This window comes from Wolbachia endosymbiont of Dactylopius coccus (assembly GCF_977011065.1).
The window spans coordinates 980,415-1,038,085 of record NZ_OZ347065.1; the positions used below are offsets into that span (position 1 = coordinate 980,415).

General features: G+C 35.1%; 44 protein-coding genes, 3 tRNA genes and 5 pseudogenes (2 of these 52 cut by a window edge). 33 read left to right on the forward strand and 19 right to left on the reverse strand.

Translation table 11 applies throughout. The features are described 5' to 3' along the window. Positions 1-31, reverse strand: the beginning of a protein-coding gene (trmB, locus tag ACWHVF_RS05270) for a tRNA (guanosine(46)-N7)-methyltransferase TrmB (protein ID WP_064125110.1). The gene continues 617 nt to the left of window position 1, outside the view; the window shows 31 of its 648 coding nt (coding positions 1-31); the start codon lies at positions 29-31; its stop codon lies off the left edge, out of view. 139 nt (positions 32-170) lie between these two features. Here trmB and ACWHVF_RS05275 point away from each other — a divergent pair, with 139 nt between their 5' ends. The 3 genes from ACWHVF_RS05275 (at position 171) to ACWHVF_RS05285 (ending at position 2,521) form a co-directional block, all read left to right on the forward strand. Further along, the gene (locus tag ACWHVF_RS05275) at positions 171-1,823 is read left to right on the forward strand and encodes a 30S ribosomal protein S1 (RefSeq protein ID WP_064125111.1); all 1,653 of its coding nucleotides are present in this window, start codon (positions 171-173) and stop codon (positions 1,821-1,823) included. A 29-nt stretch (positions 1,824-1,852) separates the two neighbouring features. Beyond that, on the forward strand, positions 1,853-2,131 hold the full coding sequence (locus ACWHVF_RS05280) for an HU family DNA-binding protein (RefSeq protein WP_064125112.1): 279 nt from the start codon (positions 1,853-1,855) through the stop codon (positions 2,129-2,131). 72 nt (positions 2,132-2,203) lie between these two features. Continuing rightward, positions 2,204-2,521, forward strand: coding sequence for a cell division protein ZapA (locus ACWHVF_RS05285; RefSeq protein ID WP_064125113.1), 318 nt, complete (start codon positions 2,204-2,206; stop codon positions 2,519-2,521). Here ACWHVF_RS05285 and ACWHVF_RS05290 read toward each other — a convergent pair. Continuing rightward, entirely contained in the window at positions 2,499-2,774 is a 276-nt protein-coding gene (locus tag ACWHVF_RS05290; protein WP_064125114.1) for an FAD assembly factor SdhE, read from the reverse strand. The genes ACWHVF_RS05285 and ACWHVF_RS05290 overlap by 23 nt on opposite strands. Before the next feature lie 99 nt (positions 2,775-2,873). Between ACWHVF_RS05290 and rseP the strand changes: the two genes are divergently transcribed. The 8 genes from rseP (at position 2,874) to surE (ending at position 14,386) form a co-directional block, all read left to right on the forward strand. Next, complete coding sequence (rseP, locus tag ACWHVF_RS05295) at positions 2,874-3,992, forward strand: RIP metalloprotease RseP (RefSeq protein WP_064125115.1); 1,119 nt, start codon at positions 2,874-2,876, stop codon at positions 3,990-3,992. A gap of 7 nt (positions 3,993-3,999) precedes the next feature. Further along, complete coding sequence (gene bamA / locus ACWHVF_RS05300; RefSeq protein WP_064125119.1) at positions 4,000-6,330, forward strand: outer membrane protein assembly factor BamA; 2,331 nt, start codon at positions 4,000-4,002, stop codon at positions 6,328-6,330. After that, positions 6,331-6,891 carry an OmpH family outer membrane protein gene (locus ACWHVF_RS05305; RefSeq protein ID WP_064125116.1) on the forward strand — a complete coding sequence of 187 codons (561 nt, stop codon included), beginning with the start codon at positions 6,331-6,333 and terminating at the stop codon, positions 6,889-6,891. Positions 6,892-6,895: 4 nt separating this feature from the next. Next, positions 6,896-7,336 carry a 3-hydroxyacyl-ACP dehydratase FabZ gene (fabZ, locus tag ACWHVF_RS05310; protein WP_064125117.1) on the forward strand — a complete coding sequence of 147 codons (441 nt, stop codon included), beginning with the start codon at positions 6,896-6,898 and terminating at the stop codon, positions 7,334-7,336. Between the two features lie 29 nt (positions 7,337-7,365). Then, positions 7,366-10,209, forward strand: a complete 2,844-nt coding sequence (locus ACWHVF_RS05315) for an FAD-dependent oxidoreductase (protein ID WP_447933227.1) — start codon at positions 7,366-7,368, stop codon at positions 10,207-10,209. 303 nt (positions 10,210-10,512) lie between these two features. Beyond that, positions 10,513-12,072, forward strand: coding sequence for a proton-conducting transporter transmembrane domain-containing protein (locus ACWHVF_RS05320; RefSeq protein ID WP_447933228.1), 1,560 nt, complete (start codon positions 10,513-10,515; stop codon positions 12,070-12,072). Then, a complete protein-coding gene (gene ffh / locus ACWHVF_RS05325; protein ID WP_447933229.1) occupies positions 12,057-13,400 on the forward strand; it encodes a signal recognition particle protein in 1,344 nt (447 codons plus the stop codon). The genes ACWHVF_RS05320 and ffh overlap by 16 nt, the downstream gene beginning before the upstream one ends. Before the next feature lie 233 nt (positions 13,401-13,633). Beyond that, complete coding sequence (gene surE / locus ACWHVF_RS05330) at positions 13,634-14,386, forward strand: 5'/3'-nucleotidase SurE (RefSeq protein WP_064125253.1); 753 nt, start codon at positions 13,634-13,636, stop codon at positions 14,384-14,386. A 20-nt stretch (positions 14,387-14,406) separates the two neighbouring features. On the opposite strand, the gene hisS is transcribed toward surE, so the two are convergent. Continuing rightward, positions 14,407-15,633, reverse strand: a complete 1,227-nt coding sequence (hisS, locus tag ACWHVF_RS05335; RefSeq protein ID WP_064125254.1) for a histidine--tRNA ligase — start codon at positions 15,631-15,633, stop codon at positions 14,407-14,409. Continuing rightward, a complete protein-coding gene (locus tag ACWHVF_RS05340) occupies positions 15,630-16,202 on the reverse strand; it encodes a NifU family protein (RefSeq protein ID WP_064125255.1) in 573 nt (190 codons plus the stop codon). Before ACWHVF_RS05340 ends, hisS begins: the two co-directional genes overlap by 4 nt. 169 nt (positions 16,203-16,371) lie before the next feature. Here ACWHVF_RS05340 and ACWHVF_RS05345 point away from each other — a divergent pair, with 169 nt between their 5' ends. The 3 genes from ACWHVF_RS05345 (at position 16,372) to ACWHVF_RS05355 (ending at position 18,696) form a co-directional block, all read left to right on the forward strand. After that, the gene (locus ACWHVF_RS05345; RefSeq protein WP_353270069.1) at positions 16,372-16,626 is read left to right on the forward strand and encodes a DnaJ domain-containing protein; all 255 of its coding nucleotides are present in this window, start codon (positions 16,372-16,374) and stop codon (positions 16,624-16,626) included. An 85-nt stretch (positions 16,627-16,711) separates the two neighbouring features. Further along, on the forward strand, positions 16,712-17,935 hold the full coding sequence (locus tag ACWHVF_RS05350) for a cytochrome b (protein WP_064125257.1): 1,224 nt from the start codon (positions 16,712-16,714) through the stop codon (positions 17,933-17,935). After that, on the forward strand, positions 17,935-18,696 hold the full coding sequence (locus ACWHVF_RS05355; protein WP_064125258.1) for a cytochrome c1: 762 nt from the start codon (positions 17,935-17,937) through the stop codon (positions 18,694-18,696). The genes ACWHVF_RS05350 and ACWHVF_RS05355 overlap by 1 nt, the downstream gene beginning before the upstream one ends. A 145-nt stretch (positions 18,697-18,841) precedes the next feature. Here ACWHVF_RS05355 and ACWHVF_RS05360 read toward each other — a convergent pair. Further along, positions 18,842-19,053: pseudogene (locus ACWHVF_RS05360) on the reverse strand (IS481 family transposase); the annotation flags it as partial. A gap of 77 nt (positions 19,054-19,130) precedes the next feature. Between ACWHVF_RS05360 and ACWHVF_RS05365 the strand changes: the two are divergent. From ACWHVF_RS05365 to ACWHVF_RS05375, 3 genes are all read left to right on the forward strand, one after another. Beyond that, positions 19,131-19,903 (forward strand): IS5 family transposase gene (locus ACWHVF_RS05365; RefSeq protein ID WP_447933230.1). Its coding sequence is split into 2 segments (ribosomal slippage): positions 19,131-19,392 and positions 19,392-19,903, totalling 774 coding nucleotides; the frame shifts between segments, so codons are not numbered across the junction. A 225-nt stretch (positions 19,904-20,128) separates the two neighbouring features. After that, the gene (gene polA, locus ACWHVF_RS05370) at positions 20,129-22,714 is read left to right on the forward strand and encodes a DNA polymerase I (RefSeq protein ID WP_064125260.1); all 2,586 of its coding nucleotides are present in this window, start codon (positions 20,129-20,131) and stop codon (positions 22,712-22,714) included. A 49-nt stretch (positions 22,715-22,763) separates the two neighbouring features. Then, the gene (locus ACWHVF_RS05375; RefSeq protein WP_064125261.1) at positions 22,764-23,879 is read left to right on the forward strand and encodes a hypothetical protein; all 1,116 of its coding nucleotides are present in this window, start codon (positions 22,764-22,766) and stop codon (positions 23,877-23,879) included. Positions 23,880-23,914: 35 nt separating this feature from the next. Here ACWHVF_RS05375 and ACWHVF_RS05380 read toward each other — a convergent pair whose 3' ends face one another. From ACWHVF_RS05380 to ACWHVF_RS05400, 5 genes are all read right to left on the reverse strand, one after another. After that, complete coding sequence (locus ACWHVF_RS05380) at positions 23,915-24,694, reverse strand: exodeoxyribonuclease III (protein WP_447933231.1); 780 nt, start codon at positions 24,692-24,694, stop codon at positions 23,915-23,917. Beyond that, a complete protein-coding gene (locus tag ACWHVF_RS05385; RefSeq protein ID WP_447933232.1) occupies positions 24,694-25,401 on the reverse strand; it encodes a uroporphyrinogen-III synthase in 708 nt (235 codons plus the stop codon). The genes ACWHVF_RS05380 and ACWHVF_RS05385 overlap by 1 nt, the downstream gene beginning before the upstream one ends. 144 nt (positions 25,402-25,545) lie before the next feature. After that, entirely contained in the window at positions 25,546-25,929 is a 384-nt protein-coding gene (locus ACWHVF_RS05390) for a hypothetical protein (RefSeq protein WP_064125510.1), read from the reverse strand. A 66-nt stretch (positions 25,930-25,995) separates the two neighbouring features. Continuing rightward, complete coding sequence (locus ACWHVF_RS05395) at positions 25,996-26,481, reverse strand: hypothetical protein (protein WP_064125512.1); 486 nt, start codon at positions 26,479-26,481, stop codon at positions 25,996-25,998. 69 nt (positions 26,482-26,550) lie between these two features. Beyond that, positions 26,551-26,635: transfer RNA gene (locus ACWHVF_RS05400), tRNA-Leu, on the reverse strand. A 62-nt stretch (positions 26,636-26,697) separates the two neighbouring features. On the opposite strand from ACWHVF_RS05400, the gene tldD reads away from it, so the two are divergent. Beyond that, positions 26,698-28,116 carry a metalloprotease TldD gene (tldD, locus tag ACWHVF_RS05405; protein WP_064125509.1) on the forward strand — a complete coding sequence of 473 codons (1,419 nt, stop codon included), beginning with the start codon at positions 26,698-26,700 and terminating at the stop codon, positions 28,114-28,116. A gap of 625 nt (positions 28,117-28,741) precedes the next feature. Here the strand turns inward: tldD and ACWHVF_RS05410 are convergent. The 3 genes and pseudogenes from ACWHVF_RS05410 to ACWHVF_RS05420 all read right to left on the reverse strand — a co-directional run bounded on the left by ACWHVF_RS05410 (position 28,742) and on the right by ACWHVF_RS05420 (position 32,596). Next, entirely contained in the window at positions 28,742-28,948 is a 207-nt protein-coding gene (locus tag ACWHVF_RS05410) for a WPE palindromic element domain-containing protein (protein WP_447933233.1), read from the reverse strand. A 208-nt stretch (positions 28,949-29,156) separates the two neighbouring features. Then, positions 29,157-30,168 (reverse strand): IS630 family transposase gene (locus ACWHVF_RS05415; protein ID WP_447933234.1). Its coding sequence is split into 2 segments (ribosomal slippage): positions 29,157-29,705 and positions 29,707-30,168, totalling 1,011 coding nucleotides; the frame shifts between segments, so codons are not numbered across the junction. 113 nt (positions 30,169-30,281) lie between these two features. After that, positions 30,282-32,596: pseudogene (locus tag ACWHVF_RS05420) on the reverse strand (hypothetical protein). A 127-nt stretch (positions 32,597-32,723) separates the two neighbouring features. Between ACWHVF_RS05420 and ACWHVF_RS05425 the strand changes: the two are divergent. Further along, the gene (locus tag ACWHVF_RS05425; RefSeq protein ID WP_447933235.1) at positions 32,724-34,073 is read left to right on the forward strand and encodes a phosphomannomutase/phosphoglucomutase; all 1,350 of its coding nucleotides are present in this window, start codon (positions 32,724-32,726) and stop codon (positions 34,071-34,073) included. 124 nt (positions 34,074-34,197) lie between these two features. On the opposite strand, the pseudogene ACWHVF_RS05430 reads toward ACWHVF_RS05425, so the two are convergent. Beyond that, positions 34,198-34,663: pseudogene (locus tag ACWHVF_RS05430) on the reverse strand (hypothetical protein). Between the two features lie 121 nt (positions 34,664-34,784). Here ACWHVF_RS05430 and dnaE point away from each other — a divergent pair. The 7 genes from dnaE to ACWHVF_RS05465 all read left to right on the forward strand — a co-directional run bounded on the left by dnaE (position 34,785) and on the right by ACWHVF_RS05465 (position 41,464). Continuing rightward, on the forward strand, positions 34,785-38,195 hold the full coding sequence (gene dnaE / locus ACWHVF_RS05435; RefSeq protein ID WP_447933236.1) for a DNA polymerase III subunit alpha: 3,411 nt from the start codon (positions 34,785-34,787) through the stop codon (positions 38,193-38,195). 48 nt (positions 38,196-38,243) lie between these two features. Further along, positions 38,244-39,026, forward strand: a complete 783-nt coding sequence (gene rpsF, locus ACWHVF_RS05440) for a 30S ribosomal protein S6 (protein ID WP_064125329.1) — start codon at positions 38,244-38,246, stop codon at positions 39,024-39,026. Further along, the gene (gene rpsR, locus ACWHVF_RS05445; RefSeq protein ID WP_064125330.1) at positions 39,026-39,301 is read left to right on the forward strand and encodes a 30S ribosomal protein S18; all 276 of its coding nucleotides are present in this window, start codon (positions 39,026-39,028) and stop codon (positions 39,299-39,301) included. Before rpsF ends, rpsR begins: the two co-directional genes overlap by 1 nt. Before the next feature lie 7 nt (positions 39,302-39,308). Further along, on the forward strand, positions 39,309-39,863 hold the full coding sequence (gene rplI / locus ACWHVF_RS05450; RefSeq protein WP_064125331.1) for a 50S ribosomal protein L9: 555 nt from the start codon (positions 39,309-39,311) through the stop codon (positions 39,861-39,863). A gap of 6 nt (positions 39,864-39,869) precedes the next feature. Further along, a complete protein-coding gene (locus tag ACWHVF_RS05455; RefSeq protein WP_082860934.1) occupies positions 39,870-40,103 on the forward strand; it encodes a hypothetical protein in 234 nt (77 codons plus the stop codon). Beyond that, the gene (gene purB, locus ACWHVF_RS05460; protein WP_447933237.1) at positions 40,100-41,392 is read left to right on the forward strand and encodes an adenylosuccinate lyase; all 1,293 of its coding nucleotides are present in this window, start codon (positions 40,100-40,102) and stop codon (positions 41,390-41,392) included. The genes ACWHVF_RS05455 and purB overlap by 4 nt, the downstream gene beginning before the upstream one ends. Continuing rightward, positions 41,392-41,464: transfer RNA gene (locus tag ACWHVF_RS05465), tRNA-Met, on the forward strand. The genes purB and ACWHVF_RS05465 overlap by 1 nt, the downstream gene beginning before the upstream one ends. A 423-nt stretch (positions 41,465-41,887) precedes the next feature. On the opposite strand, the gene ACWHVF_RS05470 is transcribed toward ACWHVF_RS05465, so the two are convergent. Beyond that, positions 41,888-43,234, reverse strand: coding sequence for an iron-containing alcohol dehydrogenase (locus ACWHVF_RS05470; RefSeq protein WP_064125333.1), 1,347 nt, complete (start codon positions 43,232-43,234; stop codon positions 41,888-41,890). Between the two features lie 42 nt (positions 43,235-43,276). Between ACWHVF_RS05470 and dapE the strand changes: the two genes are divergently transcribed. The 4 genes from dapE to ACWHVF_RS05490 all read left to right on the forward strand — a co-directional run bounded on the left by dapE (position 43,277) and on the right by ACWHVF_RS05490 (position 47,520). Continuing rightward, positions 43,277-44,482 carry a succinyl-diaminopimelate desuccinylase gene (gene dapE, locus ACWHVF_RS05475; protein ID WP_064125334.1) on the forward strand — a complete coding sequence of 402 codons (1,206 nt, stop codon included), beginning with the start codon at positions 43,277-43,279 and terminating at the stop codon, positions 44,480-44,482. Positions 44,483-44,980: 498 nt separating this feature from the next. Next, positions 44,981-45,992, forward strand: a protein-coding gene (locus ACWHVF_RS05480) for an IS630 family transposase (protein ID WP_447933038.1) whose coding sequence is annotated in 2 segments (ribosomal slippage) — positions 44,981-45,442 and positions 45,444-45,992 — 1,011 coding nt in all. Because the reading frame shifts where the segments join, the coding sequence is not laid out codon by codon here. A 243-nt stretch (positions 45,993-46,235) separates the two neighbouring features. Then, positions 46,236-46,763 (forward strand): c-type cytochrome, encoded by a 528-nt coding sequence (locus ACWHVF_RS05485; protein WP_064124708.1) that lies wholly within the window; start codon positions 46,236-46,238, stop codon positions 46,761-46,763. Position 46,764: 1 nt separating this feature from the next. Beyond that, entirely contained in the window at positions 46,765-47,520 is a 756-nt protein-coding gene (locus tag ACWHVF_RS05490) for an alpha/beta hydrolase (protein WP_064124707.1), read from the forward strand. Here the strand turns inward: ACWHVF_RS05490 and ACWHVF_RS05495 are convergent. From ACWHVF_RS05495 to ACWHVF_RS05510, 4 genes and pseudogenes are all read right to left on the reverse strand, one after another. Continuing rightward, positions 47,457-47,798 (reverse strand): annotated as a pseudogene (locus ACWHVF_RS05495) (Rpn family recombination-promoting nuclease/putative transposase); the annotation flags it as partial. The gene ACWHVF_RS05490 and the pseudogene ACWHVF_RS05495 overlap by 64 nt on opposite strands. A 44-nt stretch (positions 47,799-47,842) precedes the next feature. Next, a pseudogene (locus tag ACWHVF_RS05500) lies at positions 47,843-48,897 on the reverse strand (IS3 family transposase). 596 nt (positions 48,898-49,493) lie between these two features. Beyond that, positions 49,494-51,737 (reverse strand): hypothetical protein, encoded by a 2,244-nt coding sequence (locus ACWHVF_RS05505; protein WP_447933238.1) that lies wholly within the window; start codon positions 51,735-51,737, stop codon positions 49,494-49,496. 246 nt (positions 51,738-51,983) lie between these two features. Beyond that, a complete protein-coding gene (locus ACWHVF_RS05510; protein WP_447933239.1) occupies positions 51,984-55,313 on the reverse strand; it encodes a peptidase M2 in 3,330 nt (1,109 codons plus the stop codon). Positions 55,314-55,556: 243 nt separating this feature from the next. On the opposite strand from ACWHVF_RS05510, the gene ACWHVF_RS05515 reads away from it, so the two are divergent. The 3 genes from ACWHVF_RS05515 to ACWHVF_RS05525 all read left to right on the forward strand — a co-directional run. Then, positions 55,557-55,629, forward strand: a tRNA-Val gene (locus ACWHVF_RS05515). Positions 55,630-55,742: 113 nt separating this feature from the next. Continuing rightward, entirely contained in the window at positions 55,743-56,552 is an 810-nt protein-coding gene (locus ACWHVF_RS05520; RefSeq protein ID WP_447933240.1) for a cation diffusion facilitator family transporter, read from the forward strand. A gap of 52 nt (positions 56,553-56,604) precedes the next feature. Then, positions 56,605-57,671, forward strand: the 5' portion of a protein-coding gene (locus ACWHVF_RS05525) for a hypothetical protein (protein ID WP_064125238.1). The gene runs 811 nt beyond the window's last position; only the first 1,067 of its 1,878 coding nucleotides appear in the window; it begins with the start codon at positions 56,605-56,607; the stop codon falls past the right edge of the window.

A 57,671-nucleotide genomic window follows, 5' to 3' on the forward strand; every position in this document is an offset into this window, starting at 1 on the left:
ATCTAATCCACTTGCTATTCTTAAATAGCATATTCTTGATACATATATAATTTTCTCACTATATTTTATATAGCTTAAACAATTCTCGAAATGAGTTAATGAAAAATTACTTGTCAATAATTGTTAATATTATATAATATATGAGTTCTAATAAAGTTTAAGTTAAAGGTATGAATAATAATAATCCAGTCGTAAATCTACCGGTTACTATCAGAAAGCTATCATCAAACAAATTTATAGAAGAGATATGTCAAGGCCAATTTGAGGATCAAGATAATACCTTGTTTGAAGATTCTTTTGTTAACAAAATTAAAGAAGGAGATGTGGTAGAAGGTGTAATTACAAGAATAAACCCTAACGACGTTGTGGTTGATATTGGTTTAAAATCTGACGGGAGAATTCTGATCAAGGAACTCGGTTGTAATGATGAGGTCATTATTGGCTCGAAAATCAGAGTTTATGTGGAAAGAATTGAAGATTATCATGGTAATGTTGTTCTTAGTCGTGAAAAAGCAATTAGGGACGAAAAATGGAATAAGTTGGAAGAAGATACAGTTACAAGGGCTGAAGTAAGCGGAGTTATTAAACGCTCAATTAAATGTGGCTTTATTGTTGATCTTGGTGACGGAATAAGCGCTTTTTTACCGCTGAGTCATGTGGATTTGAAGCAAGTAAAAGATGCGAAGCACCTTATTGAAACTGAACAAAAGTTCATCGTGCTTAAAATGGATAAGAAGCAGGGCAATATTGTAGTATCAAGAAAGCTGGTGTTAGAAAAATTGCACGCTGGTGAAAAAATTAAATTTTTAGAATCTTTAAATGAAGGCGATATAATAGAAGGGAAAATAAAAAGTATCACTCATTACGGTGTATTTGTCGGTATTCATGAATCAGATGTAGTGGGAGTTATAGATGGATTGTTACATATTACAGATATCTCTTGGAGTAGGGTAAGTCATCCGTCTGCAGTTTTTACTTGTGGTCAGACTATAAAAGTTAAAATTATAAAAATAGACAAGGAAAATGCTAAAATTTCCTTGGGTGTGAAGCAGCTAGAAGATAGCCCTTGGCAAGATGCAGAGTCAAAATATCCAGTTGATAGTGTGCATAAGGGTTATGTAACAAGCATAGAAGATTATGGATTATTTGTTGAGCTTAGACCTGGGATTGAAGGTTTAGTACACTCATCGGAAATAACTTGGGTTAAGAGCAGTTTGCCAGTTAGTAGTCTCGTAACAAGGGGACAAGAAGTACATGTAAAAATTCTCAGTATTGACATTGCTAAGAATAGGATGAGTTTAAGCATGAAAAGGTGTATAGATAATCCTTGGCAAGTATGTGTTAATAAGTATCCTCCTGGTTCTATTATTTCTGGTGAGGTTAAGAATAATACCGGCTCATATATATCTGTTGCTTTCAATGATTCTGAAATAGATGAGAACGTAGAAGGGACAATCTATGTGAAAGATCTAAGTTGGTCTAAAAATAGCTCAGATGAGATAAAGAAATATAATGTAGGTGATAAAATAGAAGCAAAAGTAATAAGGGCTAACGTGAATCGGGCAAGAATTTATCTTGGCATAAAACAAATAGAGTATGACCCTCTTGAAGAACTAATAAAGAAAGTTGAGGTAGGCGATAAAATACAGGTTACTGTAGGTAAGAAAGAAGATAATGGACTAGTCGTTGAAGTTGAGAACGATGTAACCCTTCTAATAGATCAAGAGCATTTACCGGAAAATAAAAAGTTCTCTATATCAGAAAAAATAGAAGTTGAAGTATTGGGTGTTGAAGAATATAACATAGTATTATCTGCTAAGTGATAAGGTTTACTTATTTTGGCTTCATATAAATGGCAACAAAATCTGATATAATAGCGAGGGTAGCAAAAAGACATCCTTTTTTAGATAAGATTATTATAGCAGCTATAGTTGATAGATTTTTTGGGATACTTTCAAACACATTGAAACATCATAATAGAGTCGAAATTAGGGGATTTGGTTCTTTTTCAGTTAGAAGTTATAACTTGAAAGAAGCAAGCCATTTAATGTTACAGAAGTTTACAAAGAATCAATACTTTAAAACATATTTTCGTAGCAGTAAAAAATTGTCTGACTTGATAAATGAATAAAAACTTATACCATAAATAAGATAAAAGTAGGAATTTAAGTTTATACTGTACAGTAAAAATTTTTAGCATCATATGCAAGTAGTAGAAATAGTTATACGTAATAACACATACAAAATATCTTGCGAAAGTGGGAAGAAGAGCCATTTATTACGCCTTGCTAATAGTTTTGATAAGCTAGTTGGTTCTGTATCTCAAAAAATTGGAGGTAAGGGTTCGGATGCATTAAATTTCTTACTTGCAGCACTAATTCTTGAGGATAAAATTTTAGAATTAACAAAGCGGTTGGATGAAGTAAATCAAGAGCGCGAAAATTATAAAAACGAGAAAAGAATAGAATATACTGAGGTACTAGATAAGGTAAATAAGATTATTGAGTGCATAAAGGATTAGCTTCAATAAAGCAAGCAATTAAATTAACTATCTGACTACTTAAGCCAGGAGGAAGGTTTGTTTTACGAGTTATGTAACAATATAATTCGTAATCATCAAGATCAACTATTTTTTCGTATTCGATTAGTTCGCTTAAGGAAAATTTATCAAGATATTTCAATGCGAAATGCCCTAAAAGTATATCAGTTTCTTTGCAACCCCTATGCCAACTTCTATACATCAATTTTCTTCTGAGTAGTGAGGTATCTGTCATTACAATTAAACTTTTTTTAATTTAAAAGTTAAACTAAATACTTGTCAAGCGAGGCGCGTTTTAATATACTTAACATTTTGTTAAGATCTAAATATACAGGTGGAATTAATTTCTAATCTTATTCATCAATTTAGTGATGGAATATATTATTTTTTATCATTTTCTTTAATAATTTCTATCATAGTATTCGTGCATGAATATGGGCATTATATTGTTGCCAAAGCATGCAAAGTTAAAGTTGAATCTTTTTCTATAGGTGTTGGTCCTGAAATTTTTGGTTTTAACGATAAGTCTGGAACTAGGTGGAAATTAAGCGCTGTTCCACTGGGCGGTTATGTTAAAATGCTAGGGGATACTAATGCAGCAAGCGTCCCAGTTGATCAACAAGAATTAACTGAAGAAGAAAAGTTGTATTCATTTCATACAAAACCGCGGTATAAAAAAGCAGCAGTGATTTTTGCAGGACCTTTTGCAAACATAATATTTACTGTTATAGCTTTTACAATATTTTTTAGCATGGCAGGCTATTATCGCACTCCACCGGTAATTGGCAGCGTAGTTGAGGGTGGTGCAGCAAAGCAAGCTGGTTTACTGCCAGGTGACATTATTACACAGATTAATGGAGATAAAATAAAATATTTTGAAGATATTTCACGTGTGATAATGTCGAATCCCAAGACGAGGATGGAAATTAAGTATAGCAGAAATAATGAGGAGCATAGAACTAGCCTGATTCCATTGACAGTTGAGGGTAGAGACGTCTTTGGCAACATGATAGAAAGAGAAACTATAGGGATTATTTCAGTCAATACATTAAAGCAGTCGTCTTTTCTTGGGGCTGTGAGCTTATCAGTAAGTGAAACTTACCATACTATGTGTTTAACAATCAAAGCTATCTTTCAAATTATTGTTGGTAAGAGAAGTGTAAATGAAATAGGCGGACCAATAAAAATCGCAAAATATTCAGGGCAGTCAGCTAAAAAGGGATTTATTATGGTTTTGTATTTCATGGCAATTATTTCAGCTAATTTAGCTGCGATTAACTTGCTACCAATTCCGCTACTAGATGGTGGGCATTTATTTCACTACATTATAGAAGCAGTTATACGTAGAGACTTAAGTTTGAGACATCAAAAATATGCAGCGATTTTTGGTGCTTCCATATTATTTCTGCTGATGGCAGTTGCGTTCTCAAATGATATCAGGAGTCTTTTTTAAGATAAATATGAAGAAGCTACTTTACATATTATTGATAGTGATTTTTCCTGCTTTGCTTGTTGCTTTAGAAAATAAGGAAAAAGTGCAGATAAATGATATCAAATGCATTGACAATGAGCGAGTAAGCAATCAAACAATAGGGTTTTATATAAAATTAGAGTCTGGTAGTTATGTAAACGATGATGATATAGATTCGATTATAAAAGGCTTATATAGAACAAAGTTATTTGCTAGTGTTAACGCTTACATTGATGAAGAAAAAAACTTGGTGATAAAAGTTCAAGAAAATCCACTGATTAACAAGGTAATACTAAAAGGTAATAAGCTATTTAAAAGCAAAGAACTGCTAAATAATGTAATTCAGTCAAAGTCGCTAACTATTTTAACTGAAACAAAATTGCAAAACGATTTAATGAATTTAGTCACTACTTATAGAAATAACGGTAAGGTTGGCGTTAAAATTGAATATGAGTTGGAGAAGCTCGATAGTAATAGGGTCAATCTAATTTTCAAAATAAAAGAAGGCAAAACCTCTAAAATTAAGGATATAAGATTTATAGGCAATAAAAACTTTTCTGAAAATGAGCTAGAGCAAGTTATTAAAAGACATAGTAATGACATATTTAGTAAGTTATTTAGAGCCATTTTTAAAGGCGAAAATCATTATTCACCGCAATATCTATTGATTAACACAGAATTGCTCGATCGTTTTTATTCGTCTAAGGGATATATTCAAAATAATATTCAACCAATTGTTGAGGTTGATAATAACAATCAAACAGAGTTAACTTTTTTGATTGACGAAGGACAGCAGTATTTGTTTGGAAGTAATGAGGTTAATATTGAAACTGAAATTCAGGATTTGAGCCTAAAAGAAGAAATATTGGATTTTATAACAGAGGAAAACGATAAGATATTTAATAGAGTTAAAATTAATAATACAGTAGAAAAAATAAACAAATATTTAAATGAGAAAGGATATATATTTGCAAAAGTTAATCCAGAGTATGCACAACGTGACAACGTTGTAGATGTAACCTACAGAGTGCTGCCGGGTAAAAAGATTTATATAAATCAAATTACAATTGATGGTAACGATCGCACTTTAGATAAGGTGATCAGAAGTAAGCTAAGTATAGCAGAAGGTGATGCGTACAATATATCTGAGATTCAAAAGTCACGTAAAAAACTAATGAGTAGTGATTTTTTTGAAACAGTGAAAGTAAATAGTTACGCAGTTAATGACAATGCAGTAAATCTTGACTTAAATGTTAAAGAAAAAAACACTACTTCGTTGTATTTGGGAGGCGGTGTGTCTCTTCCTGGTGGAGCATTGATTAAAATTGACCTCAAAGACCGTAATTTATTTGGTACTGGAAAAGAGCTCTCTTTTGCTCTTGAAAAAAGTCAATACTTATTTTCTACTGATTTAGAGTTTGTTGAAAATAATTTTAATGATTCTGATACGTCACTAGGTGTAGACGTATTTTACGAAAAACAAGATAAGCCAAACACTACTTTTGATAGTTGCGATATGGGATTTTTTACAAAGTTATCATATAAAGTCACAGAGAACTTAACTAATTCCCTTCGCTATTCTTATAAGTATAACCGTATACACATGGATAATAAGGGTGGACAAGACACCGATATCTCTGAAATAATACTGGACCGAAAAGGTGAACATCAGATTTCATCAGTGGGATACACGTTGGCATATAATAAACTGGATAACCTCTATACTCCAAAAGAAGGGTATTTACTGCGCTTAAGTCAGGATATTTCAGGATTGGGAGGAAACGTGAATTTCCTAAAATCTGAATTCTTATCTTTTTATACGCACCCTATATTAAGCAAAATTGACGATGATATAACGCTACGCTTTAAGATGGCGGCAGGTCATATTTTTTCTTATACTGATGAAAATCTAAACATTGGCCAGCACTTTTTTAAAGGGGGTAATGAGATTAGAGGGTTTGACCTTTCCGGTATTGGACCAAGAGCAGAAGACAAAAATAAAAGCTCATTGGGAGGCAAAACTTATTTTAATCTAACACAGCAAGTGGATTTTCCTCTACCAAAACTATATGACTATGCTGGTATCAAAGGCTCACTGTTTGTTGACTATGCAACACTTTTTGGCTTAGATGATAAAAATAAGAAGTATGAAGGGAAATACTACGATAGCAAGCTTATGAGAGTGTCACCAGGTTTTGGCTTTTCAATGCTTTCTCCTTTTGGTAGACTTAGATTGGATTTCGGGTTTCCTTTAGTAAAGGAATCTTATGATATAATACCATCAGCAAATGTTAAATTTTCTATTGAAGCGGGGATTTGAATGAAATATATACAGTTATTAATATCAGTTATTGCGTTAATTACTTCCATGTTTGTGGGGTACAAGTTTGTAGGATATCAATCTCAGGGCGTGCTTAATACAAAGGCTGCCATTATTGATAGTGATAAAGTTATCAATGAATCTCTGGCTCTGCAAAATATACAACAACAAATAAAAGAACAGAATTCTAGATTACAACAAGAATTTGAAAGTGAGTTAGAAAAACTTAAGCCATCAAAAGAAGAATTTGACCTTTTGTCAGAAGAAGCAAAAAAGGAAAAGACAGGACAATTTAATAAGTATACTGTAAATACTAGAGATAATTACGCTAAAAAAATGTTACATTTAGAAGAAAGCTATAGAGACGCAGTAGAGAGTGTTTTTAATAAAATAAAAGAAGTTGCTAAAAGAACGGCAGAAAAAAACAACATAGATTTGGTACTATTTATTTCAAAAAAGAACCAAGTTTTATACTCCATGGATGAAGTTGATTTATCAGATGTGGTATTAAACAATATAAACAAGGAAATACCTGAATTTGCTTTAAAAGGCATTGAGTAGGCTTATGCAATTTAATATCAGTGATATTATAAAAATATTACCACATTCTTATCCGTTTCTCTTAGTAGATAGAGTTATAGAGTGTGATCCTGGTAAAAGTATAAAAGCAATCAAAAATGTGACTTTCAATGAGCCATTTTTTATTGGCCATTTCCCTGGTCATCCAATAATGCCAGGAGTCTTGATAATTGAATCTCTAGCTCAAGCATCTGCTATATGTGTTCTTGGTAAAGAAAGTCAAGGTACAATAGAAAACAAAGCTATTTACTTTATGTCTATTGAAAATGCAAAATTCAGAAAGCCAGTCACTCCAGGGGACACACTGATTCTGCAAGCTAATGTTAAAAACGCACGTTTAAGTGCATGTAAATTTGAGTGTATTGCGTATGTTGGTGAAGAAAAGGTTGCAGAAGCAACGATTTTAGCTATGCTACAAAATACGTAATATACAAAAGACAGTGTGCATACTGTATAATGCAGCTTAATATCTCATTTTCAAATTTATATACTCGCAGTGGATTAATAAAATTGGATGAGACATTTTTGAATTATATTAAATCATGTGATGAAAGCTTGTTTTGTTCATTAATTGAAGCAAGGGAAAATCAGATTGGTGATAGTCAGTTAATAATAGACCTCTCATATTTACTTGATGAATTTATTGCAAAACTTTTCAATATTGAAAAAGAAATAGAGGAGCTAAAGAAAAAGCACAACGACTTTGCTGTAATATATAAATGCAAAAGGTTATTTGTCCAACGCTACGCATTGAAGAAATACATTAATGTGGCGAATATAGATATTACTAACAAACTAAGTCATTTTCTCACTTTGCCAACAACAGAAAAAAATTTTGCCGAGCAGGTGATGCATTGGTTTGAAGATAAAGAAAATCACAAAGAAGAAATAGAACTCGCAGCACAATATGCAGTGTGGAGAGTAAAAAATAAACAGAGTATATTATTCAGTATTCATAAAAAAATCGACCACGAAAACCTCATACCATTTTCTAAAAAAGAAGTAGACAAAGTTGAAGTGCTGCATTCAAATGAAGTAAAAAGACGATATGGTTTTGATCTAACAAGCAAAAAGGTGAGTTTGAATAAAGCACTAGATAATGCTCACTACTGCATATTTTGTCATAAGCAAAGTAAGGACAGCTGCTCAAAGGGGCTAATCAATGATGACAACACTTTCAAAAAGTCTCCACTTAGAGTTGAGCTGCACGGCTGCCCACTAGAGCAGAAAATATCAGAAATGAACCTGGTAAAAAGCGAAGGGTACAGCATAGCAAGTCTTGCAATTGTTATGATAGATAATCCGCTATGTGCGGCTACTGGGAACAGAATATGCAATGATTGCATGAACTCATGCATATATCAGAAACAAGAGCCTGTAAATGTGCCGATGGTTGAAACAAGGATTCTAGATGATGTGCTCAGTTTACCCTATGGATTTGAAATATATTCTCTGCTTAGCCGTTGGAATCCTTTAAATTTTCAGCGTCCATTGCCAAGAGGAAACACTGGAAAAAACGTCCTAGTTGTAGGCCTTGGTCCTGCTGGTTTTAATTTAGCTCATCATTTGTTGAATGATGGGCATAACGTTATCGCCATTGATGGACTAAAGATTGAACCTTTGATTGATAATTTCCAGCTAATTAAAGATTTCAAGTACGAAAAATTGAGTAAACGCATGGCAGATGGGTTTGGTGGAGTGGCAGAATATGGCATTACTTCTAGGTGGGATAAAAATTACTTAAAGATTATTAGATTACTGCTGGAAAGACGTGAGAATTTCGCACTTTATGGAGGCATTCGTTTTGGTGGCACGATTAATGCTGATGACGCGTTCAACTTGGGTTTTGATCACATCGCTTTAGCGCTTGGCTCTGGCAAGCCACGAATGATCAAAATAAAGAATATACTAGCTCGTGGAGTGCGTATGGCATCTGACTTTCTTATGTCGTTACAACTGACTGGCGCTCTTAAATTTGATTCTATAGCAAATCTGCAAGTTCGTATGCCGATAGTTGTAATAGGGGCTGGGCTTACTGCGATTGACACTGCTACTGAAGCTTTAGCGTATTATCCAATTCAAGTAGAAAAATTTCTTCTTCGTTACGAGATATTGGTTGGTAAATATGGAAAAGACTATGTTGAAAAAGATTGGACAGAGGAAGAACACAAAATTGCAAATGAGCTCATATCGCACGCAAAGTTGATCCAAGCAGAGCAAGAATTAGCAAAAAAAGAGAGTAGAGAAATAAAAATATTAGAGTTAATGCAGAGTCTTGGGGAAGTGAAAGTTGTATATAGAAAAGAGCTGAAAGACTCGCCAAGTTATCGATTAAATAGCGAAGAGGTGCAAAACGCATTATCAGAAGGGATTTACTTTATTGAAAACTTAGAGCCAGTTGAAGTTGTGACAGATAAATATAACCATGCTGAGTCAATAAAACTGATAGACACAAAATCCGGCGAAATCAAACGTATAAAAGCACGTTCTATTTTTATAGCAGCAGGTACTGAGCCAAATACAGTTATTGCAACAGAAGATAAAAAGCATTTTAAATTAAGTAATGGGTATTTTACTCATTTGAATTCATCAGGAAAAGAAATAGATCCAATATTTTCTCCTAAGATGCAGGATAAAGACAGAATATTAGTATATAGGCAAGGCAATAAAACAATTAGCTTTTTTGGTGATCTTCATCCTTCATATAGTGGCAGCGTCGTGAAAGCTATGGCAAGCGCTAAGAATGGTTACCCTATCATTTCTCAGCTTTTGAATAGAGTTAATAGCTTCATTTCTGTCACTCCAGCTAGAATCTCGGAGTCATATGCACAATTGTATGAATGTTGTAATGTAAGAGTAACTTTCACCAAAAAAGATGTCATCCAAGTAGCTGACACTGAGATCCAGAAAAAAAACGCGTGGTCAAGCGTTGAAGATCTGGCTAATAAAGAATTCTTCAATAGAATCAAAGAGCAATTCACTGCAAAGGTCATAAAAGTCCAATGCTTAACCGATAAAGTAGTAGAAATAGTGATCAAAGCACCACTTGCCGCAAAAAATTTTAAGCCTGGGCAATTCTTTAGATTGCAAAATTTTGAAACCAATAGCAGAAAAGTCAATAATACAAACCTTGCTATGGAAGGTATAGCCGTAACCGGCACTGAAGTAGACAAAAAAAAAGGAATTATTTCCACTATTGTGCTTGAAACTGGCGGTTCCACTAATTTATGTAAATGTTTTAAAGAAGGTGAACAAGTAATTCTTATGGGTCCAACTGGCAGCCCTACTGAGGTTTACTAAGTCTCAATATTAAAGTGATGCCAAATTTTATTTCAAAAAGTAAATAATTTACTAACGCTCGTGCACAAATTAAAAATAAATTATGCACGAGTGTAGCATTGTGAATTAAGAATGCTATATTAAAGCTTACCTCACTATTAAAGCTATCGGTCAGATTAGATTAAAAACCTAATCTGACCGGTTTCTCTATAACCCTCTAAACTCTGATATAATTATATGATAATTAGTTTAATTAGTGGTTAATATGCAAATTGATTTTATTCATATATTGAGATAGCATAAACCATATTGGTTTAAATTATTGTGCAACTTTATAAATCGTCACTGTTACTTCTACTGACTGTATTAATAGTTATAGTCCTAAAATTACCTGAAAATTTGAGCATTGCAGTAAATTGGTCTCTCCCAATTCTGGATTTTGATTTATCTTTTCGTATCATACTAATATCTTTTTTATCAGTTGCATTTTTAGCTGTTCTACCAGCACAAAATTTGACTTTTTCAGAGATGCTATCTTTTGCTGCTTACACTATTAGTTCACTTTATGCAGTTTTATCTGAACATATGATATTGGTTATAATATTCTGTGAATTAATGACCGTCAGTGCATTTTTTACTATCGCAGCTGGCTGTAGAGATAGTGGACCTGCAATAAGGTACGCTTGTGTACACTTTTTCGTTGGAGTTATATTAATAGCAGGATTGGCACTTCAAAGCACTAACCTGATAATTTTGGGTTTATTGATAAACTGCGCTTGTTTTCCTTTTTCATTTTGGGTTGTTGATGCATATCCTGCTGCATCGCTACATGGCACTACATATCTCTCTTTATTTACCACTAAAGTCTCTTTTTTAGTGATGCTTTTACACACTTATAACCTATGGCAAGATTGTACTGAAATATTAGCGCTTGTAGGCGCCATCACTGCAATTTACAGCATTATATTTGCTTCTCTTGAGCAAAATATTCGCAGATTTTTATGCTATAACGTTGTAGGACAAATGGGCTTGCTGATTATTGCAGGAAGTTTGCTCAGTCCTTCGGAAAAAGCAATACCAATTTTGATACTGCATATAATCTTCTCTCTTGTTTATCAATCATTATTGTTTGTGGTCAGCAATTCGATTATTTCACGAACAAAAACAATTAGTTTTAATGGAGTAGGTAAACTGATGTCAGTGGAAGGCATGTGTGCTATAATCGCAATACTTACAATGGCTGCATTTCCTGGAACCGCTGGATTTATCAGTAAATCATATATCACAGTTGAAATTGAAATGAACACTGTTGCCTTAAAAGGGTATAAAAATTTATACAAGGTTCTAAATTTGCTGCTTCATTTAAGCGTGGGGCTAAAGTTTCTTTATTACTTATTTATTGCAAAAAGTAAGTCAAAACCTTTAGCAGAGAGAGGAGGCAAAATGACTATGATTATTTTAGCATTTATATGCGTAATCGCTGGCAATCCTTACTTACCTATTTACAATAAACCTTCGATTTTCGATTTTGTGTACAACACAAAAAATATTTTGTCGCAATTTAATTTGTTACTATGTACCACTTTATTGTTTATTCCTTTACGCAAGTTATTTTACCCGAGAGTAAATTTTAAAATGGATGTTGATTGGATTTTTAGAACTTTCATATCCTATATTGTCTTGTTGTTCAATCAGTTAGTCTCTAAAACTAGAGAAATGTTTGCCAGCGTAGTGCAAAACTTGACTAATCCACTTACTGGTTTATACTTTAATAATATTACTAAACTTAAAGAAGTGCTGGGTTATAACTCAGTGAGTTTTGTTTCAGCTTCTTCTCTCTTTTTAATGAGTATTCTACTAATGCTATTATGTTTAAATCGTTAACTGAAAGTTTAAATTCTGTATTTAGTAAACTGAGAGGAAAGTCAATCATTTCTGAAGATGATTTTAATCTTGCCATGCGTGAAATACGTATAGCTTTAATTGAAGCTGACGTTTCACTTGAAGTTGCAAAAAAATTCATCAACGACATTAAAGATAAAGTGATTGGGGAAAAAGTCATAAAAAGTGTTTCTCCAGCACAAATGATAATTAAAATTGTGCAGGATAATTTAGTTGCAGTTCTCGGATCAGAGAAAAGTGACTTAAATCTAGCAGTTAAATCCCCTGCTGTGATTATGATGGTGGGCTTACAAGGTGCAGGTAAAACAACTACCTCAGGAAAGCTTGCTTTAAAACTAAAAAAGCAAAAGAAAAAAGTGATGCTTGCCTCTTTAGACATTTATAGGCCTGCTGCCCAGAAACAACTTGAGGTGCTGGGTAAACAAATAGACGTACAAACTTTATCTATAGTAATAAATGAAGGGCCTATTGCAATTACAAAAAGGGCACTAGCAGCAGCAAAGAACGATAATTATGATGTATTAATACTAGACACCGCAGGCAGGCTTCATATTGACAATAATATGATGAATGAGTTGAAAGCCGTAAAGGAAATAGCTTCACCTGCAGAAGTTATTTTAGTAGCCGACGCAATGATAGGCCAGGATGCGGTCAACATTGCCAAATCATTCAATGAGGTAATAGGTGTAACCGGCATTATTCTCACCCGTGTTGATGGTGATGCACGTGGTGGTGCTGCTCTTTCTATGAAAATGATCGCCGATTGTCCAATTAAATTTATTGCTTGTGGTGAAAAATTAAGTGACCTCGATGATTTTTATCCCGATAGAATTGCAAAAAGGATACTTAGCATGGGTGATGTTGTATCATTGGTTGAAAAAGCTGCTGAGATTGTTGGTCAGGAAGAAATTGATAAGTTACAAAAGAAAGTAAAAAAGGGTAAATTCGACCTAAACGACCTAGTGGGAATGTTAAAAACTCTGAGTAAAATGGATGGCATTAGCAACATAATGAAATTCATCCCTAGTTCATTCACAAAAAAGCTAAGTAGCAGTGTGCCAGATGACAATAAAGTGAAAAAATATATAGCCATCATAAACTCAATGACCGAAAAAGAAAGGCAAAATCCAGATATTTTAAATGGCAAAAGAAGACTTAGAATTTCTAAGGGGTCCGGAACAAGTGTAACTGACGTTAATCTTCTGATTAAGCAGTATAATCAAATGAGCTCTATGGTAAATAAGTTCAGTAAAGTTGACCATAGTAAACTCAAAGAATCTGATTTAATGGATATGCTAAGCAGAAAGTAAGTTAGCAGGCAGTGGAATGAGACGATTGTCAGTAAACCTTTAGCTATATCAGAAGTAGCTTAGGTCTCGCAAAAAATTTACAGCTTCCCTGTTTGCACTCCTAACCTTTTCTTATTGATTAACAGCAGGTTCTTTGTTACAGTTCATAGTTATGCAAAGAAACTTAAAGCCTCATGAGTTTATTTACAGCCAGTGATTTACATAATTTGGGACTGTATAGCTGAGTATTGTATATGATAATATTAATAACAAACGATGATGGTTTTGGAAGTGAAGGAATAAAATTACTCAAAGAGGTTGCACGGAATTTTGCGTCAGAAATATGGATAGTGGCACCAGATACTGATAGAAGCGGAGCTGCAAGATCTCTTGATTATCCAGTGAAACAATCTATTGGAATAAACCAACATGGTGAAAGGGAATTTAGTGTGTCTGGTACTCCTGCAGATTGTGTCATTATTGCGCTAAATAAAGTTATGAATAAAAAACCAGACTTAATATTGTCCGGAGTAAATATTGGATCAAATGTCGGGGACGATATTTGTTATTCAGGAACAATTGGTGCTGTAATGGAAGGTGCTGCAAGGTCTATACCTTCTATTGCGCTGAGCCAAGTTTATCATGATAAAATAGACTGGCACAATACAAAGGTTTTTGCACCAAAGGTTATTGCCAAGCTAGTTAAGGTTGGTTGGCCTAAAAACATAGTGATGAGTGTAAATTTTCCTGCTACGGAAAAAGTAAAAGGAGTAGAATTTGCTGAACAAGGTGAATATAACATTGATGGGGATTTAACTTTTACTGAAAATTCGAATGGCTCTTTTAGCTTAAATTGGTCTCGAGAGCACTCAGGCAGTGGTAGTGTAAATAAAATAAAAGAAGGATTTATTACTATCACACCAGTAAAATTAGATTTTACAGATTATGATACATTGAATGCTATGAAAAATTCTTGTGCAGACGAATTTTCTTCTATAGCTGACTAAGAAAAACATTTGCATTGCTCCTAATTGATGTTTTCTATTGTGTTATCGCGAGCAATTATTTTTTCTTCACCTGTATCCATGTTTTTAATCTTTAAAGTTTTACTACTCAATTCTTCATCGCCAAAAATTAAAGCAGCTTTAGCATTTGCTTGATTTGCTTTTTTCATTCGGGTTCTGAGCGTTCCGCTATATTCATAGATTATATATAAACCATTTCTGCGCAATTCATTCGCAAGTGTTAGAGCATATTTTTCAGCCTCTCTGCCAATTGGAATGAGGTAAATAGGTCGCTCTTCTTTCGGAGAATAATTGATTAACTCCATTATGCGTTCAATACCTCCTGCAAATCCTATCGCTGGAGTGTGTTTTCCACCCACTGAAGATACTAGATTATCGTATCTTCCACCGGCAAAAACTGCCCCTTGTGCACCTAAATCTTCTGTGACAAATTCAAATACTGTGTGACAATAATAGTCTAGACCTCGAACTAATTTGCTATTTACAGTGTAAGGTATGCCAAGAGCTTGCAGTCCATTTAACACCTGGTCAAAGAAATATGAAGATTCTTTTGTATAGTGATCACTGATTTTAGGCGCATCAGAAATTATTAATCTATCTTTCTCATCCTTAGAATCCAGTATTCTGAGTGGATTTTTGATCAACCTATTTTTGCTATCTTCTGATAGATCGTTTTGATACTTTGTAAAGTATAAGATCAAAGCTTCTCTATACTTAGTTATTGTTTCACTATCACCTAAAGAGTTGATTTCCAGCTTTACATTTTTATTGATGCCAAATTCAGTTAGTAAGTGCTGAGCGAGTGATATCAATTCAATATCAGCTTTTGGATCTTCTATGCCAAAAACCTCAAAATTTATCTGATGAAATTGCCTTTGTCTTCCCTTTTGCGGTCTTTCATAGCGAAATGCAGGCCCTGTTGAGAATAATTTTATCGGTGTTTGCAGTTTTTTTTCAATGAGTAGCCTGACAATCGCTGCAGTGAACTCAGGACGTAAAGTTATGCTCTTTCCCCCTTTATCATTAAAGGTGTACATCTCTTTAGTGATGATGTCTGAGCTATCACCTAAAGTCTTTGTGAAAACTTCCGTATATTCAAATATTGGAGTTTGGGCGGGCAAAAAGCCGTATAAACTTGAGATTCTGTTTGCTGTTTGCTCTATGTATTTAAACTTGTACCATTCATCAAACAGGAGATCTTTCGTTCCTCTAACTGTTTGATTAGTCATAGTGTGGTCTCTATACCTGCAACCTCTGGTATGTGGTAGCTCAGCATATTCTGCACTCCTTGCTTTAAAGTAATTGCAGCACTTGGGCATCCAGAGCAAGCTCCTTGTAACTCAACATAAACTATTCCATCTTTATAGCCACGGAATTTGATATCGCCACCGTCTTGAGCAACTGCAGGTTTGATATAACTTTCCATCAATTCCTTTATTCTATTTACAATTTCTATATCACTTTCATCAAAAAATTCTTCATCCGATATATTATTATCATTTACTCCTTCTTTATCTAGTGCTTTTCCACCTGAAGTAAAGTGATCCATGATTGTAGTTAAAATTTCTACTTTTAATGTATCCCAATTAATTCCACCCAATTTTGTTACTGAAATAAAATCATGGCCAAAAAACACTCTTACCACATGTCCTATTTGAAAAAGATTTGCTGCTAACTTGGAGTTTTTTATTTCATCTGCGTTTGAAAAATCAGCCGTTTCTCCTTCGTTTAGAATTGCAAATCCAGGGAGAAATTTCAGTGTGTTTGGATTTGGTGTTTCTTCAATCTGGATGAACATGTTATTTACCATGACAATTATAATTGTTACTATTTAATCATAAAATGATAAAAAAATATACATGTCATTCATCTTTTTTCTTTTTTTAGTATTCATAGTAATTACGTTTGTTTTGCCTAGCGTTGTTGTATTTTTTCTTTTCCTGACAAAAAAAAATAACATAAGTTTAATGATGAACTCTATATTGAGTAAATTTTTGAACGAATTTAATAGCAGTAGAAGTTATACTGAAAATTACACTGGTGATAACATGTCCAAAGATGAAGCATTAAAGATACTGGGGCTGAATCCTGAAGCAAGTCAAAATGAAATCAATAAAGCATATCAAAATTTAATGAAATTAGTTCACCCAGATAAGGGAGGCTCAGAGTATTTTGCACAGAAATTAAATGCGGCACGTGATAGGTTGCTGAAGAGGTGGTAATTAATACCGCTTTAAACTTTTTATTTGTGTGTAAAGGATAAGTTGCTACAATAAAACGAGTTAAAGGTAGAGAAAGCTTTAAGTTATGCAGAAAAAAAAAACAACGATAGAAGAAGAAAAAGGCATATTAGGATGGATAGAATATAGATTGCCTATATTTTCTTTTCTAAGACACACTGCTTCTTACCAAGTGCCAAAAAACTTAAATTATGCTTGGAACTTTGGCTCTTTGGCTGGTATAGCGCTGATTTTACAAATAATAACAGGTATATTTCTTGCTATGCACTACACTCCGCATGTTGATTATGCGTTTAATAGTGTAGAGCGCATAATGCGAGATGTGAATTACGGGTGGTTAATACGCTACACTCATGCTGTTGGAGCATCGCTCTTCTTTATGGTAGTCTATGTTCATATAATGCGTGGATTATATTACGGATCTTATAAAAGACCGAGAGAGATGGTGTGGTTTATTGGAATATTTATATTTTTTGCAATGATGGCAACTGCCTTTATGGGATATGTATTGCCTTGGGGACAAATGAGTTTCTGGGGTGCAACAGTCATAACTAACTTATTTTCAGCTATACCTTTAATTGGCAATAAAATAGTTATATGGTTATGGGGTGGTTTTTCAGTGGATAACCCAACACTTAACCGTTTTTTCGCTCTGCATTATCTTCTGCCTTTTGTTATTATTGCTTTAGCTATGCTTCATGTGATAGCTTTGCATAGGTTCGGCTCTGGTAACCCAAGTGGAGTGGAGGTAAAATCAGATAAGGATACCATTCCTCTCTATCCTTATTATATAGTCAAGGATTGCATAACTTTTGGTCTGTTTTTTGTAGTTTTGTTTGCATTTGTTTTCTATGCTCCTAATTATCTTGGACATCCAGACAATTATATAGAAGCTGATTCTATGGTCACTCCGGTACATATAGTGCCAGAGTGGTATTTTTTACCTTTTTATGCAATGCTACGTTCAATTCCAGATAAACTTACTGGTGTGCTTACCATGTTTGCGTCTATTTTAGTGTGGTTTTTGTTACCTTGGCTTGATAAATCAAAAGTTAAAAGTGGTACTTATCGCCCGGTATTCAAGAAATTTTTTTGGGTTTTTGCAATAAATTTTGCACTTCTTGCCTGGCTTGGAGGACAAGAGGTGAAAGAGCCTTACATCACTATGAGTAGGCTATCTACTCTTTATTATTTTGCATACTTTGTAATAATTTTACCTCTGCTTAGTAAGTATGAAAAGCCAGGAGAACCACCAAAAACCTTAAGTGATTCTGCGTCGGGGATGAGGTAATGTTGGTTAAAAATATATTTGCTGTGTTTTGTGCATTATTTCTTGCTAATTATGTATCTGCAGAAGAATTCAAGCCATCACCAAATAAGAAAATGGACTGGAAATTTGATGGAATTACCGGATCTTTCGATAGAGAGTCAATTCAGCGTGGCTATAAAGTGTATAAGGAAGTCTGTGCTGCTTGTCATTCAATGAATAGAATAGCGTTTCGTAATTTGCAAGATGTTGGTTTTTCTGAAGAAGATATAAAACAGATTGCAGCTTCTTATCAAGTTAAAGATGGTCCGAATGATTTGGGTGAAATGTTTGACAGACCTGGAATACCTTCGGATTATTTTATTGCACCTTTTGATACAAAAGAAGCAGCTGCAGCAAGCAATAATGGTGCTATTCCACCAGACTTATCATTAATTATTAAAGCAAGGCATGATGGTGCAAATTATGTCTATTCACTGCTGACAGGCTATCAAAACGGCGAGCACGATGAGAATGGTTTGTATTTTAATCCGTATTTTCCAACAGGCAGATTAGCTATGGCGCCACCACTTTCTGAAGGAATGGTGGAATATGATGGTGCAAGACAAGCCACAGTTGAAAATATGGCGTATGATGTGATAAATTTTTTACAATGGGCAGCAGAGCCAGAACTAGAGCGCCGGCATAAACTTGGATTAAAAGTAGTGGCGTATTTTATAATTTTAACAGTGTTTTTTGTATTAACTAACAATAGAATTTGGAGCAAGCTCTATAAAAAGAAGTGATAGTCAATTTTGCCTCAAATACAATGGTTGTCATCCAAGTAGCTAACACTGGTTCCTTTATGACAGCAGTGCCCAGAGGTATCATGCAAGTAGCTGACAACATAGAAACGAAAAACTTACTTGACAAACTCCGCTAGCCCCCTTATCATAAAACTGAAGCTATGTACAGTCCCAGAGTGTGATGGTATAAGTTTAATATAAATAATTCAGGAGCATTGTAAACACATAAATTCACAAGGGGTAAAACCTTTGAGGGGTTTTAAGTCTTTCAGCGTAATTGTAAGCCATATAAAGATGCTTTGTGAGTTGCTGATGTGATTGGTAGTAGTGTTTTTTAAAGTTTCGTTCAACTTGCCCAAGGTTTTTGTTAGAACCTGTTTAAAATCTCGGAGAGATGAGGTAAAATAGGCGTAGATTAAGAATGAGGTATATCTATGCGTAAAAATTATCCAAGTGATATAAGTCGAGAGCAATTTGAAAAAATCAGACCAATACTAGAGAGTGGCAGGAAGAAAACAAGACCAAGAAAACTTGATTTATATGAAGTATTTTGTGCAGTCTTATACGTACTAAAAAGTTGTTGCCAGTGGAGAATGTTGCCAAAGGATTTTCCAAAGTGGGAAAACATATATTACTATTTTCAAATCTGGAGTAAAAAAAATGGAGAAAAACCAAGTTTGCTGGTTAAAAAAAACTAGTTGGAGAGGTCCGTGTTAATAATGGTAGGAAAGAGAAAACCAGTTTCTGTATAATTGATGCTCAAAGTGTTAAAAACACAGATACTGCTGAAGAAAAAGGCTATGATGCAGGTAAAAAGATTTCAGGCATAAAGCGCCATATTGCAGTTGATACTCAAGGCTTGCCACATGCAATTCATATAACAACCGCAGAAGCAACTAGTGCTATGGAAATGGTGGAAAAGGCTGAAAAAAACCTCTCTGAAGTTAAAAATATACTGGTTGATGCTGGCTACACAGGAGAAAATTTTGCAACTCAAATAAAAACTACTATTGGTGCAACCGTTGAAGTAATAAAACGAAGTGAATTACATACCTTTATTGTATTGCCAAAGAGATGGGTTGTTGAGCGCTCTTTTGCTTGGTTGGAAAAGTGTAGGCGGTTGTGGAAAAATTGCGAACGTAAACTCAACACCAGCTTGCAAATGATTGTCCTTTCCTTCATTTCTCTCCTATTACGAAGATTTTAAACAGGTTCTAAGAGGGCTGGCGGAGTTTGTCAAGTAAGTTTTTTCGTTTCTATTCCCAATAAAAGTTCGTCATATGGTTATGCAAGAAGTCTAATGAGAATTGGTATAACCATGCATGAATACTATTTTCGGCAAAATCTCTTACAATGCTCAAAAGCAGAAAAACAAAAACTTGATTTTCTCAGCTAAATAGTGGACCATCAAAAGCACGCATAAATATCTACAATGAAAGAAAAAACTTTCACAATCATCGATGGCTATGGTTTTCTTTTCAGAGCTTACTATGTACTACCTCACTTAATTACCACAACAGGAATGCCAATAGGTGGTGTATATGGCTTTCTGAATATGGTTCTTAAGTACATTGCCCATTCGGACTACTTAACTATAGCACTTGATGCAGGAAAAAAGAATTTTAGGCACAATTTATATCCTGAGTACAAAGCGAACAGAGTAACGCCTCCTGAGGATCTAACTCCACAGTTCACCATACTGAGAGAAGCGGTAGAAGCTTTTAACCTCAGCTATGAAGAAATTGAAGGTTATGAAGCAGATGACATAATCGCAACACTAGCTGCAAAATATGCCAACCACCAAGACTTTAAAGTGGTAGTCGTTTCATCAGATAAAGATTTGTTTCAACTCTTGAACCACAATATTTTAATATTTGACCCCATTAAAAATATATATATAGATGAAAAACAAATAGTAGAAAAATTTGGTGTAAATTCAAACAAGCTTCTTGATTTATTTTCTCTAACTGGTGATGCATCCGATAACATTCCAGGCGTTCCAGGAATAGGCCCAAAAACTGCCACTAAATTATTAGATGAATTTGATTCATTGAATAATATTATAGAGAACATTGATAACATCGAGCAAACGAGGATTCGTAATATTCTTACCGAACATAAGGAAAAAGCATTGATTTCAAGAGAGCTTTTATCGCTATGCGAAAAAGTAGACCTTCAACATGATATTGCAAAATATGAAGTTCATCCTCCAAATATGGAGAAATTGTTGTCCTTTCTAAAGAAGTATGAGTTTAATTCATTGATAAACAAAGCAGAGAAGCTTTTTTCCTATAATAAACCCAGCGCGGAAAAGAAACTAGAATATAGTAGTGAGGAATTAGAAAAATTTTTGGGATATTGCAGATATGGAGGCAAAATTGCAATTCATTGCCACTTTGAAAACAACGCGTTAAACAAAATCTCTTTGTCTTGCAGTGAAGATAATATTTTTTATGTAGAGCGAGACAGTATACAAGATGCACTCATTACAATCAACTCAACTTTACTCTCAAATGGGGTGCTTAAAATAATACATAACATTAAAGAGATGAGAAAAATCTTCCCTGCAGTGGAGAAGATGCTAGATTCAGTTGATGATTTGATGATAATGTCGTATAGCTTGGATACAGGAAAACACGATCACAGTATTCCAAACATAGTTGCGCATAATTTGAGTGAAAATGCAGAAATTTTCTCGGCAAAAACTTTAATAGCAATTCATGAAAAGCTAAAGCAAAGGTTATTTCAGGAAAAATTGTTCACAATTTACGAGCGCTTCGATAAGCCACTTATGAAAGTAATATTTGATATGGAGAAAAATGGGATATTACTGAACATACAAAAATTACAGGAGCTGTCCGATAAATTTCAGCAGGTAATTGCCGTGCTTGAAGATGAGATATATAATTTGGCAGGAGAAAGATTTAATATTGCTTCGCCAAAACAATTAAGTGATGTTTTATTCAACAAAATGGGGCTTAATAAAAAGAAAAAGTCAAAAAAATCTGGATCGTATAGCACCAATTATGAAGTTCTAGAGGCACTCGAAGAAGAAGGGGTAGAAATCGCAAGTAAAATCTTAAATTGGCGACATTTAAGTAAATTAAAAGGCACCTACACTGATGCATTAATAAAGCAAGTTGATTCCATTGATGGTAGAATACACACAAGCTTTTCAACGACTGCAACTGCAACTGGAAGGCTGAGCTCCAGCAATTCTAATTTACAGAATATTCCTATCAGAAGCGAAGAGGGAAATCTTATCAGACAAGCATTTATTGTGCCAGAAGGGTGCAAGATAATCTCTGCTGACTATTCGCAAATAGAATTAAGACTCCTGGCACACGTTGCAAACGTTGCAGCATTTAAAGAAGCTTTTGCAAACGGACAAGATATTCATGAGATCACCGCAAGGCAAGTTTTTGGAGTGCAAGAAATAGATGAGCAATTAAGACGCAAAGCAAAATCCATCAATTTTGGAATTATATATGGCATTAGCCCATTTGGTCTTGCAAAGCGGCTTGGAATTACCATTGCGGAAGCTGCTGAATACATTAATTACTATTTTTCCTGTTACCCAGAAATAAAGGCCTATATGGAAAAAGCAGTGTCTATCGCAAGATTGCATGGTTATGTAGAAACTTTGTTTGGCAGGAGATGCTTCGTCAGAGACATACACAATACAATTCCTTATATAAGACAATTTGCAGAAAGGGCAGCAATAAATGCACCGCTGCAAGGAACTGCTGCTGATATAATAAAAAGTGCAATGATTCGACTTTTTGATCAATTAAAAGCTGGTAAAATAATCCTCCAAGTTCACGATGAGCTACTGGTTGAAGTAGAAGACGAAAAGGTACAAGAAACAGCAAAACTTATGAAAGATATAATGGAAAATGCAATAGAAATTTCTGTACCACTTGAAGTAGAAATAAAAGTTGGCGACAACTGGGGTCTAAATTCCCTTAATTATGACTTAAACATCGTGAATTCTAGGAGTATAAATCATTTGAACTAATACGAAAAATATGTTAGAATAGAACATAGCAAATGCAAATAGGTCAGCCATGACAGGCCCACAAGTAAAAAGTTCAAAACCTCCAAAGTTACCTACTCAGGTAACTAATGAAGGTGAGAAAACTTTTGAAAAAGAGGAACATCAGTTAATCTATCGTGCTTTCTTAGATATTTTAGAAAATCCAGAAACTCTAGAAAAGCAAACGAAACAGGAAATAGAAAAGAAGAAACAGAAATTGAAAGAAGAACTTTCAGAGCAGGAAAAAGAAAAATTACATCGTGATCTGGAGTCATTAAACAAACAATTAAAGCGATTACAGAATGGAAATGAAAAGAAAATTTTTACTTTTATATCAAAAAATCATGAAGGTATATTCAAGAAAATCAATCATGAAGATATAAAGTTACTAAGTGAAGAGAATTTTTCTCAGTTTTTACTTTCCGTATTTGAGAAAATTAGAGAAAAAAATTTAGCTAGTGAAGAGAATTTAAAGAATGACAAAATAAAGCAAGAAGTAGCTGAATGTGTAGCTGATATACGCGGTACAGAAGCTAAAGATTCACTCATAAAGCTTGCTGGGTGGCCGCTTGGAGTAAAGGTAGATCCTAAAAACTTTTTTGGCTCTTTTAAAGACGGGTTATTAGAGAAGGTGCCATTTTTCGGTAAAGACAAGAAAGAAGAGGATGAACCACCACTCAGTGATGAAGAGATGGTAACAACGTTCTTACGTAAGATCTTTCTTCCTATTCTTTTTTCCATTGCTTCAATATCAATTTTTGGTCCTACTACACTCGCGATAGTTGCTGCTGTTATTGGTACAATATTCGCCATAAAAGGAGGAGTGGAGGTTCTTTTTTCAAACAACAAAAAAGGTACTTTGTATAATCCTGATTCACAAGATAAAGATGATACAGAAAAGAGAGCAAAATTGAATGGGAAAATTCTCGATGGCATTGATGATATTTTAAAAACCCCAGTTACAGGAGTTGAGAAAGGCACCTCTGTTTCTGAACAAATTTCCCAAAAAAAAGAAAAGAGTGAACAACAGCCTGTTCCTGAGAAAGTTTCCCAGAAAAATGAAAAGAGTGAACAACAACCTAACCCTATGCTTGAAAAAATTAGTGTTGGTCCGCAAGCTGAAAACACAGGGCGACAACCTACTTAGGTTTGCCAAAAGTGAATTGTGTAAGAGGTCTGCTATTATTCTATAATGCATACAACAGGAGTATGATCAGACGGATTTTCTAGCTTACGCAATCTATCATCTACGTAGCATGTTTCCAATTTATCTACAGCTTGTGGCGATAATAGCATATAATCTATTCGCATTCCTTGATTGTTTCTGAGTGAATTGCCTTGATAATGCCACCAAGTGAATTGTTGCAAATTTGGGTGAGATATTCTAAACGTGTCTTTAAACCCAAGATTCAAGATTGCTCTTAACTTCTCACGTTCTTTTATATGAAAGCACACTTGGCCATTCAATAAATTTGAATCAAAAACATCAATTTCATCCAGTGCAACATTATAATCGCCAGCTATAATAGTTAACTCTTCATTTTTCAACAAAGTGCTCATCCTTTCATATAGGTTATCAAAAAACTTGAGTTTATATTCAAATGCTTGAGAGTCCAGGCTTTGACCATTTGGCACGTATACACTTCCTACCCTTACCTTCTGATTAGTGTGTTTTATTACACATTCTATATAACGTGCTTCTTGATGACCTTCTACAATGTCAATTTTTAGTTTTTCCAGTATCGGATATTTAGATAAAACACAAACGCCATTTCTTGCAACTTGTCCATAGATAGCATATTCATATCCTAACTTTTCTATCTCTGCATAAGGAAATTGCTCTTCCGTACATTTTATCTCTTGCAGCAAAACTATATCTATCTGACTATCAACTATAAAACTATAAAGTTGATTGACTCTTTTACGTATGGAGTTTACGTTCCAAGTTGCAATCTTTAGCATCAACAATCCTTATTAATTATATCAATTAAACTCTCCCCAGTAGGCAACCTCGATGTTATAATTTTTTTCCACTTGATTAACTTTAAACTATCAGCAATGTTTTTACTCATGGTATATGCAACTGTATTATTCATCACAGGAGATAGCCCACTTTTTAGAACTAATGAACAAAATACCCTTGCTGTCTGTGAGGAAAAAAAAGCAACACTATCAATTTTACCATCCAACAGCAAATTTTTACACCTATTAGTTAGACTCCTTTTAATAATTGTTTTATAGAGTACAACTTCTCTTACGTTAAAATCTTCTTCAGATAATCTCTTTTTTAGGTCACATGATACTTCTTGCCCCCTTATATATAAGAACTTTACTGCATTTGAATAATGAGCTTTTATGAATGATATCAGACCATCAACGTTGCTGTCTGCTGAGATTATATCAGAAAATCCCAAATTTTTTGCAGCCTGCATGGTTGAATTACCAACCGTAATAATCGGAAAGTCATCCACTTTGCATATTTGACTAAAAGCCTTTATACTGTTTTTACTTGTAGATATTACAACGTCAAATTCGTGTGCAGATATATCAGGATTTAAGTACTTTATTGTGAATACTGGTTCTATAAAAACTTTGTATCCATACTTTCTCAATATATTTCTTGTATTGAACGAGTCCAATAAAGGCCTCGTTAATAAAATAGACTTCATTCTGATTTATTTCACTACTAGTAAAATAGTACCCTTTATACACAAATTACTGAATAAAAATTTTTATTTTGATGGCTTGAGCAACTATTCGAGTAATTGATGTGGAAATAGGAGCACTAAGCGCTCCTACCCCACAATTTCTGCTTACATTTTTGTAATACTGATTACATTGAACTCTCTTGAATCATTCCACTCACTTGGAGTTATATTGAATGTGACTTCTTTTTTGTCCTCAGATAAAGTTCCATTATCTATCTTATAGTTATTTGTATAACACTTTTTGATTCTGCTGTTTTCTATCCTCTCTTCTATTTGTAAAGATTTTGGATTAAGCATTATATCTTTATGTACGTTTCCATCGGAACATATATATGTATATAAGTTTTTGAATACCAAATTCTCATATTCATCACGTTCTACTACATATGCACTACGATCTATAAGATCTGGATTATCCTTATTATATTCAGATATTACATAATGAGCGTTATCCTCAAAAAAATCTGGGTGACTGTTTAAAAAATCCATACACTAACCTCTTTTATTATTAAATTATTAATATTATAGCTAATATTCCTATACAAGTCAAATAAGTTAACTTATTGACACTTGAACTGCTTCTACAGTTGGAGAGAGGTTATCAGTAGGTTTTTCTGCCTGTGGTTCGCTGATCAAAGTCCGAATGATATTAGTTGCCATAATAGCACAGCCCAAAATGAAAAAAGCAGTGGAAACAAAAGGAATGATAGGAGATTCGAGAGGCAATATAGATGCAATTCCTCCTATTAAAAACGAAATGTTAGATATAATATCAAGACAGATCTTTGTTAGTTTTTTTTGTCCTGCTACACCAAGTTGCTTCTGTAGGGAATGATCCTTTAATGACCATATATTTAAAGCAAACGAAAGTGCACTGAATATAGTGCCGGCAATACTAAAATACAGACTTAAGACAGGAATACTAAAGGCTAATGCTGCTATGTATCCAATGAAAGAGATAGTAGATAGTGTAGTAACTAAGCGTTTCGAGTAAGTTCGTACCTTCTTTCTGTAGGCTAACTTATCTTTTTCACCATACATAGCATAAATATTACCTAATACGTTATATATAGCATTAATTAATTCAACAAGCAATATGGAAGCTAAGAGTGCCCGAGAGAAGACTTGAACTTCCACAACTTAAAAAGTTACTAGCACCTGAAGCTAGCGCGTCTACCAATTCCGCCACCCGGGCTTTTTATAGTTTACTATGTTAAAGTTAAATAATATACTTAAACAATTTTTAGTTCAAAGGTAATGCCAAATCTAGATCAAATATTTTTCGCTCAAAACAATGTTGATATTAATAACGTATATAAAATAGTCAATAACGCTTTGAGCAATAGCGATGGTGGTGAGCTGTTTCTAGAATTTTGCCAGTTGGAGTCCCTAGTTTTTGATGACAATATATTAAAACACGTGGATTTGAATACCAGAAGGGGATTTGGTTTAAGGTCTTTTTGTGAGGATAGTACATCTTTCGTTTGTTCTTCTGAGATTAGCGAAAAAGAAATTAGTAATGCTGCTTCTATGGTAAAAAGCTCAGTGTCTTTAAACAAGACAAATTCAATAAATTTAAACGAAGAGACAAAAAGCCTGTATTCGAGGATTAACCCTACAAATGAAATGGATCTGAATTCAAAGATTAAACTACTCAATGAGGTTAATGAGTATGTAAGGTCCAAAAATAACTGCGTGAAGCAAGTAAAAATAACTCTAAGTGGAGAATGGCAAGTCGTACAAATAATAAAGGGTGATCACAGATTAAGCGATATCAGGCCTCTAGTACGTTTTAATGTGTTAGTCATCGTAGAGAAAGATGGTCGAACCGAGAGAGGCTCCGCAGGACACGGTGGAAGGGATTCTTATAGTAAGTTTATTTCTGAGAAAAAGTGGAAAGAAGTTGCAAACCAGGCTTTGGAACAAGCACTGGTAAATCTTGAAGCAATTCCAACTCCAGCCGGAGAAATGACAGTTATTCTAGGTCCGGGCTGGCCGGGAGTATTGTTGCATGAAGCTGTGGGTCATGGACTCGAAGGCGATTTTAATCGTAAAGGAGTCTCAGCATTTTCAAATTCTATTGGTAAACAAGTAGCAGCTAGTGGCATCACAGTAGTTGATGATGGAACTCTGCCTAATTTGCGTGGCTCTATCAGCGTAGACGATGAAGGCACTCCACCTGGTTATAATGTATTGATAGAGGATGGAATTCTCAAAGGCTACATGCAGGATCATATGAACGCTAAACTCATGGGTGTGAATCCAACTGGTAATGGTAGAAGAGAAAGTTATAAAGAAGTTACTATGCCGCGCATGACAAACACCTATATGTTACCAGGGAAACATACGCCGGAAGAAATAATATCTAGCGTAAAGAAAGGTCTATATGCAGTAAATTTCGGTGGTGGGCAGGTTGATATAACGTCAGGAAAATTTGTTTTTTCATCTTCGGAAGCTTACCTAATAGAAAATGGCAAAATTACACAGCCAGTAAAAGGAGCAACACTAATTGGTGACGGTCCAACAGTGTTGAAAAAAGTATCTATGGTTGGTAATGATCTAAAGTTGGATCCCGGTGTTGGCACATGCTCAAAAGATGGACAAAATGTGCCCGTTGGAGTTGGTCAACCAACACTCAAAGTTGACGCAATAACTGTTGGTGGAACTGAGATATAGATAAAGGCTAAAACGGATTCCAGCGCATGACGCACAATTGTACAAACATTGTAGCCGTTATTCAAGTAGCCCGCAGAAACGAAAAACTTACTTTACAAACTCCGCCAGCCCCCTTATCATGAAAGTGAAGCTATCGTATTTGCTTTCGCCAATCTGCAGATTAAAAGGTAAGGATTACTTAATGTATCGGCGTCTTATGTTCAATTTTTTGCAGTATATAGATACTGTATGTCTTTACAAAACTTCATCTACATCTAGATTTTTATCTAAATAAGCTGAACGCGCTTACAAAGCGTTACAAGACATCAAAAAATGCCAATACTCGACAGAGATAGTAAAAGACTAGCTAACTCGGGGATTCTTTGTCTTTTTTTCTGCTTAGTAAATTTCTTAAACATTTGCAGCGTAGGTTAGTTGCAATTAAAAGCAGCTGAATTTCGCTTGTCAAGCGTTTAAAACATAAAAAACGCCAATATTTTAAAGCGGATAATAACCACGGGGCTTCTTTTGCCTTTTTTTCCGCTTGGTAAATTTCTTAATGTTTGTAGCTAAAGCAATTTAAGAGACCGAAAATGGTGTCATTCCAGCGCGTGACGCTGGAATCTAGTCTTTATTATGCAGCCACTTATTTAAAGTTAAGTTTTCTGGATCCAAGTAATCTGGGCACTGGGATGACAGCTACCCTGACAACCGTCATCCCGCTACGTGTTAGCGGATGAGATACCGCGAATGAATCTACAACTGTACGAACGTTGTCTATCAGGAGGGTGTCATCCCAGTGCCCAGACACTGGGATCCAGGAATTTTGATTAGGCACTAAGTTGGTAAGCATAAAAGTGGCTGATCTTATGTTAAAACACAATGAGATTACGGCAAGGCTGGATTCCAGACTGGAATGACACCATTTGCTGTCTTCAAAAATGAATGTTCGTACAGCTATGGAATGAATCGCGGTATGACGGTTCGCGACGGCATGACGATAAGCCTCATCATCCCGCTACGCGTTAGCGCCGTGGCGGTATGACGTCTTATACCAATTCTCATTGTTGGTCATTCAAATAGGATACATAGCAGAGTTGTTTAATTGTGGAGTAGGTAAGAGAAGTAATAAATTTACACAAAGCACTCTCAAGCAAAGCAATAGTATCGTATATTTTATTGCGCAAAATGTTCTGTTTTACATACAACCAAAGCCTCTCAACTGGATTGAGTTCAGGTGAGTATGGTGGTAGGTATATAATCTCAATATTTTTAGGTACCTTTAAACTTTTCGACTTATGCCAACTAGCACAATCCATAACAAGAAAGGCTTCTCGTGGTCCCAAATATTGAGACATTTGCTCAAGAAATATATTCATACAATCAGTGTTGACATTCGGTGCAAACAAGCTAGAATTCTCCCCATTTCTAGGATTAACTGCACTGTAGAGATAAAAATTTTCCCTACCTAATTTTACCTTAACTTTTGTTCTGACGCCTTTTTTAAACCATCCATGCCCGGTCTTTGAATGTGTGCCAAACCGCGATTCATCGAAGAAAAACAGCTCTTTTTCAGAATACTTGCCAATAACTTCGTTGAGATTTTTTTTTGAATTCCTCTTGTTTTCTTTTATCTTGTACATTGTGTACTGGTCTTGGTGTAATATAAGAGAATTTCATCTTTTGCATATAGCGGTGTACTGTAGATTTGCTAATATTTAAGCCGAACTTTTCCTGGATTCTTATTCTCATTTCTTTAATGGTAATATTAGGATTTTCTCCTACCCATGCTTCAACTTGCTGTAGTTGAGCCTGATTTAATTTAGTTTTTCTACGCCGTTGTGGAGGAGCAAACAATTTTTCTTCTCTGCCTAATTTCAAGAGTTTTATCCACGAAGTTAGTGCGCTTCTTGAAATGCAATATATTTTTGCTGCAGCCGTTATACTATGCTTTTTTGCTGCAATTACAGCATTTAGTTTTTTTGCAACATATGCATTGTTCCTTACTTTCTTCAGCATTTTTTTTGCTGATTTTACTACTTCTTCATCCAATAATTTTGATCTTAGTGCCATTTATACCTCGACTATTTCACTTATTTCATTATGGCTTGTCTTCTATTATTGTCTATCTGTTTGCCGTGTAATGGGAATTGGTATTAGCTATAGTTAACAATAGAAGCAAAAACTCATCCTTTTGGAAGAGGAGGAGATTTTTCCGAAACCTCAGCGGGGATTGATTTTGGATCTGATAATTCTGTATTTACCCTGATTGGCTCTAATGGAGTTTGCTGCTCTTCCGGTTTATCGTCTGGAATTGGAACAGGCCAATCCATAATGTTTTGCGGTAAAACTTCTGCTTCTTTAGCTTCTTTTTGATCTGTTGAAGATGATGCATCAACTCCTGCATTTTTAGTAACTTTTTGTTTTAGTTGTTTATTTTCTTCTTGTAATTGCTTTAAATTTTTCTTTAACTCGTCAATCTCTCTTATTTTTTGTTTTAATTGCTCGGATATAGTTAGTTTGTCTCTAGTCAATTTTTTGTTTTCTTGTCTTAACCCACTAGCTATTCTGCTTGAGTTGTTGTTTACAGCTTGTGTACCTTGGTCTTGCTGCTGCATGCTTGTTCCTCTACTTTCATATTCAACTTCAGTTTGAGTTGCCTGACCTTTTTCCTGCTGTAATATGTTCTGCAGTTGCTCTAGACTCTCTTTGACAGATGCCAGCTCTTCCTGTGTACACGTTAACATCCCTTCCTTTTCCTTAAGCTGACGTTGAAGCTTTTCTATTTCCCCCTTCGTATTTTCTTCGCTTAGCTCATCTGCAAGTGATCTTCCAGGTTCAAGTTGTCGAATTTTCCCCTCTAAATCTTCCTTTTCTCTCTGTAATTCATTTAATTCTTTAGACAATTGGCTCGCCGTTTCAGCCAATGTATTGTTTTCCTTTTTTGTTTCCATTAACTGTTCTGCCAACTGCTTTTCATGGTTATCCTCTAACTCTTCCACTATTTTCTTCAGGTCATTCTCCAAATCTGCATTCTTTTCCTTTAGTACAGTTAAATTAGCTTCTCTTTGCTTCAATTTTTCCTGTAGTTCTTTATTTATCCCAATTACTGATTGAACTTCATCTTCTTTATCTTTCAACTGATCATTTAAGCTCTTTATTACATCATTTTCCTGTAGTTCTTTCTCTATCTTTTGTGTTAACTGCTCAATATTTTGATTCTTCCAAGCTAATTCTTGCGCCATCCTTTTCAATTCAGCTTTAAGTCTTTCAGCTTCTTCTTCCCAAATTTGCTTTCCCTCACTTAATGCGCTTATTTGTGTATCACCTTCTTTTTCTATCTTTTGATTAAGTTCTCCTAATTTTTCGAGTTTCTCTATAAGTGACTCAATAGAAGCATCTTGTTCCTTTATTCTTTGATCTCTTTCAAATATCGCTCGCTGTTGTTCATTAACTTTATCTCTCAAGGAGTTGCGTTCTAATCTTAGATCCTCAAGCTGCTTTGCCTGCGCTGCAAAATATTTAGCAAATGTTTCTTTTTCTTTCTCTAATTCCTCAATTTCGTCTACTTCACCTTTTGCTCCTTCTTGTTCATGCTCTTCTTCATCACCAGACATATCATCCTCAAATATTTCATCTTCATCACTAAATTCACTGCTAGTGGATATAGAACTTCTACGTGAAGAAGGTGTGCTAGGAGAGGAATACCCACTGCTGCTCGGTGTAGGTGACTGTGGTGATATATGTGGATCTTTTGTAAATATTTCCTCTGCTGGTACTTGCTGATCATCTACACTCCTGGACATGTCAGTAAAAGCTTGATACAGAGTTTTTCTGTTGATAAAAACTTCTTTATTTTGTCCAACTAACTTTAATACTTCTTCTGAACTCGTTATTCCTCCAAATTTTGGCTCACCAATAACACTCTGTATACCACCAGAATCCAATTTTACGGTCATGCTACAGTCTATGCTGTTACCTTCAGAATCCTTAGCCTGCCAATTAATGGTCATTTCACATGAGCTTGAACCAGTAAAATCATAGTGCCTTTCGCTGCCTTTTTTGGTTGCAGTTATTTGACTATCTTTCCCTAAAGATATGTTATAAACCTTACCTTCACTGCTAGCTCTTAAAATATTGCTAATTTCTATTGATTTTTCTTCATTTTCAAATCTAATTTTGAAGTCATTATCCTTTGTTGGATACACTAAGAAATTTTGACCAGGCAGAGACGACTTAAGTTCTTTATGCGTTGCGTCTATTGATTGCTCAAATTTTTGGAACTCCTTTTCCCACTTTAAATTTATCTGTCCTGTAATGTTCTCATCTTTGCGAAAGGACCAATAAAGTACCAGATGAGATTTTCTTCCTTTAGTTTTTTTATAAAATCCTGAAGATCGTTGCAAGATTCAATGACACTTAAAATATCATTTTTCTTCTGTTCATCTACATCTAAACTTTGACTTTCAGCTATAAATACATTTTCGTTTTCCTGTGGCATAATTTTACATTTTAAAAAATATACTATAATATTAACAGATTTCTTTAAAAAGTCAACTAATTGTTGGATAAATAAACTTGAGCATTTGGCCAAAATGTTATATAGTAGTCACTTCAAGAAGTACAGTATGGACAATACCATTATAAGAAAATACGATATTAGAGGTATAATAGGCAAAGACTTGCAGATTAATGATGGGTACGAGATAGGTAGAAAGTTTGGCCAAACCGTAGCTAGTGTTTGTGTCGGCTACGACAGCAGAATAGATTCACCAGGTATAGAAAGAGAATTAATTAGGGGCTTAACTTTATCCGGTGCAAATGTTATACGCGTTGGACTATGCTCTTCACCTATGCTTTACGCTGCAACACAAATCACACAGGCGGATCTTGGTATCATAATAACTGCCTCTCATAACCCCAGCGAATATAATGGCTTTAAATTTTTTAGTAATAAAAAAGTCTTCTCAGATCAAGAGATAAAGGAAATTATAAGCAGTCCAATTAAAAACAGCACAAGAATTGGAAGCTTAATTAACATAAATATATATAGTGAGTACATTAGCATATTGAAAAGTGCGGTAAAGAACAATAATACACAAAAGTTAAAAATAGCCTGGGATTGTGGAAATAGTCCAGCAAGTGGAATCATAAGGTATATTGAAAAGATCTTGCCCGGTCATACGCACATCGTAACCAATAACTCTATAGATGGGGCATTTCCACTACATGATCCAGATCCCATAGAGGAAAAAAATCTCGCTCAATTAATTGACATTGTGAAGGAATATGAATGTGATCTTGGCATTGCGCTAGATGGTGATAGTGATAGGGTGCGCTTAATTGATAATAAAGGCAGTGTTGTTTCCAATGACCATTTATTTATAATTTTTGCACGTGAAGTGTTGGAGGAATATCCAGAAAGCAAAGTTATTGCTAACGTAAAAATGAGTATGAAAGTGCATGATTTTGTTAGCAAGTTAGGAGGGCAAGTTATCACCTGTGCTACTGGACATTCACTAGTTAAGAAGAAGATGGTAGAGGAAGAGGCAAAGTTTGCTGGTGAATTAAGCGGGCACTTCTTCTTTTCTGAGCTAAGTTTTGATGATGGGCTATATTCTGCTGTTAAAGCAGTTGACATTTTGCTTAAGAAAAACCAAAGCCTATCTCAGGTGATTGAGGATTTACCGAAGTTATATATCACTCATGAAGTGAAGATTGTAGTGAAAGATGAGAAAAAGTTTCAAATAATTGAATCAATAAAGAAAACACTGGAGCAGCAAAATATTGTATTTTCAGATCTTGATGGTGTTAAGGTAACCGATAATAAAGGTTGGTGGCTTCTTAGGGTATCAAATACGCAAAACTGCATTACAGCAAGATGCGAAGGAGAGACTTTAGAAGGTTTTGAACTTACTAAAAAGGTTTTGTTCCATTACATTGATGAAGCAAGGTCTTTAAATTGTAGCTACTCATAGAAAAATTAACCCTATCTCTTAAATAGAGCCACTTAAGGTGGCTGCTCCTGAAACCCGATTTCGAAGGGCTTTCCTTCGTCTTCAATAAAACAAACATTACTTTGTTTGTTACTGCAGCACACCATTATTCTAAGATGTACAGTCCCAGAGAGTGATGGTAAGGATTTAGTATAAACAATTCAGGAGCACCGAGAACATATAAATTCAAAAGGAGTAAGACCATTAAGAGTTTTTTTGCATAATTGTAAGCCATGACAAAGTCATAAAGATGCTTTGTGAGTTGCTGATGTGAAATGTTATAACAGCGATGCAGGCTAGAAGTGCGGAATTGTAGACTGCAAGGCAATCATCTAATGGTAGAAGTGTATGCTTCCGAAATGCGACCTTCTTCTTCTAAAGTTAGAACAGTTGATCTTGGATGTTTTGAGCGTCTTTAGTGAATGAGCGTTTTCTCCATTTGACAATAGTTTTTGGATTAAGGTTTGGAAAGCTTTGCTATACTATTTTGTATTGCTCTACGCTGTTGTTCGGGCGCACCCATGTAACCACAATTCCTCCTTCGATGGTATTTTTTTCTTACATTTTATCATACCATCACACTCTGGGACTGTACATCTAGATTTGAGAAATCTTATAGGCTTTTGTTCTCATGAAAATTATGTTCTCACGAGTAAATTAATGTTATCCTTTTTTGTTGATCTAAAGTTTTTTATGTTCATACACTTACGTGTTCATAGCGTTTATTCGCTGCTTGAAAGCTCGGTTAAAATTGAGGAGCTGATAGGCCTTTGTTTGCGAAATAAAATGCCAGCGGTTGCAATTACTGATTCAGGCAACTTGTTTGGCTCGCTCGAATTTTCAGAATATGCAGCAAGTAGGGGAATACAGCTAATAATAGGGTGCAATATTATAGTTAAACATTCAGAACAAAATTTACCTATATTATTGCTTGCAAAAAATGAGCAAGGGTACACTAATTTAGTCACTTTGGTGAGTGAGTCTTTTAAAAAGCGCAAGAATAACAGCGATATTCCTTACGTTGATTTTGATGAGCTATTGAATTTAAGTATGGGTCTGATCGCTTTAACCGGTGGATGTTTGGCTCAACTATTGTTGGAGCAAGATAAAGAAACGGTTGAAAAACTGCTTTCAGCATTCGATGGTCATTTATATGTTGAATTGCAGCGTCATGGGCTGAATAAAGAGCTAGAGCTTGAAGAAGCTTTAATAGATTTTGCTTATCAGCGCAATATACCACTAGTTGCAACGAATGATGTGTTTTTTCCAAATAGGTCTGACTATGAGGCTTATGACATATTAACGTGCATATCGGAGGGGAGTTATGCCCTGGAGAATAACAGAAAGAAGTTAACTACCGAGCATTACTTCAAATCTGTGGCAGAAATGGAGGAGCTGTTCAGCGATGTTCCCGAAGCAATCCATAACACTTTAGTGATAGCTAAGCGGTGCTCTTACATGCCAAGAAGCAGGCAGCCTATCTTGCCTAAATTTCCTTGTCGAGAGAATAAAACTGAGAATGAAGAACTGAGGGAGCAGGCAGTTGCAGGATTAGAATTGCGTATAGCACAATCTTCCTCTGTCACCAGAACATCCTCCACTGTCATCCCAGTACTTGATCAGAGAGATTCCAGCGTCACGCGCTGGAATGACAACAGTGGTATCGATCTTAAGCAATATTACGACCGGCTAAATTACGAACTAAGCGTAATAACTTCGATGAACTACGCTGGCTACTTTTTGATAGTTTCTGATTTCATTCGTTGGAGCAAAGCAAATGGCATTCCAGTTGGGCCAGGAAGAGGTTCAGGAGCTGGATCAATTGTTGCTTGGGGCTTACAGATTACAGACCTTGACCCAATAAAGTTTGGCCTAATATTTGAAAGATTTTTGAATCCTGATCGTGTATCAATGCCTGACTTTGATATCGATTTCTGCCAAGAGAAAAGGGACCTGGTTATTGATTATGTTCAGAAAAAGTACGGTTATGTTGCTCAAATAATCACTTTTGGAAAATTGCAAGCAAGGGCAGTATTGCGTGATGTTGGTAGAGTATTACAAATGCCTTACTCTCAAGTGGATAAAATATCTAAAATGGTTCCATTTAATCCAGTAAATCCTGTAACTTTATCGCAAGCGATAGAGTTTGATCAAAATCTGCAGAAAGAACGAGATAGTGATGAGGTGATTGCAAAGCTTCTTGATATATCTCTTAAGCTTGAAGGGATATATCGTCACGTTTCAACTCATGCTGCTGGAATTGTAATATGTGATCAAAAGTTGGAAAATTTTGTTCCTGTGTACTACGATCCAAATTCGGCTCTGCCAATCACTCAATACAGCATGAAATATGTGGAGAAAGCTGGGTTAATAAAATTTGATTTTCTTGGACTTGGTACGCTAACACTAATAGATCATGTATGTCGTTTAATTAATCGTGATGAAAAAAAGATCGATATTTCTTCAGTTCCTTTGAATGATCAAAAAACCTATGAGATGCTCTCAAGCGGTGATTCAATTGGAGTATTCCAGCTTGAAAGTTCGGGAATGAGAGAAGCTTTAATCAAATTAAAGCCAGATTGCATTGAAGATATTATTGCTTTAATTTCCCTTTATCGTCCAGGACCTATGGATAACATTCCAACTTATGTTGCAAGAAAGCATGGCCTTGAAAAGCCAGATTATATTCATCCGTTACTTGAAGGAGTGTTAAAAGAAACATTTGGGGTAATAATCTACCAGGAGCAGGTGATGGAAATAGCCCGTATTCTCTCTGGATATAGTCTTGCAGAAGCAGATTTGCTGAGACGTGCCATGGGTAAGAAAATTAAGGAAGAGATGGATAAACAACGTGCACTTTTCATCCAAGGGGCAACGAAGAATGGCGTTGATTATGACAGGGCAAGTTATATCTTTGACCTTGTTGCAAAATTTGCTGGTTATGGGTTCAATAAATCTCATGCTGCAGCATATGCGGTTATATCTTATCAAACGGCTTACCTTAAAGCTAATTATTCATTAGAATTTTTTACAGCACTAATGAATCTAAATATTGATGATAGAGATAAACTGAATTTATTTTATCATGCAGCAAAGTTTAGTGGCGTTACCGTTCTTCCACCTGATATAAACAAGTCTCAAGCTGAATTCTCAATAGAGGGTGAGTGCATACGTTATGGTATTGCTGCATTGAGGAATGTTGGTTTTTCTATAGCAGAAGGAATAGTGAACACACGTTCAAGCGCTTATAAGGACATATGGGAATTCATTCAAAATTCAGGTCATATAATAAATAAGAGAGCGCTAGAAAGCCTAATTAAATCCGGGGCATTCGATAGCGTGCATAAGAACAGAAAGCAGCTATATGAGTCAATGGACACACTGATTTACTTTGCAAATAAAAACAAACAGGATAGAGAATCAAGTCAAGCTGCTTTGTTTGGTAGTCTTGATGTACTCAAACCGAAATTTGAGAATGTGGAAAATTTTGATGAAGAGGAAAAATTAGAGCATGAGTTATTTTCACTAGGATTTTATTTAACTAATCATCCACTTGAAAAATTTAGAATTCTTCTGGAAAAGTTAAATATTGGGTTTATCGGAGAAAATAGAACAGCAAAAACTGCTGGGGTAATATTAAATGCACGTATGAGAACTTCAGAGCGTGGAAGGTTTGTTATACTCACACTTTCTGATCCCCATAACGTTTCTGAAATAGCATTTTATAATAATGAAATAATAGAAGAAAAAAGAGATTTATTTTCACCAGGAACATTTGTGATAATTGATCTTGAAGCTTCGGAAAATACGACAAGATTAGCAGGCAAGGATATATCTGAGTTTACAAAAAGAATCACTTCTACAATAAAAGAATTAGTTCTCACCACTGAGTGCACGGATTCGCAAAAAGCCGCTATGGAATTAAACACAATATTGAAAGATGAAGGCAGAACCAAAATAATGCTAAAACTTCTTCTCGAAAAACATAAAGTGAGCATCTTATTACCAGGTGCATACTCAATTGCTCCTCAAGTTATTTATGAAATATCTAACTTAAGCTGGATTAAAGGCGTAGAAATTAATACAAATAACTTGCTTATATAAAAAAGCTTTATATAATGAAATATTTAATCGGTATTAAAGGAAGATATAGTGAATCTTTATGAATTTACTTTTATAGCACAACAAGGATTGTTACAGCAAGAAGTAGAGGAGATGGTACAAGAGCTAGCTGTTTCATTGAAAAATATTAAAGCAGATGTTATTTTCCAGAAGATCAAGAGTCTTATGGAAAGACAAAATAGTACGCTGACAAAACAAGAGTTAGAAACGCGTGCTGAAAACATTAAAGAAGGTCTAGTTGCTTACTCTGATTTCTTGGAAGATCTTACAAAAATTTTATGGGTTGAATTGGAAGAAGATCTTTCAAATTTGAAAGAAGTGAAGTCAAAAATCGATAAAGAGTTGAAAGATGACCTAAAAGATTTAGGAATAACGCAAGATTTTATAAAATTTCTAGGAGGCAGTGAGCAAATTACTAAAAGTGCGTTTATCCATAATGCAGTAAATGCTTTGAAGAGAAATATTTCAGAACATCTAATAAAGATTTTTCAAGATATTTTGAAAGATTTTAGAATAAACGGTCCAACTCAATCGAGCAAAGCATTGGAGATGCTTTTGGAAAACATTGAAGCATCGGGATTAATCAAGTATGAACATTGGGGTCTTTTGGATTTTGCATATCCAATAAATAAGATGAAGAGCGGTCATTATTGTATAATGTGCATAAGTTCTACTGCAAGCATTCTGGATGAATTTGTGCGTAGAATGAAACTTAATGAGAACATTATTCGCCACTTGTCTGTGCAGGTTGATAAATTTTTTGAAGGTAAATCTTATATGATGAATAAACAAATTGAGGAGCAAAGCGCATAATGATGAAAAGACGAAATAGTTTTAATAATTCTTACGTATCTGTAAATAATAGGACTGGCTTTAGGCGTTCTAAAGTTTGCCCTCTTGCTACGTCTAAAGATGAAGACATAGATTATAAGAATACAGATTTATTATCCAAGTTTACCTCTGACTATGGTAGGATATTACCTAGAAGATTAACAGGCGTATGTGCAAAAAAACAAAGGAAGTTACGCTTAGCGATCATAAGGGCACGTTTTTTAGCTCTTGTTCCTTACTGTACTAAAAAAGTTTAGGTAATTTATGTTGATAATTTTAAAGGAAAATATAAGGACTTTAGGTAAGTTTGGTGAAGTTGTCAAAGTTAAACCAGGTTATGCACGTAATTTTCTTTTTCCACAAAGAAAAGCGGTGAAGGCTACCAAGGAGAATTTAGCAAAACTAGAAGAACAACGTTTATTGCTGGAGAAAGAGAATACAAAAAGATTAAATGTAGCAAAAGAGCTTGCATTGTCACTACATGATAAGTTTGTGGTATTGATAAAGCAAGCTTCAGAGGATGGTAAAATTTTTGGTTCTGTAACAACACGTGAAATTGCGAAAGTTTTACTACAAGAAGGACATGCGATAGATCACCGTAGTTTATCTTTTGGTGGAATAAGCATCAAAAACTTGGGTGAATACCAAGTAAACGTAGAATTACATAGTGAAGTAGTAGTACCAATTACTATATACGTCGTGAAATCCGAAACAGATGCAAATGAGCTAAGGCAAGTAAAATTGCAAAATCAGAAGTCCGAGCAACAAGAGGCAGAGCAAGATGCGAATAAAGAAGCTACTGATGGTGATGATAGCTGATCAAAGATGATCCCTTGTTATAGCAGAAAAGAAATGTCTTCCATGGCTAAGCTGGTGTCATCCCAGTGCTCCCCTCATGTCATCCCAGTGCGTGACACTGGGATCCAGTTTATTTCATCATGGACATTACTTTATGCTTCTAGAATCCGTTGTCCATTGAATAATTTGCAAATACTTTTATATCTGGATTCCAGTGTCACGCACTGGAATGACACCATTATTGGAATAAATCAAAAATGATTCCCCGCTATAGCAGAAAAGAAATGTCTTCCATTTGGGAGGAAAATAATAAATTTAATATATGGCTTAAAATAGAAAAATTAGCGTGTGAAGCTCAAGCAGAGTTAGGAGTGATTCCAAATAGTGTTGCTCAGAAGCTTTCTGGTGCTATTGAATTTGATATTGAACGTATCAACGAAATTGAATCCATTGTAAAACATGATGTTATAGCTTTTCTGACATATGTTGCTGAAAAAGCGGGAGTTGATGTTCGTTATCTCCACTATGGAATGACAAGTTCTGATGTTTTGGATACATGCCTTGCGGTGCAGTTGAAAGAGTCATGTGATATTTTACTCGGGAATCTAGAAAATTTACTTGCAGTATTTAAAAAAAAAGCTGAGGACTATAAAGATATTGTTTGTGTTGGGCGCAGTCATGGAATGCATGCAGAACCAACAACTCTTGGATTAAAATTTGCTAGATTTTATGCTGAATTTAAACGCAATTATCAGAGATTAATTAGCGCACAAAAAGAGATCTCAATTTGTAAAATATCAGGTGCAGTAGGTAATTTTGCAAATGTTGATCCGTTTGTTGAAGAGTATGTAGCGAAAGAAATGGGACTCATACCTGAAACCATATCGTCTCAAGTCATTCCTCGTGATAGACATGCCATGTTCTTTTCGGTTTTGGGAGTGATTGCAAGCTCAATAGAAAATATTGCAATTGAAATTCGTCATTTACAAAGAACTGAAATCGGCGAAATTTCTGAGCATTTTTCCATTGGGCAGAAGGGAAGCTCTGCTATGCCACACAAATGTAATCCTATTTTAAGTGAAAATCTGACGGGACTCTCACGTTTAATACGCAGTTATGTTTTTCCTGCGTTAGAAAATGTTGCATTGTGGCACGAACGTGATATATCACACTCGTCTGTGGAAAGATGCATTGCTCCTGATGCTTGTATAACAATGGATTTCGCTTTAGTGCGATTAACAGATTTGATAGATAAATTGGTGATCAATAAGGAAAACATTGAAAAGAACTTAAATTCTTCAAAAGGTTTAGTTTTCTCACAGCGTGTATTGCTTGAGTTAGTAAATAGTGGTTTGGCGAGGGAAGAGGCGTATAAAATTGTTCAGAGCAATGCAATGAAAGTGAAACAAAACAACAGTGATTTTCTGGCCGAATTGAAACAAGATAAACCCTTACTTAAGGTTATTAACTCGGAAAAACTTGAATCTTTGTTTGATTTGAAGTATTATACGAAACATATAGATCGTGTGTATAATAAGGTTTTTAATTAGGCTGAGTAGCTCAGTTGGTAGAGCAGGAGGATCATAATCTCTTGGTCGGGGGTTCAAGTCCCTCCTCAGCCACTCGAACTAAACTATGTTTAGCAAGATAGTGCTATTGGTGAAACCCAGTGTCAGTTACTTGGAATGAGTTGTATATCCACTCAGGTGAGGAGACAATGGATAAGAGATTGTGAAAAGGGTTTAGCTTTTGGCCTATGATCTCTTTAAATGACAGAATTTCACTACAAAACTTAACTTTCTTCTATGGTATCTGTTCAGATGCATGGCTAATGTACAAATACTGAACAAAAATTCCAGTGCTCCCTTTCTTGTCATCCCAGTGCTTGACACTGGGATCCAGATTGGGCACTAAGTTGATAAACACGAAAGCGGTTAATCCTTTAAACGTTTTTGATGGAACTGTGCGAAAGGACTGGATCCCAGTGTCAAGCACTGGGATGACACCATTTGTTGTGAACTCACTTTTACCCTATGGTCTTGCCGCTATCCTGAACGGATACCTTCTATGCAATTAGCTAAGTCAAGAAAGGTGAATCTATCTCTTGTTGCAAACGCAAGATCAACCACTTTACAATATTGTTCTTTATTCCAACTGAGGTGCTCTGGTAAGTGCGGAATTGATAGATCTTCAAATATTTTTTGCAGGTATTTTGCAGGTAGTAAATTTTGCTTAATTAAATTGGAAATATTAGTCCATTCTTTACAAATAATCTCTTGGATTTTTTGCTGCATAATTTGCTTCTGTTCAAAAGTTCTTACAAATTCGATATTATCAAAGCACTGAGTTATATGTTTTACATCTAAAGTGGTCGGGTTGATAATCGGGTTTTGTATTGATAATATCTTTTCCTGCAAATTAGCCATGGTAATCGTCGTAACAGCAATTTTTTCGCCATGTAGTGAGGAATGATCTCTTGTTACCATTTCCATTGCGTGAGCTACCATATGCTCTCCTTGGCTTGCAGAATAGCTGCCTTTTGATATTACCATTCCAAGTCCTGAAATGAGTAGAACTTCCATAAGTAATAGGACCACTTTTTTACTTCTTTTAGTAAGCGCCGTATACTCTCTTAGCAAAATTTGCTCCAAATCGCGAACAAGTGTAAAAGGTAATTCATTGTATTCTGTGCCAAGCAACAGATGAGATAGTAGCCAGTCAGCCTGGACTGTCGAACGGCAAATGAAATCTGCAAATCCGCTTAATGTGAGGCGCAGTGGTGCATTGGTAAGTATGTCTATATCTATATATATCGCTCTTGGAAGATGTGCTTTGAACGATTTTTTGTATCCATTTACTAATATTGAAGCATTTGCAGATGTATATCCATTCATGGAAGCGGCTGTTGGGAACGATATATAATCTTTTTTCTCGAGATAGCTTGCATATTTGCAGATGTCGTTAACGGTGCCGCTACCAAATGCAACTATTAAGTCACTGTCTTTTGCTTTGTTTCTAACTAGATTTATGGTTTCAAGAGAGGCAAGTGAAAGATTAGTACCCATGGTTGGTGTCATTCCAGCGCGTGACGCTGATTTTTTTTCCTGGATCCCAGTCTCGGAGGACTGGGATGATAAAATGTAGGGAGCATCCGAAATGATATGAGGTTTTGCAAGAGGCCTAATGGTATTGCTCGGGATAATTAAGTGAGAAATTTTATTAAATACGTTTTTGTTTAAAAGTTTTGCTGTATTTTCATCTGCAACTAGAAAGATGTCATTTCCGTGTCGTGTGCATATTTTATAGATATCATCAGCAAGGTGGTAATCTGTTATTACTTCCCTTAGAAAAGTTTGTTCGGCTTGATGTAATATTTGTTTTAAATAGTGCATAGAGTGTTTACAATATAGCAATATAAGTATTTTAAGATTGACATGAAAATTGACCCTGTAGAGCTAACTAAGAAATTGATCTCTTTTGAGAGTATAACACCAAGGGACGGCGGGGCAATAGAACATATAGCAACAATCTTTAAGAAAAGTGGCTTTGACTGTGAGATTTTAGAATTTGGTGATGATGGAACTAAAGTTAAGAATCTCTATGCGAAATACATAAATGGAGTACCAAATTTATGTTTTGCTGGACATATTGATGTTGTGCCACCAGGTCATTTAAAAGATTGGATATCCGACCCATTTAATCCAGAAGTTAGAAATGGAATGTTGTATGGGAGAGGAGCGGCTGATATGAAAAGCGGAGTAGCTGCGTTTATTGCTGCTATGGTAAATTTGATTGTAGAGAAATTTCGATTCAATGGTTCAATAAGTGCATTGATTACTAGTGCTGAAGAAAGCGCGGAAGAATATGGAACAAAGGCAGTTTTAGAATGGATGGAAAATAAGCAAAAAAAAATAGATTTCTGTGTGGTTGCTGAACCAACCAGTAGTGAGAAATTAGGTGATACCATAAAAATAGGCAGAAGAGGTTCTGTAACATTTGAATTAATTTGCCATGGAAAACAAGGGCACGTTGCCTACCCAGACTTAGCGGATAATCCAATATATAAGATGGTATCGATATTAAGTAAGGTAAAAAATACTACTTTTGATCATGGTAATAAATATTTTCAGCCTTCAAATTGCGAAGTTACTACTATTGATGTTGGGAACAACACTGATAATCTAATACCTGGTTCAATAGCTGCAATTTTCAACATTCGGTACAACAATATACAAACACCTGATAGTTTATATAAGTTAATTGATGAAATATGCTCCAGTGTGACTAACGATTATAAACTTTCTATGCATAGTATCAGGGGTGCTTTTCTCTCTACTCCCGATAGAAATACTGATATTATGCTTGATGCGATAAATAAAATTACCAATGTTGATGCTATGCTGAGCACAAGTGGCGGCACATCTGACGCTGCGTTTATCAAAGATGTTTGTCCAGTGATTGAATTTGGTATAATCAACAAAACCGCACATCAGATAAACGAATGCGTATTAGTAAATGATATACACAAATTAACAGCTATATATAAGGAATTTATAGAAAATTATTTCAATCCCACTAATAAAATATTGAATCAGATCAACGTAGTTAGTAATATACCTAGTGGTCCATTGTTAGCTTAGATGTAATTAGATCTCTTGCATAACTGTTGTCTGAGTAACAACTGCCAGCGTGTGACGTTAGAATCCAAAAACCATGAGAGCTACAAAAACCACTTGACAAACTCCGCCAGCTCCCTTATCATGGGAGTGAAGCTATTGTATTTGCTTTCGCCAATCTGCAGATTAAAAGGTAAGGATTACTTAATGTATCGGCGTCTTATGTTTAATTTTTTGCAGTATATAGATACTGTATGTCTTTACAAAACTTCATCTACATCTAGGTTTTTATCTAAATAAGCTGAACGCGCTTATAAAGCGTTACAAGACATCAAAAAATGCCAATACTCGACAGAGATAGTAAAAGACTAGCTAACTCGGGGATTCTTTGTCTTTTTTTCTGCTTAGTAAATTTCTTAAACATTTGCAGCGTAGGTTATACCAATTCCCATTACACGGCAAACAGATAGACAATAATAGAAGACAAGCCATAATGAAATAAGTGAAATAGTCGAGGTATAAATGGCACTAAGATCAAAATTATTGGATGAAGAAGTAGTAAAATCAGCAAAAAAAATGCTGAAGAAAGTAAGGAACAATGCATATGTTGCAAAAAAACTAAATGCTGTAATTGCAGCAAAAAAGCATAGTATAACGGCTGTAGCAAAAATATATTGCATTTCAAGAAGCGCACTAACTTCGTGGATAAAACTCTTGAAATTAGGCAGAGAAGAAAAATTGTTTGCTCCTCCACAACGGCGTAGAAAAACTAAATTAAATCAGGCTCAACTACAGCAAGTTGAAGCATGGGTAGGAGAAAATCCTAATATTACCATTAAAGAAATGAGAATAAGAATCCAGGAAAAGTTCGGCTTAAATATTAGCAAATCTACAGTACACCGCTATATGCAAAAGATGAAATTCTCTTATATTACACCAAGACCAGTACACAATGTACAAGATAAAAGAAAACAAGAGGAATTCAAAAAAAAATCTCAACGAAGTTATTGGCAAGTATCCTGAAAAAGAGCTGTTTTTCTTCGATGAATCGCGGTTTGGCACACATTCAAAGACCGGGCATGGATGGTTTAAAAAAGGCGTCAGAACAAAAGTTAAGGTAAAATTAGGTAGGGAAAATTTTTATCTCTACAGTGCAGTTAATCCTAGAAATGGGGAGAATTCTAGCTTGTTTGCACCGAATGTCAACACTGATTGTATGAATATATTTCTTGAGCAAATGTCTCAATATTTGGGACCACGAGAAGCCTTTCTTGTTATGGATTGTGCTAGTTGGCATAAGTCGAAAAGTTTAAAGGTACCTAAAAATATTGAGATTATATACCTACCACCATACTCACCTGAACTCAATCCAGTTGAGAGGCTTTGGTTGTATGTAAAACAGAACATTTTGCGCAATAAAATATACGATACTATTGCTTTGCTTGAGAGTGCTTTGTGTAAATTTATTACTTCTCTTACCTACTCCACAATTAAACAACTCTGCTATGTATCCTATTTGAATGACCAACAATGAGAATTGGTATTAGTTGCAATTAAAAGCAGCTGAATTTCGCTTGTCAAGCGTTTAAAACATAAAAAACGCCAATATTTTAAAGCGGATAATAACCACGGGGCTTCTTTTGCCTTTTTTTCATTCGGTAAATTTCTTAATGTTTGTAGCTGGAGACTCTCATCTTTAGCGAGCTTCAAGGTAATTGGTTGCTATTTGCGAAAATATTTGCATAATTTAAGCAACATTAATTGATAAAAATTAACTATGGAGCTTAATAAGATTGCAGCATCGATTTTACTTTCTGGGCTAATCATTATGATAGTCAGCAACGTAGTTGATATGCTGTATAGTCCAGAGGAATATAAGATTGAACACCAAACGATAGTAACTGCTGGTAACAATGAGTCCCAGCAAAAAATCGAGCAAGTGGCGCTCGATATTGGAGCGCTCATGCAGAATGCTAGCTTTGAAAAAGGTAAATCAGCAGCAAAAAAATGCATAGCCTGCCATAGTTTTGAGAAAGGTGGAATGAATAAAGTAGGACCAAACTTATGGAACGTAGTTGGAAACAAAAAGGCCCATCTTGGCAACTCATTCAATTACTCAAAAGCAGTGCTTGAAAGAGGTGGAAAATGGGGGTATGAGGAGCTATTTGCCTTTTTAAAGAACCCAAAAGCCTATATAAAAGGTACACGTATGGCATTTGCAGGTATTTCCAATCCACAAGAAATTGCAGATCTAGTCAGCTATTTGCGTTCGATGAGCGATAGTCCGGTTGCTTTGCCAAAGTAGTATGAATTATTGTAAATTGTTTGATGGAAATAATGGTCACATAGCATATCGAAAGCTACAAGGGAAGAAAGCTTCTGTAGTTTTTTTCGGTGGGTTTGCATCTAATATGGATGGAACTAAAGCAACTGCTATTTACAAGTTTTGCCAAGAAAATGATGTAGCACTTGTGCTATTTGATTATTTTGGTCACGGTCATTCAAGTGGTAATTTTATTGATTACACGATAAGTGATTGGCAAAAAAATTGTGCTAAAGTGATGAGTGAATTAACTAGCGATAAACAAATAATTATAGGTTCAAGTATGGGAGGATGGCTGATGCTGCTCACTGCCCTTCAATCTTCAGAAAAAATTGCAGCATTAATCGGCATATCGCCTGCTCCTGATTTCACTGAAGATTTGATATTCAAGCAATTGTCAGACAAGCAAAAAGAAGAACTAGATTCTAAAGGTGTAATAGATTTTACTTCAGAGCATTGTACATACAAAATAACTAAAAATTTGATCGAAGATGGCAGAAAGAACCTTCTTTTAAACAGAGAAGCAATAGATATAAACTGTCCTGTGCGCTTGCTGCATAGCATTAATGATAAAGATGTTCCTTATCAAACTTCATTGAATTTAGCTGAAAAAATTAAGTCAACCGATGTTGAAGTATACTTGATGAAATCAGCAGAGCACAACATGTCTGACAATCACTCACTGAAAGTTTTATTTAAGACCATTAGAGAATTTTTGCCAGCAAAAACATATAGGTAACCGTTCACACTTAATTCTTTAATCTCACTAATGGAAAGACCAGTGCACTCAACAATAATGTTGATGTCAACATTATTAGCCAGCATTGCTTTTGCGACTTCAATTTTCCCTTCAATTTTTCCTTTCTCTATACCTTTTTGTATACCTTTCTCTTCAGCAAGATCAAGTCTGTATTCAAGAATGGCTTCTTCTTTGCGTAGATCCATTATTCTTTCTTCGTAAGCTACTAAATCTTTTTCGTCCCAACGAAACTTGTCTAATTCATCATATGCTAGCTTTTGACCTTACCCAGAAAAAGTGGAGAGAAAGTTTGGAATATTTTTTACAAAGAGAATGATGAATCAAAATGCTCAGGAATGCAATAGTTAATAGTGGAGTGTCTACGTTGTTTGTTATAAAAAATTTCTATATATTCAAATATAGCAGTTTTAATATACTGTTTAGAGTGCCGAGAGGTGTCTATTAGTAACTCCCTTTTTAGAGAACTGAAGAAGCTTTCCACAACAGAATTGTCGTAACAACAACCTTTATGACTCATCTATGTTTTTTATGGATAAGAGATATTGATGAAGTATATTGTGAACCTTGATCACTATGTAATAGTAGATTTTTGACAGGTTTACGCTTATTAACGGCCATTAATCATAACCAATTGTTTATTTATTGAACTGCTCATTAACTATCATGCGTGAATATAGATCCTGCCAACATCCTTCTTTGGTTTTTATATAAGTAATCCCATACTTTATTTGGTTGATCGACAATAAAGTTTTGGTCTAATATATTGGGAGCTACTGTCCGTTTGTTGTTTCTTAATTTTAAATTTTCTTCTCAATATAGCCCGAATGCCATTTTTCTGCATAATACTTTGCACTGTTTTCAAGTTGCAACTTTTACCCAAAGCCTTTAATTCAGCATGAATTTTAGGAGCTCCATATCTACATTTAGAAACTTTTTTTGAATATCTGCTTTTATTTGCTGATTCTCTACTGCTTATTTTCCTTGTAGTCCACTTATAGTAGCAACTAGCAGATACATTCAAAACCCTACCTGCACTTTATGGTGTTTACTATATAAAAAAATATTTTATTCTTTTTGACTGGCTAGGGCTTTTTTTAAAATGTCTCTTTCTCTTGTTACTTTTGCTAACTCTTTCTGTAAATCAAATCTCTCTTTGTCATAAGGTACTACATCTGGAAATGCATTTGCCGCTGACTTTTTTTCGTTATATTTCTTCATCCATTTTCCTAATACACTATCCCTTATTCCTAAATCTCTTGCTACTTTTGCAACTGGTTGACCTACCTTTCTTTGTTCATTTGCCAGCTTAACAGCTTCCAATTTGAATTCTGCCGTATATTCTCTTGCCATCTCCAAAATTTTATTTTACCCGAAAAAACTCCTTTCTTTCTCTCCACTTTTTCTGGGTAAGGTCACATTACGGTTGACAAAATAATTAAAACTAAATAACTCAGCTCCTTCGCTCCATTTCCATTACAGAAACTTCTTCACTACTATGAGCTGATCCGCCCCTGTTTTTCGCATCGGTACTCTCATCCTCAGAGATCGGCTCTTTGGACTTCTTCCTTATCATCGAAACGACAGGTTCCCGTAGTTCCATGCAATAGCCTAAAATAGATTCACGCCACTTTTATGCCGGACGCCACCCACCCAGTAAACAAGCTCCCGGTACCAGATTAACGACTACCCCCTGGTTTTGACGTCGTCTCTACGCTTTCGACACTTCATCAGTGGTTCACTTGCGTTCGTCTCTCTATTTCACACATGACACATAATTGTGCCTTTTCCATAACGCTCACCACCTTAGCTCTTTACCAAAGCAGCTTATGGCTGTTTGGAGCCTGCTCTTGCAAACCGGCTCCGAGGGGCCCTCCCTCATCTATTGCACAGCTTCAACACTTCCCGTGTTTCTACGGCGCACTGTCATCCAAGTAGCGTGACTACTTGCTGTATTACCAAGTCCAATTAAGTGCAGCATCATCACTTGCTGGAATGTCAAAGGATGGTTGTGACACTGTCTCTTTCACAACTTCTTTAATCCTTGCATCTGTTACATTAGCTGTAAAATTTGGGTCATTAACTACTTTAGCAGCTATTTCGGCATCTGATGGAACTAATAACTCCTTTGCTGTCTTTGTATTATTACTATACACTTTAGCATTTTCAACAAGAAATCCTTCTAATTTATCCACTAGAATTGATTTGTTGCCATCTTTTGCAGGAAGTATAGCTTCCGCGAAAGCTTTTTGGTTTGCTGCATCTGTAAGGTTGGAAGCATTGATTTTAGCAAAAGCAGTATCAGCAGCAGTTTTAGTGTAAACATCTGCAGTATTAGCTTTCTTTCCTAGCTCAGTATCGACGTAATTCTTGTCAGCTTTGTTAGCTAGAGCGGCTGTGTCAGCTTTTTTTGCCAACTCATCATTCACATTTTGTTTAGTGTATACTTTACCGGTAAAATCAGAAGAAGCAGTTATAGCATCCACGACATCTTTCGCTGCAGCTTTTGTTTTGAGTTCTGAAGTTTTAACAACTTTGTCTGTGAGTTTACCTAACATAGCATTCACGCCAGGATCAGTTGCATTGGAACCATCAACCTTAAGAACTTTATTTGCATCTATAAGTTTACCTAGCATAGCATTCACACCAGGATCAGTTGCATTGGAACCATCAACCTTAAGAACTTTATTTGCATCTATAAGTTTGCCTAGCATAGCATTCACACCAGGATCAGTTGCATTGGAACCATCAGTTTTAACAAAACTAGTATCCGCTGTGCCTTTAGTGTAAACCTTCTTAGTATCATCAGTACCAACTGTTGCAAGGGCAGGAACTAGAACATCCACTAAGGCTTTTCCTTTATCTACTTGAGTTGAAATATTGGAACCGTCAGTTTTAACAAAACTAGTATCTACTGTGCCTTTAGTGTAAACCTTTTTAGTATCATCAGTACCAACTGTTGCAAGAGCAGGAACTAGAACATCCACTAAGGCTTTTCCTTGATCTGCTTGAGTCGAAATATTAGAACCGTCAGTTTTAACAAAACTAGTATCTACTGTGCCTTTAGTGTAAACCTTTTTAGTATCATCAGTACCAACTGTTGCAAGAGCAGGAACTAGAACATCCACTAAGGCTTTTCCTTGATCTGCTTGAGTCGAAATATTAGAACCGTCAGTTTTAACAAAACTAGTATCTACTGTACCTTTAGTGTAAACCTTTTTAGTATCATCAGTACCAACTGTTGCAAGAGCAGGAACTAGAACATCCACTAAGGCTTTTCCTTTATCTACTTGAGTTGAAATATTGGAACCGTCAGTTTTAACAAAACTAGTATCCGCTGTGCCTTTAGTGTAAACCTTCTTAGTATCATCAGTACCAACTGTTGCAAGGGCAGGAACTAGAACATCCACTAAGGCTTTTCCTTTATCTACTTGAGTTGAAATATTGGAACCGTCAGTTTTAACAAAACTAGTATCTACTGTGCCTTTAGTGTAAACCTTCTTAGTATCATCAGTACCAACTGTTGCAAGAGCAGGAACTAGAACATCCACTAAGGCTTTTCCTTTATCTACTTGAGTTGAAATATTGGAACCGTCAGTTTTAACAAAACTAGTATCTACTGTGCCTTTAGTGTAAACCTTCTTAGTATCATCAGTACCAACTGTTGCAAGGGCAGGAACTAGAACATCCACTAAGGCTTTTCCTTTATCTACTTGAGTTGAAATATTGGAACCGTCAGTTTTAACAAAACTAGTATCTACTGTGCCTTTAGTGTAAACCTTCTTAGTATCATCAGTACCAACTGTTGCAAGGGCAGGAACTAGAACATCCACTAAGGCTTTTCCTTTATCTACTTGAGTTGAAATATTGGAACCGTCAGTTTTAACAAAACTAGTATCTACTGTGCCTTTAGTGTAAACCTTCTTAGTATCATCAGTACCAACTGTTGCAAGAGCAGGAACTAGAATATCCACAACAGCTTGTTCTGCAACTTTTGTTGCAAGATCTGTAGTTTTAACAAATGCAGTATCAGCAGCTGTTCTAGTATACATTTTTGGATTCTGGCCTGTTGTAAGCTTTGTTGTCAGACTATCTATAAACGTACCATCGTCTATAAGATTTTGTACTGTGGTTAAATTACCTTCACCAAATTTATCACTCAACGCCATATCACACTCTCCGTTAATTATAAAAACCATAATGTGCATGAAAATAGTATAATTTTCGTTAATGCTAGATTTTGCATAAAATTCCCTTTAGGCTTTTCGCTTCAGAATTCTTCTCTTGTCATTCCAGTCCCCTCTCCTGTCATCCCAGTGCTTGGCACTGGAATCCATTTTTCCATCATAAGAAACGTTGATTACTTTTATACTTGCAAATTTAACTGGATGCCAGTGTCTGGGCATTGGAATAACAAAAAGAGGGCAGTGCCCTCCTTGTATGTATTAAATGTAGGCCGAGTTGTGGTCGTGATAAATGTGGTCGCTTGCGCAATCGAACATTTTCACAAAACCATTCTCTAGATAAAGATTATATTCGTGATGTTGATCTGATAATACAATATTATCTTGCTCTCCTGAGTTGAAATGACTTGAATCTGACAGCAATTCGTAATTTGGATTATCTATTTTACTAATGCTGCTTATTACTTTGCCATTACCACTTGATATAGCTAAACTATAACTATCACCATCCTTCATTATCTTGATGGACACCTTATCTTCAGGTAACACTATAAGCTTCTTTGTGCCACTATCGTGGATTACGAATTTGCCTTTTTCAAAATAGTATTTGTCTTCCGGCAAAGCACCAATCTTATATTCTGATTCGGCCAAATTTTGCCAAAACTTTAACACAGAGTTTTTATCTTCCCCTTCTGCCCTATTGTACAAAGCTTTTAGGTCATGATAATCTATGGTTACATTTGCCTTATGCTTCCCTTCTGAGTCCTGCTCGTAGCTCTTTTCTATTTTGAGAATTGTGTCTTTTAATACTACCTGTTCTTGCTCTTTCTCCTCCATTGAAGCTGACCTTTTTGCCCTTGTTGGAATTTGTGGCTGGTCAGACTGCATTTCACTATTGTCGTTTGATGCAGTTTTCTCTTCAGCAGCTTGTGCAACAACATTAGTAGTACTATGAACTTCTGTCTTAGTTTCACTTACTTGCCCTTTTGGACTTTCGGTTTGTTTCTCTTTTGTAAATATTCTCTGATAGTCCGTGTAGCCTCTATTAGTATCACCGATATCGCCACTGCCTTGATCGAAAGTTATTTTTTTACTTCCATTTCCCATATCTTCAATTTCAACTTGAGGAGAAACAGATGCTAGGAAATCGTTATAACTGTAGTTGTAGTCAGCAGAAAAGAATATTTTTCCTTTAAAATTGTGAAAGTTATTAGACAACATTCCAATTTCTTCATCACCATCAAACAATTTTACTTTAGTGAAATATGTTTGATCTTTTATTCTAACTATTTCACCGCTAGAGTTTCTTTGTATGTGGTAATCATTTGGGTCGTACTTTATCGCAAAAAGTTTGCCAGAGCCATATTTCTCTAAGTTTATAAGGCCCACATTTACATGTTTATGGGAATAATCTCTCTTTTCATATTCATGTGCAAATATTGGATCTATGTATCTATATTCATCTGATATATTTGGCATACCTATTGGATGTTCATTCCCATCTTTCGTCACCGGAACAAGCTTATATGCTCCGTCTTTTTCCACTAATTTTAGATGAGTAATACTTTGTGGTAGTTGAAACCTTACATTTGCTCCATGGTCATGAATAAATAGATCACCTTTTTCGGTAATATAAAAGCCCATATTTTTGAATGTATGTAAATTTTCGCCTCCTTGTTTTACAACCGCTTCGTGTACATCGTCGTCTGTCCTGTCGGTTCCCTTATTATCCAGTAGTTTTCCTTTTTCTACGATTACTCCATTTGCCTTTTGCTCATCAGAATATTGGGCATGCTCTGAATCCTGATGATTCAAAATTTTGGTACCTCTAAGGAGCAGAGAATCTAAATCTTTTTGGATGTGTCCAGTGCTAGGATGCAACAATTCATTTTCATGTAAATGCGCCTCATCAAAGTATTCATCACGTTCAACTGTTCTGCCATCTATTAGGGAAGCTTTATAATGACCGTTTTCTTTTGTAACTGCCATGTAAGCACCACCATCATATTGGGTATTTAAGTTGTGCAATATATCCTCAAAAATGAAAGTTTCTTTAGTTTGACCTTCAACTTGCTTAAAAAATCCTGATTCGCTCAATAACTCTCCAAGCTTTGCATTTCCGTCATATATAGACAGTGCACCCATATTTCCTTGACCATGAGCTTGCATAGAAAAAATCTTACCTTCTTGTAGATCAATATGAGTACCTCTGATTAAGTTTGGATCGATATTGACCAGCCCATCTAATATTTTTGCTGCTTGGGAATTATTTTCAATCTTATCAACAGCTTTGTTTTTTAGTTGATCAAACTTTAAAAATGCTGGTCTGTATTTTGTATTTTCCTCATTACGTAACTCTTCAATAGTAATCTCTCCTTTATGATATTTTTGATACATTTCACCACGTTCTTTATTCAAATTATCAAACTCATCTACCTGATTCTTAATTTCTGTATCATATTTTGATAATATCCTTAAAGCCTGATTTTTATACTCTTGACTGTTTTGATATTCATTACCTTGTTGGTCAGAGTAAGTTAGTTTATCCTGTCCATCGGAAGTTTTTACTACCTTAAGGAAATGATATTCCTTTGATATATCAAGTGTATCATTTGTTGCTCTATTCATAGCACGAGCAACATCATAAAACGCAACGTGTTCTACAGGAGAAAAACTTCCAACGTTTTCTCCATCTATTTTTTCTATATTTGCTTTATAGTAGGATACATTTTTAATTTCTCCACCCACTATTTCTTGACCAGTTGCTATAAAATCTCCTTTTGTAACTTGCAAAGCGTTGAGGTGTTCCATTGCAGTTTCTGTATCATTCTCAGTAAGCCAACTTTTAAAGTCAGCATTATGCCCTTTTATACTTTCCAAGAAGCTTTCTGACTTATGTGAGTCACCTTGACGTAAAGTATCTAGGTAGTCTCTTAATAAACTAGGATCTTTTTCCTGTAAGTACATCACCAACGCATGACCTGTTTTATAAACTAGGCTATTTGCTTCGCTGTCATCTGAATATTTTAAGCTTAAAATTTTATCTAAATCCAGATTTGTAGCTTCGGTCTTGTCAATACTTGATCCTTGAGAATTGAATTTATGATCTGAATGGTGCTCAAAATAATCTGCAATTCCTTCCATTAATACTGTTGGTAAAGATTCGCCTCCTGTAGCCAAGTAAGTTAAACCATGTGCAAATTCATGCTGAAGGTTATGAACGCCACCTTGCTGGTAGACGTACATTTCAGCAAAAACGTCAGCTTTCCCTTTGTAGTAACATTTACCACCTTCATCTCCAAGGTAAGAACCGAAACCCTCACTTCCGCCAAGGTGAGTGTAATCATCCTTGTCATCAAACATATAAATTTTAAATGTTTGTTCTGAGTCGCCGTGCTCTAACTTGAATGCGTCTTTAAAATTAGTAGCTGTTTCTCTTATCTCACTTTCAATATTAGCAACTTTACTTGCTCTTAAATTATGAGAATAAACCTCTACTTTAATGTTTAAATCACTAATTTCTATAACATGCTTATTGTTGAAATATTCTTCTTTAGTTATATTTTTATTTATTTGTTGATTGATTGTCATAATTCTAACCTCTAATTTATTAACTCTTCAAATATAAGGTGATCTCTACTAAAAAAGTGTGAATTTTCATATTGATATAATCTATATCTTAGTAAAAAAATATAAGTTGTTAATTTTATGTGAAAAATATAGGGTATAGCTGAAGTTCTATACAGCTATATTCCGGAATCACATTGGACAAGGGTAAAAGCAAAGTGGTTTATTGACTTTCATTCCACCAAAGCACTATACTAAAACCACGATGGGTAATTAGCTCAGTTGGTAGAGCACTTGCTTGACGTGCAAGCGGTCGCTGGTTCGAACCCAGTGTTACCCACGTTTTTGTTCATGAAAAGATTTTATATGACAGCAGTGCATAACGGCAAACACTCAGCAGCACAGTCCAAGCGCTTAATCTATTCCATAATAATAGTTGCAATAACAATGTTTATGGAAATAGTAGGTGGAATAGTTTCACACTCGCTTGCTCTACTGTCGGATGCAGGGCATATGTTTACTGACCTCTTTGCCTTGGTTTTAAGCTGGTTAGCACATAGGTTTTCAGCTAAGAAATCCGATTTGCAGAGATCATACGGATACCATCGGTTGCAGATAATTGCAGCATTTGTTAATGGTTTAACTTTATTCTTCATCGCAATAATCATTATAATTGAATCAATAAAGAGGTTTATTTTTCCAGTCAATGTTGAGTGGAAAGTAATGTTAGTAATTGCTACACTTGGCCTGATCTCTAATATTATAGTCTTTTTTATATTACATAGTAAATGCGAGAGCAATATAAACATAAAAAGTGCTGTACTACACGTTATAGGAGATATTTTAGGTTCTGTAGCTGCTATACTTGCATCCATAATTATTATGCTTACTGGATGGCAAATAGTAGATCCTATTCTGTCAGTACTTGTTAGTGTAATAATTTTAAATAGTGGCTACAAAATTCTAAAGAATTCTTGCCATATACTTCTTGAAGGTACACCTGAAGGCATATCAACTGAAGAAATAAAAAGTAAAATTGTATCTAAGCTACCTGAAGTGATAGATGTGCACCACATACATACATGGTCGCTGTCTGATAATTATTTTATAATTACCATGCATGCTAAAATAAAGCAAAATGTGCAGCACACCAATGTTTTATATGAAATAAAAAAAATATTACTAGATAAGTTCGAGATAGCACACTCTACAGTCGAGATTGAATACGATGAGTGTGCGGATAATAAAATACTTAAACATTGACGTTTTAAATTATTATGCTATTACTAGAGTGTAATGATGTTGAAGGTAGGCTATGATAGGTATTTCTCAATTACAATTTCCTTCAAAGGGATCTAGCAGGCTAAAGTTTGTTAGTTATTTTGCAACTTTTGTTTCTTTAAGCATTATCACTAATCCCGTTAGTGTTCTTTTTTCTCTTGGTACTATATTCTTTAGGTCTGAAATTAAAACTCTTTATATCTACAAAGAAATAAAAACGGCAAAACAGCAAAAAATGAGCAAAAGGGAATATTGGAAAATATTTTTTAAGAACAATGCAATCAAGGTAGCAGCCTTCCTCTTGTTTTCTGCTTTCATAACATATCTCACTTTCACCTCCACTTTCTTACTAATTTCGTTACTGGGAACTATACCACTTACAATGCTATTGGTTTTATTGCAGAGTGAACTGAGACCAAAAGATTTTAACCCATTTACACTGCTTAAAGCTTCCATGAATTTCTTTCGGGAAGGCATGAAAGAGAACTTACGTGGGCTAGTCAATAGCTTTGATATTAAGCTCGAACATTTACTGCCCCATCAATTAAATGATGATATCATTGAAAATGTTGATAAATTAAAAGATAAGTATGGCGAACAAGTACCTGAAGACGTAATCAAAAATGATGAATATATTCAATTCATTGGATATATAAACAATTCATATGAGCTTAGTGGTGAAGATAAAGGAAGAGTAATTGCATTTTTAAATGACTTTTGCAAAGATGATCAAAAGCATAGTTCCGGCTTTACAGGTGGACAGATTTTACTTCTAGTTCTGAGAGCCTGCAATGATGGAAAGAGAGAAGCTGTAAAAGATAAAAAAGACGCGTTAATTACAAATTTGCTTGATAGTCAAACTTTCTCTAGAAAAGAGCGAATTCCTAACACTTGTTTTACCGGTATTGTCTACAGAATGTTAAGCACGCTAGAGGGAATTCATCCTGACCCAGAAATTAGATTTACTACTCCACAGCAAATATCAATTTCAGAGGCAGAAAATGAAGCACGTAAGTTTATGTTAGACAGGTTAAAGAATAAGAAAAATAACAAAGAAATCTTTAACGCTTGGTATAAGGCTCAAGATAACCCTGGTGATAA

Coding starts and splice junctions, on each gene's coding strand:
- tldD (WP_064125509.1), top strand. CDS start 26,698: ATGCCAAATCTAGATCAAATATTTTTCGCTCAAAACAATGTTGATATT.
- ACWHVF_RS05340 (WP_064125255.1), bottom strand. CDS start 16,202: ATGTTCATCCAGATTGAAGAAACACCAAATCCAAACACACTGAAATTT.
- ACWHVF_RS05455 (WP_082860934.1), top strand. CDS start 39,870: ATGATCCCTTGTTATAGCAGAAAAGAAATGTCTTCCATGGCTAAGCTG.
- dnaE (WP_447933236.1), top strand. CDS start 34,785: ATGTTCATACACTTACGTGTTCATAGCGTTTATTCGCTGCTTGAAAGC.
- surE (WP_064125253.1), top strand. CDS start 13,634: ATGATAATATTAATAACAAACGATGATGGTTTTGGAAGTGAAGGAATA.
- ACWHVF_RS05410 (WP_447933233.1), bottom strand. CDS start 28,948: ATGCTTACCAACTTAGTGCCTAATCAAAATTCCTGGATCCCAGTGTCT.
- fabZ (WP_064125117.1), top strand. CDS start 6,896: ATGCAATTTAATATCAGTGATATTATAAAAATATTACCACATTCTTAT.
- rplI (WP_064125331.1), top strand. CDS start 39,309: ATGTTGATAATTTTAAAGGAAAATATAAGGACTTTAGGTAAGTTTGGT.
- ACWHVF_RS05520 (WP_447933240.1), top strand. CDS start 55,743: ATGGAAATAGTAGGTGGAATAGTTTCACACTCGCTTGCTCTACTGTCG.
- ACWHVF_RS05510 (WP_447933239.1), bottom strand. CDS start 55,313: ATGACAATCAATCAACAAATAAATAAAAATATAACTAAAGAAGAATAT.
- ACWHVF_RS05380 (WP_447933231.1), bottom strand. CDS start 24,694: ATGCTAAAGATTGCAACTTGGAACGTAAACTCCATACGTAAAAGAGTC.
- ACWHVF_RS05490 (WP_064124707.1), top strand. CDS start 46,765: ATGAATTATTGTAAATTGTTTGATGGAAATAATGGTCACATAGCATAT.
- ACWHVF_RS05395 (WP_064125512.1), bottom strand. CDS start 26,481: ATGTATGGTGAAAAAGATAAGTTAGCCTACAGAAAGAAGGTACGAACT.
- ACWHVF_RS05485 (WP_064124708.1), top strand. CDS start 46,236: ATGGAGCTTAATAAGATTGCAGCATCGATTTTACTTTCTGGGCTAATC.
- ACWHVF_RS05350 (WP_064125257.1), top strand. CDS start 16,712: ATGCAGAAAAAAAAAACAACGATAGAAGAAGAAAAAGGCATATTAGGA.
- ACWHVF_RS05425 (WP_447933235.1), top strand. CDS start 32,724: ATGGACAATACCATTATAAGAAAATACGATATTAGAGGTATAATAGGC.
- ACWHVF_RS05470 (WP_064125333.1), bottom strand. CDS start 43,234: ATGCACTATTTAAAACAAATATTACATCAAGCCGAACAAACTTTTCTA.
- ACWHVF_RS05305 (WP_064125116.1), top strand. CDS start 6,331: ATGAAATATATACAGTTATTAATATCAGTTATTGCGTTAATTACTTCC.
- ACWHVF_RS05345 (WP_353270069.1), top strand. CDS start 16,372: ATGATGAACTCTATATTGAGTAAATTTTTGAACGAATTTAATAGCAGT.
- ACWHVF_RS05355 (WP_064125258.1), top strand. CDS start 17,935: ATGTTGGTTAAAAATATATTTGCTGTGTTTTGTGCATTATTTCTTGCT.
- purB (WP_447933237.1), top strand. CDS start 40,100: ATGATTCCCCGCTATAGCAGAAAAGAAATGTCTTCCATTTGGGAGGAA.
- bamA (WP_064125119.1), top strand. CDS start 4,000: ATGAAGAAGCTACTTTACATATTATTGATAGTGATTTTTCCTGCTTTG.
- ACWHVF_RS05385 (WP_447933232.1), bottom strand. CDS start 25,401: ATGAAGTCTATTTTATTAACGAGGCCTTTATTGGACTCGTTCAATACA.
- ACWHVF_RS05375 (WP_064125261.1), top strand. CDS start 22,764: ATGACAGGCCCACAAGTAAAAAGTTCAAAACCTCCAAAGTTACCTACT.
- ACWHVF_RS05285 (WP_064125113.1), top strand. CDS start 2,204: ATGCAAGTAGTAGAAATAGTTATACGTAATAACACATACAAAATATCT.
- ACWHVF_RS05505 (WP_447933238.1), bottom strand. CDS start 51,737: ATGGTTTTTATAATTAACGGAGAGTGTGATATGGCGTTGAGTGATAAA.
- ACWHVF_RS05280 (WP_064125112.1), top strand. CDS start 1,853: ATGGCAACAAAATCTGATATAATAGCGAGGGTAGCAAAAAGACATCCT.
- ACWHVF_RS05290 (WP_064125114.1), bottom strand. CDS start 2,774: ATGACAGATACCTCACTACTCAGAAGAAAATTGATGTATAGAAGTTGG.
- rpsR (WP_064125330.1), top strand. CDS start 39,026: ATGATGAAAAGACGAAATAGTTTTAATAATTCTTACGTATCTGTAAAT.
- dapE (WP_064125334.1), top strand. CDS start 43,277: ATGAAAATTGACCCTGTAGAGCTAACTAAGAAATTGATCTCTTTTGAG.
- ACWHVF_RS05275 (WP_064125111.1), top strand. CDS start 171: ATGAATAATAATAATCCAGTCGTAAATCTACCGGTTACTATCAGAAAG.
- polA (WP_064125260.1), top strand. CDS start 20,129: ATGAAAGAAAAAACTTTCACAATCATCGATGGCTATGGTTTTCTTTTC.
- ACWHVF_RS05315 (WP_447933227.1), top strand. CDS start 7,366: ATGCAGCTTAATATCTCATTTTCAAATTTATATACTCGCAGTGGATTA.
- ACWHVF_RS05390 (WP_064125510.1), bottom strand. CDS start 25,929: ATGGATTTTTTAAACAGTCACCCAGATTTTTTTGAGGATAACGCTCAT.
- ffh (WP_447933229.1), top strand. CDS start 12,057: ATGTTTAAATCGTTAACTGAAAGTTTAAATTCTGTATTTAGTAAACTG.
- hisS (WP_064125254.1), bottom strand. CDS start 15,633: ATGACTAATCAAACAGTTAGAGGAACGAAAGATCTCCTGTTTGATGAA.